Here is a 54788-nt window from a genome sequence, read left to right as displayed (position 1 = left end):
CGGATCTGTTCGAACAGGGCCGAGATCTGTTCGGGGTCGGTGAGATCCGCGCGCACCACATGATGGTCGCCCGGCAGTTCCTTCAGTTCCCGCTGCAGCGAGGCCACGGCCTCACTGTCCTGCCGATAGCAGGTCACGACGTCCACGCCGGAACGGGCCAAGGCCAGTACGATGCCGCGTCCTACCCCGCGGGTACCTCCGGTGACGAGGGCTTTCTTGCCTTGCAGATCGAGATTCATGATTGTTCGTTTCCCCTTACCAACTTGTTCTTGGTACTTACGAGAGCGTCGCTATGACAGCGCAATTCACCACCAGGGCAATGACGACCAGCAGGCCGCGCCGCCGATTCCACATCCCCCATACATCGCGACGGTCCCGCCAATCGGCGGGCGGAGCGGCCGGGTCCACCGTTTGCACCCACTTGTTGAGCGGCACGTTCTTACTCAGCGAGATGACCACGGTGCCCGCCGCCGCCGCGGCGCCGACCCCGGCCAGCGCCGCGGCCGCCGTGCTGGGCGCGACGGCGACCGCGAGCACGTCACCGAGCATGGTCAGCAGCAGGCAGGCTGGCATGAAAGGGTCGTACCGCGTCGAGAAGAAGGCATGCGCCTGGACGTACCGGTCGGCGGGAAGCGCTCGCATCAACGGAAATCCGCCGAGCAGCGTCCCGACCAGCACCCCGGCGGCGATGCCGTTGGCCAGCACGACCAGGGCCAGCACGATGTGGTGGAAGGTTTCCATCCCTCACCTCGTGGCCAGGGAAGCCGCGGCGGCCTCGATCTTGTCTCGGATGATGGCGAGTTGGGCGGCACTATTGGTATTGAGACGGGCCGTCATGCCCACGTCGTCGATCGGCGCCTGCGGCTTCATCTCGAAGTCCTGGACCCAGCGCATCCGCACACCGCCGTCGACAGGCAAGTATTCCCAGTACAGGAACATGTATTTGAAGGGCCCGGTTTCCACCCGCAGCGAGCGGACCGTACGAGTGTCCTTGTCCGGCATGCGATCCGAGATCCAACTCCACACGATCCCGTTCTCGTCGGGATGCAGGGCGAGCCGGAAGCGGATAGCGCCCTCGCGCCGTTCCAGGACCGTGGCCTCGCTATATTCAGTGAAAAGCTGTGGCCAGGACTCGATGTCGTTGGTCATATCCCAGACCAGGTCCATTGGCGCGTTGATGACGATGTGATTGTCAGTGTGCCCGGACACGTCAGACTCCCGCCTCGGCGAAAAGCCGGTTGATGATTTCGACGGCCTTGCGCGGCGTCGGCATATCGGCCACGATGTCACCGGGTAGGACCACGCCGAACTGCCGCTGCACCTCGCCCGTGAGTTCGAGCAGCGCCAGCGAGTCGTAGCCGAGGTCCTCGAAATCGGCGTCGGAGATGTCGCCGTCGAGGTCGATCCCCTCTTCTACCCCGACACTGGTGCGCATGATGCCGCGGAGATCCTCGAGTGTGAATTGCTTCATCGTGTATTCCCAACTTCCTTTGTTGACAAGTGCTTTGCGCCGACGGACAGCGTTCCGTTCGGGCTAGGGCGCGCTGAGCACAAGAGCCGAGACATAGCCGCCGTAACCGCGGGCGAGCACCATGGCGTGCCGCAGCGGCAACGCCCGCGGCTCGTCGACGACGAGGTCGATCTCGTAGTCAGCGGCCGGGCGGACGGTACCGGTGGTCGGCGGCACGATTCCGTGGCGCAGGGCCAGCAGCGCGGTCGCCACATCCAGTGACGAACCGCCGCCGTAGAGCCGGCCGGTCATCGTCTTGGGCGCGGTGACCGGTACCGCGTACGCCCCGAACACGGCCGAGATCGCCTGTGCCTCGGCCAGATCCTCGCTCGGCACACCTGCCGCGTCGGCGAACACCACGTCTACGTCGGAGGGGGCCAGACCGGCATCGGACAGGGCCCGGCTCAGCACCGAGGTCACAACGCGCGGCCCGTTGTCCTGTGGTGCGGGGTCGAATCCGGCTGCGTAACCCGCGATCACGCCCCACCGACGATCCTCGTTACGTGCGGCGGCCACCTCCGCGATCAGGATCGCGCCGCCCTCGCCAGGCAGGTGTCCCGACGCCTCGGCGTCGAAGGGCCGGAACGCCATTTCGGGATCATCGACGGTGGACAACCGCCCCGGCGGCAGTTGCGCCACCAGGCCGTACGGGCACAACGACGCGTCCAACCCGCCGGTGATCACCAGGCGTGTGCCATTGCGGATCAGCCTGCGCGACTTGCCGATCGCGTCGATACCGCCCGCCTGCTCGGCGCACACCACACCACACGGGCCGCGCATACCGTGGCGAATGGACAGCTGCCCCGTGGTCGCGGCATAGAACCAGGCGATCGACTGGTACGCCCCCACCCACGCGGGACCGTTGTTGTACAGCTTGTCCATCTCATGCTGACCGAACTCGGTGCCGCCCGACGAGCTCGAGGTGACGACCGCCATCTCGTACTCATCGAACTCCTCCGGGTTCGCACCGGCGTCGGCGAGGGCCAACTCGGTAGCGTAGAGCGCCATATGGGTCCAGTGGTCGGTCTGGCGGATCAGCCGGTTGGGCACCCGCTCGTGCGCGACGAACCCCTTCACCTCGCCTGCGTAGCGCACCGGATACTGCGTCGGATCGAACCGGCTGATCCGCGCGATTCCGGATTTACCGGCGAGCAGGGACTCCCAATGCTCCTCCACGCCTATGCCCGTCGGTGCCACCACTCCGAGACCCGTGATGACCGTCGGTGCGGGATTTTCGTTCACGCCGCCCTACCTCCCCAGTTCGCTGGATCTCGACGTGGGCACAGCGTCACAGCCACTGCTGGAACGCATCTGGAGTCCGGCTGGAACGGCCGCGAGCGCGCTGTGCCGAGAAGCCATCGAGCCGGGTTCGAGTCCGCGACGGCACCCTTCATCGCTGCACCCCTGCACACACGCTCGATGGAGGTTTGGCAATGAGTTCGAACGAGAGGCTGCCGGTCGTCATCGTCGGCGGTGGGCTGGTCGGCCTGTCCGCGGCCTGTTTCCTGGCGCGACACGGGATTCCGGCCACGGTACTCGAGCAGCGCACCACCCTGTCCAGCCAGCCACGCTCGCGCGGGGTCAATCCGAGAACCGTAGAACTGATGCGGGAACTGGATCTGGAGGAGGCGATTCGCGCGACCCCGAGCTCGCGCGCCCTGCTCGACAACACCGGCATCATCGCCATGCAGTCCCTGGCGGGCGCGGAGATCGGCGCGCTGAAGACGCGCTACGCCATGGACGTGCACGCCGATCTCAGCGATCTGACCCCGAGTTCGTGGTGCCTGTGCCACCAAGCCGAGATGGAGCCGATCTTGGCCGCGCGCGCCACCGCACTGGGCGCCGACATCCGTTTCGGCGTCACTGTGATCCGGGCGGACAGCACCGCCGACGAGGTACTTATCGCCGCCCGGGGTGCGGCCGGGGACGGCGAATTCGAACTGCGCGCCGACTATGTGATCGCGGCGGACGGCGTGGGCAGCCGCATCCGGCAGCGTCTGGGCATCCCGTTCCGCGGCGAGACCCTGGGCAGCTTCCTGAATATCCATTTCCGGGCCGCCCTTGGCGCACAGCTCGGCGACCGGCGCTTTGTCATGGCCTACACGTTCCATCCGCAGCGGGCGGGGCTGATGCCGCTCGACAACGACACCGACTGGCTGCTGCACGTCATGTTCGATCCGATCCTGGAACCCGCGGAGTCCTTCGGCCCGCAGCGCTGTGTGGACCTGGTCCGGGCGGTCGCGGGGGTACCCGACCTGGAGGTCGACGTGATCGGTTCCCGCCCTTGGCATTCGACGGCGGCCACTGCGGGCCGGTTCCGTGCCGGGCGTATCTTCCTCGTCGGCGACGCGGCGCACGCCATGCCGCCCAGTGGTGCCTTCGGTTCCAACACCGGCATCCAGGACGCCCATAATCTGGCTTGGAAAATCGCCGCGGTGTACCGCGGCTACGCCGACGCCGAACTGCTCGACACCTATGACGCCGAGCGGCGGCCGAACGCCGAACAGACTGTTCGCCAAGCGGTCCTGCGCTCCCAGGACCGACCTCACATGGCCGACCAAAAACCCGCTCCCCCGCACCCGGACATCGTCTCCGACGAACGGGTCTGGTTCGGCTGTCGCCAGCTCGGCGCGGTGGCGAGTACGGAAATCGATCCGACAGCCTGTGGCGCGGAGGCGATCTGGCCCGACCGCCCGGACGGATCGGTCGGCACCCGTGCCCCGCACGTCCCGATGGTGCTGGAGGGCATGACCGTGTCCACCGTCGACCTGCTGGGCCCGGAATTCGTCCTGTTCTCTGGAACCGAGGGCGCGGCCTGGGACGCGGCGGCCGCCGACGTGGCCGAACGGTCCGGCCTGCCGCTGCGTCGCTATCGGATCGGGCCCGAGCGGTTACACGACTCCAAAGAGCTGTGGCACAGCGCGTTCGGCGTCGAGCCGAGCGGTGCGGTGCTGGTGCGCCCGGACGGCATTGTGGCCTGGCGCGCGCGAAGCGGCTCCGCAGACCCAACCGGGGCGCTGACCGCGGCCGTGGAGCGGATTCTGGCAAAGGTCTAGCCCGGATCGAGGTTTGCTCGTTCGGCCCTCCAGCGGTGGCGGCGACTCTTGCGATAACGGTGGGCGTCAACGGGATTCCCACCGGATCGCACCGAGGAGTCTCGATGAGTACGAGTGCTTTGCGCGCACTGGCGGACGCGGGCCTGCGAGCCCTGGAAACCGACGATCCGGCACTGTTCGCGCTGCTGGAGGCCGACCACGTCCGGCAACGCGACACCCTTGCCATGATCGCCTCGGCGAGCCTGGCCGACGTCTCGGTTTCGGCGTGCGAATCGTCGCCGACCGGAAACGTCACCGCGGAGGGCTATCCAGGCCGCCGGTACCACGCCGGATGCGCGGTGGTCGATGAGATCGAACGCCTCGCCATCGACCGCGCACGGACGCTGTTCCGGGCCCGCTACGCCAATGTCCAGCCACACTCCGGGACCACCGCCAACCAGGCGGTCATGACCTCGGTGCTGCGCCCCGGCGACACTGTGCTCGGCATGCGACTCGATGCGGGCGGCCACCTCACCCACGGGTCCACCGCGTCGTTCTCGGGCACCTATTTCCACGGTGTCGGTTACGGTCTCGACGACTCGGGACTGATCGACTACGAGGAGGTGGCGCGGCTCACGCTGGAGCACCGGCCCCGGATGATCATCTGCGGTGCCAGCGCCTACCCGCGCACCATCGACTTCCAGCGGTTCCGCGCGATCGCCGACCAGGTCGACGCGTACTTGCTCGCCGATATCTCACACATCGCGGGTTTGGTCGTGGCCGGACTGCACCCGAGCCCGATCGACGCCGCGCACTTCACCACGACCAGTACCTACAAGCAGCTCTACGGCCCGCGCGGGGGCCTGATCGTCATGGGTCGCGACGCCGATGCACCCGCCCCGCGCGGGGACCGTACCCTGTCGGAACTGTTGCAGCACGCCATCTTCCCGTACTTCCAGGGCACGCCACGGCTCAATACCATCGCCGCCAAGGCACGCGCTTTCGCGATGGCCGCCACGCCCGATTTCCGCGAGCTCGCGCGCCGCATCGCAGCGGACGCGAGCGCCCTGGCCACCGCCATGTCCCGGCTCGGGTGGCCGGTGCTGACCGACGGCACCGACAATCACATTGTGTTGGTGGACGTCTCGGCGCGGCAGCTGACCGGGGCAATCGCCGAACAGGCCGCCGAACGCTGTGGAATCGTCGTCAACCGCAATAAGATTCACCACGACAAGTACGGGCCGCGAGTGACCGGCGGAGTACGGCTGGGGACCAATACCCTGGCGGCGCGCGGCATGGGCCCGGAGCAGATGACCGAGTGCGCGCAGTTGCTGGACCAGGTGTGGTCGGCGGCGGTCGCGACCGGCACCACGACGTTCGATCTGGACCCGGATGTCCGGACCGAGACCGAACAGGCCGTGCTGTCGCTGTGCAAGCGATACCCGCTGCCGCACCTGCTGTTCGGAACGGCGGTCGCGTAGTGACCGAGATAGACTCTCCCACTAGGGAGTCCATTGCCTTCCGATCCGGTCTCGACGTGGTCCGCGCGGTGGAGCCGCAGGTAGCCGACGCCATCGCAGCCGAACTGACCGACCAGCGGCGGTCGCTGAAGCTCATCGCCAGCGAGAACTACGCCTCTCCCGCCGTGCTGCTGGCAATGGGGAACTGGTTGTCGGACAAGTACGCCGAAGGTATCGCCGGTCGCCGGTTCTATGCGGGCTGCCGCAATGTCGACACCGTCGAGACGCTGGCGGCCCAGCACGCCAGGGCCCTCTTCGGAGCGAAACACGCCTATCTACAGCCGCATTCGGGCATCGACGCGAACCTCGTCGCTTTCTGGGCAGTACTGTCGCAACGCATCGAGTCGCCCGTACTCTCACGGTCGGGCGTCCGTCATGTCAACGATCTCTCCGAGGCCGATTGGCGCGTGCTGCGCCGTGCGCTCGGTGAACAGCGGATGCTGGGTATGTCGCTGGACGCGGGCGGCCATCTCACGCATGGCTTCCGTCCCAACATCTCGGGCAAGATGTTCGAACAGCGCAGCTACGGAACCGATCCCGAGACCGAGCTGATCGACTACGAGGCCGTGCGGGCGGCCGCCCGCGCATTCCGCCCGCTCATCCTGATGGCCGGGTATTCGGCCTACCCGCGTCTGATCGACTTCCGGCGCATGCGCGAGATCGCCGACGAGGTCGACGCCACGCTCGTCGTCGATATGGCGCACTTCGCGGGTCTGGTCGCGGGCAAGGTGTGCACAGGCGATTTCGATCCGGTGCCCTACGCGCACATTGTCACCAGCACCACGCACAAATCGCTGCGCGGCCCCCGTGGCGGACTGGTGCTGTGCGACGAGACCTTCGCCGAGCAAGTCGACCGAGGCTGCCCCATGGTGCTGGGCGGTCCGCTGCCACATGTCATGGCGGCCAAGGCGGTGGCGCTCGCGGAGGCGAGAACCTCCGGCTTCCGCGACTACGCCGCACAGGTGGTCGCCAATGCCCGGGCACTGGCCGACGGCTTGGCCCGGCGCGGAACGCGGCTGGTCACCGGCGGCACCGACAACCACCTGTGTCTGGTCGATGTCTCCGGCTACGGCTTGACCGGGCGCCAGGCCGAGACCGCGCTGCTGGATGCGGGAATCGTGACCAACCGCAACGCCATTCCACGCGATCCGCAGGGCGCCTGGTACACCTCGGGTATCCGGCTCGGCACCGCGGCCTTGACCACCCGTGGGCTGGGCACCGACGGAATGGAAGAGACCGCGGACCTCATCGACACGGTGCTGCGCGCAACGGTTCCGGGCCCGGGGATCAACGGAAAGCCATCCAGGGCAGCGTATTTCCTCGCCGAGGAAACCGCGGCCCGGGTCCGGAGCCGGATCGCGGACCTGCTCGCCGGGCATCCGCTCTATCCCGAGATCGATCTGGATTCCAGGCTGTAGGAACGGCGCAGGCCCGTCAAGGACGGCGCTCCCGGACGGGCCTGCTCGAGCGAGAGGAATCAGCGGCGGGCGTATTGCGGTCGCCGGTCGACCTCTGCCATGCGGTTCACCGCCTGCCGCCCGCCGGGCCACCAGACAGCCCGGCCCAGCATGACGGTTACCGCCGGTGTGAGGAACATGGCCATGACGAAAGCGGTGATGGCGATGCCGAGCGAGATCGCGAAGCCCATCTGCTCCATCATCACATTGCCCGCCAGCATCATCGAGGCGAAGGTTCCGGCCAGGATGAGGCCGGTCGCCGCGATGGTGGGACCGGCGTGCCGGACCGCCTGCGCGGCCGCCTCGCGAGCACTACGGCCCTCCCGAATCTCCTCACGCAATCGAGCCACGATGAGGATGTTGTAGTCGGTGCCGAGCGCGACCACGAACAGGTACATGACCACCGGCATCATGAAGGTGACACCGGCCTCGCCGCGCAGGTGCTGGAATACCAGCACCGTAGCGCCGAGCGTGGCGATGAAGCCCAGCCCCACCGTCGCCACCAGGTACAGCGGTGCGACGGCACTGCGCAACAACAGGGTCAGGACGACCAGGATGGCCAGGGCAGCCACCGGAAACACCACCGCGTAGTCGTGATTCATCGCGATCTTGGAGTCCACCAGCACCGCGGTCATGCCGCCCACCAGACCGCTGGTGGCCGCCGGAGCGGCGTGCGCGGCGTCCCGCAATGGACCCTTCACGGTGTCGATGGCCCTGTCGGATTCGGGCGAATCAGACAGGGTGACACGGAAATCCGCGACCGTCCGGTCGTCGGACAGGAACGCCTTGGGCGCGACCTGACTCACGCCCGAAACCGCCGAGAGCATTGTGCGGTACTGCTCGAGCTGATCGTTGCCCAGCGGCGCGCCGGTGTCCGACCGCAGCAGCACATCGGTGGGCGAGGTCGCCCCGGCGGGCATGTCCTTGTGCATCTCGGTGCTGAAGGTGGCCGACTCGACCGAGTTCGACGAGCCACCCGAGCTGAGATCGAAGGAGGGGTGGAAGCCCAGTGCCGGAACGGCCAGGCCCACCAGAATCACTCCGGCCGCTACCGCGAATGCCGTGGGCCGACGGCCCAGCGCCACACCGATTCTCGCGGCAACCGCACCCTTGGGCTCGTGCCGCCACGCTTTGGACGGCCAGAAGGCCCGGGTGCCCAACAGCGAGACGATGGCCGGCACCAGGGTGAGCCCGGCCAGCAGCGTCACGCTCACCGCGATGGCCAGCGACGGCCCGAGAGACTTGAACATGCCCAGGGTCGACAGCGTCAATGCGAGGAACGCCACGATGACCGCGCCGCCCGCGGACACGATCGACTCACCCACGCGGGCAAGGGCATTCACCATCGCCGTGTTGGGACCCTCACCCGCCCGCAACCGTTCCCGATAGCGGAACATCAGGAAAAGGATGTAGTCGGTGCCGACACCGAACAACACCACGATGAGCAATGAGCTGACCGACGGGTCGGACTTCAAATCGAAAGCCTTGCTGACCCAGGCGATCAGGCCGTTGACCACGCTCGACACGCCCGCGATGACCAGGATCGGCAGCAGCGCGATGACCGGGCTGCGGAAGATGATGGCCACCAGCACGAGCACGAGCAGTATGGTCGCGCTGCCGATGATCTGCAGGGCCTTGTGGTTCGAGGCCTGCCGGTCCGACACCTGCGCCGCGTGGCCGGTGATGCCGCCGCGCAGATCGGTGTCCTTCAGTGCGTCCCGCAGTGCGTCCCGCAGGTTCTTCACCGCGTTGCTCTGGGTCTTGTCGTTGGGGTCGGTGACCTTGGTCATCTGCACCGTCGCCGTGCCGACCAGCTTGCGCGGCGAGATGACCGGAGTGGCGATGGCGGTGACGTCCTTGACGTGCGCGTCGGCGAGCTTGGCGGCGACCGAGGTCACCAGCGCGGCGTCCTCGTCCGTCAGCGGCGCGCCGTCGGCCCGCTCGAAGACGACGACGGCGTCGGGCGCTTGGACATTGGGAAATGCCTTCTCCTGCAAGTTCATTGCTTGAACGGACTCGTAATGGCTGGGCAGGAATGCCGATTGGTCCGCGGTGCCTTCGAGTTTGGGCGCCGTCGAGGCGATCGCGATGGCGGCGAAAAGCCACACCACGATTACCTTCCACGGATGCCGGACGAGGACCCGCCCGAGTTGAGCGAACATGTCGGAATTCTCGTTTCGTGTCGGACCCACCCGCCGGGTGAGCACATTTTACTGCATATGATAATTAACTGCATAGCCAGTGTTTCTGCATGTGCGCAACTAAATGTAGACAGGGCGGCACCGGGTGTCAACCGTCCCCGTACGCGAAACACCCGCTGCGGCACTCGACTCGAGTGCCGTAGCGGGTGTCGGCCGCTGGCTCAGGCGGCGGCCTTGCCGAGCAGTGGACGCAGCGTCCGCCGCACCGGCTTCTCGACCACGGTGTAGCTCAGCCAAGCCAGCACAATCGCGCCGCCCAACACGATCGGCAACGTGGTCGCCGGATCGCCGTCCCCGGGCCGGAATCCGCGCGCCTTGAAGTAGATCTCCAGGACCACCTCGTGCCAGATGTAGATGCCGTAGGACAGCTGACCGCCCAGCACCAGGACCGGTGCGGTGAGCAGGCGATTGCGCTTCCCGGCCACGATCGCCAGCACCAGACACGTCGCGCACACCAGATGCAGCAGATACTGGTCCACCCCCTGCCGCACCCCCGGGTAGAAAGTATTGGCATCGTGCCCGAGTAGTTGCGGGAACCCCAGTGCCACAAAGCATGTCAACGCGATCAGCCACAGTAGGTATGGCCTGCCCTGTGCCAGCCGGTACAGCGCGGGCGGCCGCTCGGGTGCGTCGCGCGCCCAGTCCAGCAACACCGCGAGCATCATTCCCGCCCCGAAGTAGCCGATCAGGTTGGGCAGCCAGTACCACTGCATGGGCCACTGCCCGAAGGAGCGGCCGTGCACGATAGCGACCCAGGCCAGCTGGAAGCCCAGCACCGGCACCAGCAACGCGAGCGTGATGCGGGCCCGGGCCGCCAGATCCCGCCCGAAGCGGGTCGCCGCCCAGGCGAGAACCGCCGCCATTACCGGCAGCAGCAGATAGAACACCGCCTCACTGGCCAGCGACCAGGTCGGCACCAAACCCGAGGGCAGATCCGCGGATCCGTACTTGTTGCGGTGGTAGATGGTCAGGAAGGACAGTCCCCGGATCCAACCCCACACCCCGACATCGTGGTTGACCGCCAGCAGCGCGACGATGACCACCAGCCAGTACAGCGGCAGCACCCGCAGGGCCCGCCGCCACAGGTACGCCCCGACCGAGGGCATCGGCTTGCCGTGCAGCGCCGTGCCCGTGAACTGCCGGTACAACAGCATCCCGGCCATGACGCAGAAGAACGGTACCGCGACCGAGATCGGCTGCGTGACGTAACCGACCCAGCCCGAATGCATCCGGTGGTTGAACCCGGCCGCAATATTCCCGGTGTAGATCGAGACGTGTACGACGACCACGCCGACCGCCGCGACGGCCCGCATCCCATCCAGAGCCGCGAGACGGTGCTGGGCCAGGGCGGGATCCGATACCGCTACCGCGGGAACGGGTTTCGCGATCCCCGTGTCGATCTCGGACATATGCGCACGCCCTCGCTCAGCCGGCCGTGGCGGCAGCACCGGCGGGCTCCCCCGCGTGCTCGATGAGCACGGCGGCATCCTTGTCGCCGTCCCCGGCGGCCAGGACCCCCCGGAACGCGGCACGAACCGCGTCCAGAACCGGCATCGTCGACACCGCGTCGGGCGTGTGGTCCAGCGCCAAGCGGAGGTCCTTCTCCATCAGCCTGGCCCGGAAGAAGGCGGGCTCGTAGCGCCGCTGCCGCATGAGCTCCGAGCGGAAACGCATGACCTGCGAACTGAATCCGGTACCGGCGATGGTCGCAAGCAGGGTGTCGCGATCGAGGCCGGCTGCCGTACCGTAGCGCACCGCCTCCGACAGGGCCGCGATCTGCGCGCCCAGCAGCAGATTCAGCGCCAGCTTGAGGGTGGCCGCCGCGCCGGCCGGTCCGACGTGGGTGACCTCCATCGCCAGCGCGTCCAGCACTCGGGCGACCGGTGTCACGTCCGCTTCCGCGCCCGCGGTGTATACGCGCAGTTCCCCGCCACGCGCCTGCAGCGGATTACCGACCACCACGGCCTCAACTCGGCGAATCCCCCTGGCCCGCAGCCGTTCGGCGGCGGATACGGCATAGGCGGGGGACACCGTGGAGGTGTCGATCACGGTGCAGCCCGGCCGCAGAACCGCGACCAGCTCCTCGAACAACACCTGTTCGACGGCGGCCTCATCGGCCAGGCTCAGTACAACGGTGTGCTGACCGTCGGCTGCCGCCGCGGCCGACACCGCGCCACGTGCGCCCTCGACCACCAGCGCTGCGGCCTTGGCCGAGGTTCGGTTGAACACCGTGAGGTCATACCCGGCCCGCAGCAGGGTGTGCGCCATGCCCGCGCCCATCTTGCCCAGGCCGATGAACGCGAGTCGCTTGTCTTCGTTCATTTCTCGTGTCTCTCCATTAGCTCTTCACCAGCACCATGGCGCTCTGGAAACCGCCGAATCCGCTGCCCACACTGAGTACCGTTCGCATCCGGTGCTCGCGCGCCACCCGCGGCACGTAGTCCAGATCGCATTCGGGATCCGGTTCGGTCAGATTGGCAGTCGGAGGCACCACCTGCTTCTCCAGCGCCAGTGCGCAGGCCGCGATTTCGATGGAGCCGATGGCGCCGAGGGAATGCCCGACCATCGACTTGATGGAGCTCACCGGGACGCAGTAGGCATGTTCGCCGAGACTCCGCTTGAAGGCGGCGGTCTCGTGCCGGTCGTTCTGCTTGGTTCCCGAGCCGTGGGCGTTGATGTAGTCGACGTCGTGCGGATCGACCCGGGCCAGCGTCAGCGCCTTGGTAATGGCCTCGGCCATCTCACGACCGTCCGGGCGCAGACCTGTCATGTGAAAGGCATTGCTACGGCTGCTGAATCCGGCGACCGTGGCGTAGCGAGGTGCGCCCCGACGTGCCGCGTGCTCCTCGGACTCGAGCACCAGCACCGCCGACCCCTCGCCCAGCACGAACCCGTCGCGTCGGCCGTCGAAGGGTCGTGAGGCGTGTTCAGGATCGTCATTGTTGGCCGAGGTGGCCTTGATAGCGTCGAAGCAGGCCGAGGTGATGGGCGAGATCGGCGCATCGGTGGCGCCCGCGAGCACCACGTCGGCCACACCGTCCGAAATCAATTCGGCCCCATGGGCGATCGCGTCCAGGCCGGATGTGCACCCGGTCGAGATGAGCGCGACCGGGCCCTCCGCACCGGCGTCCATGGCGACCTCGGCGGCCAGCGTCGAGGGCACCATGTAGCCATAGAGTTCCGGCACCGCGTACTTGGCGTCGACCAGCCAGCGCTTGCCGGTCTCGGACAGCACCCGGTACTCCTCCTCGAGCCCGATGGTGCAGCCCACCGCGCTGCCGATGCTGACTCCCAGCCGTGCCCGGTCCAGGTTCTGCAGATCGATTCCGCTGTCCCGCACCGCTTCCCGTGCGCACAGCACCGCGAACTGCGCTGCCCGGTCCATGCGCCGAACCTCACGGTGGGTCAAACCCAGGGCGAGGGCGTCGAAGTCGACCTCGGCCGCGATCCGCGACCGGAACTTCGCCGCGTCGAACAGGCTGATGGTGCGGGTCGCAGTGGTCCCGCTGGACAGCAGGTTCCAGAACGCCTCCCGGCCCACGCCGCCGGGCGCGATGACCCCGACACCGGTGATGACCGCGGGCCCGCTCACTGGGCGTTCCCGACCCGCAGTTGCGGCTGATCGGTGTCGACCTGCTCGGTGTCCACATGCCCAAGCTCGGGGCGCGGGGCCAGCGGCGAGAGGTGGAACACCGCGACCGCGTCGACCGCGCCGACATTGACCAGCCGGTGGCGTACGCCGATGGGAACCAGCAGTGAGTCACCGGGTCCCAGTCGAATCGCCTGGCCGTCCAGGGTCATCTCCAGCTCGCCGGTGACGATGTGCAGGAACTCCTCCGAGTACGGGTGGAAGTGCTCGGTGACGACCTCTTCGGCGCCCAGCCGCAGCAGGCCTCCGAACCCCGAGGTGGATCCAACCGTCTTGGGGCTCAATGTCACCCGGATGTCGCCGCCACGGCGCCGATTCGCCTCCACGTCGTCGAGCGCGACCTTGCGGTGATTCACCGTTGTCATCGCAGTCTTCCTTCCTGAGCGGTCCAGATGTAGAACTCTTGTGCCATGGCGTCTTTCGGCTCCGCCCAGTTCGGGTCGTATGGCGTCACGAACTTCTGCAGCCGCGTGTTGATATCGCCGTAGAGGGGGTGCGAGCGCGCCTTGTAGAGGTTGGGGGTGATGTCCTCGTCCGCCTCGACGAGATGGAAGTACAGGTCATGGAACCCGAACAGGGTGCGCCGCGAGACGCCGATCATGTGCGGCAGGTCGGTGTTGTCCGAGTCCCCGAAAACCTCGGCGATGCCGGGTGCCGCACCCGGATTCATCCTGGCGACAATGAGAGTGCGGTGCATATGGATCTCCTCGTTCTCGGCTGATCGGGCGTGCACATGCTGCCGCCCGCGACTCGAAGAAAGCTCGACTAGACATCGTGACCACGGGTGCCGGAGACGCTCACCTCGTACGCCTCCCACTCGATGCGCTCCAGCGGCACCACCATCCCGAAGGTGAATGCCCACGCCGCCAGCGCGCGCAGGGTCAGGTTCACGCCGCGCTGCAGCAGCGCCGCCTGACGTGGCGTCAGATACCGCTCGTACATGGGGCCTCCCTGATCGTCGATGCCGAGGGACACCGTCCGCCGTCCCGCTCGGGCCGTGCTCGAAACCGGCCCGAATCACGGGCTGACCACCCACTCCACTGCGTCTCCAGCGACGCACGGGCACACGCGCCGACGATCGAGCCGTCCATCGGGTCCGGTCGACCGCGACTCGCGAACCACGAAAATCATGGAGAGGCAATGGATATCGCAGACAGCCGCACCCGCGTGCTGGTCACCGGCGGCACCCGCGGTATCGGCCGCGCCACCGCGGTGGCCTTCGCCCGGTCCGGCGCACAGGTGATGACCTGTCACCGCTCGAGCGGACTCGCGGCCGAGACGCTGAACAAGGAACTGGCGGCCTTCGGCAACGACCACCGGGTGGTGGTCGCGGACGTGACCTCGGCCGCCGATGTGGATAACCTTGCGGCCCAGTGCCGTGACGAATTCGGCGGCCTCGACGTCCTGGTCAACAATGTGGGTGTCGACGGTGTCGCGCCACTGGAACAACTCACCCCCATCCTGTGGCAGCAGATGTTCGACACCAACATCACCTCGGCGTACCTGGTGACCCGAGCCGTGCTTCCGCTATTGGGCGTCGGCGGGGCCATCGTCAACGTGGCCTCGGCCGCGGCCGGGCGCGGCCGACCAGCCACCGCTCACTACTCCGCGGCCAAGGCCGCCATGATCGGGTTCACCCGGAGCCTCTCGAAAGAACTGGGGCCCCGCGGGATTCGGGTGAATGCCATCGAACCCGGACTGGTCTGGGACGAGGACGACCAGCCCGCGTTACCACAGCCGATCATCGACCGCATCGTCTCGATGACCCCGCTTGGACGGCTGGCCCGTCCCGAGGATGTCGCCGATGTCATCAGCTTCCTGGCCGGAGACGCAGCCAGGTTCATCACCGGTGAATCAATCAAAGTAGATGGAGGAATGTAATGCCGTTCGCCGCGATCACCTACAAGGTCAAGCCCGGTAACGAAGACCGGATCGCCGAGATCTTCGCCAACTTTCGGCGGGTGAACTCCCCCACGTTGCGCGACGACAGCGGAGTCGAGGTCGGAAAACTTTTGGGCACAGCGGTTTTCATCAAAGATGAGCTGATGGTGCGAGTCATCCACTATGAGGGTGACTTCTCCGCCATCTCCGGTCACATGTCGGCCCAGCAGGGTGTGCACGCGTTGGAGAAGCAGCTCGCGCCGTACCTGGCCGAGCAGCGGGACACTTCCAATCGCGATGGGTTCGACACCTATTTCAAGAACTCGACCATGCGGTGCATCTCGCAGCTGTCCATCGACACCTTGCCGCAAGCGGGATGATGCCGTGACTGCCGTCGGCATCGTGGTGATCGTCGGCAGCGGCATCACCGCGGGGGTTCTCTTCGCGGTCGCGTTGAGCATCGTGCCCGCCTTGGGCGCGATGTCTCCCGCGACTTACATCTATACGAACAAACTGCTTGGTAGACACTGGGATCCGACCATGCCGATCATCGTGCTCGGCTCCACCATTGCCGATATCACGCTGGCGGTCCTGGCTCCGCAAGTTGCCGTGGCGATCCTCTACACCGTCGCCGCTGTGCTGCTGCTGGCGGTCTCGGTCGTTTCGCACTTCTGCAATGTGCCCATCAACCGACGGGTGAAATCCGTTGATCCGGAATATGTCCCGGATGATTGGCAGGATCCGCGTCCGGTGTGGCGGCGGTGGCATCTGCTGCGGACCGCCCTCGCTGTCACGGCCCTGGGCGTCAACGCGATCGCCCTGGGCGTCATGGCATGACGACAGCCGGGGAGTAGCCGCAGGAGGGGGATGTGTCCCGCAATGGCGCGGGACACATCCTGCCCCTACCCTGCGCGCGGGATCTCCTGCATCCCGACCAATGCGGTAGCCGCACCGCGGAACATGCCCGCCAACTCGTACATGAACTCGCCCACCGTCGGCGTCACATCGAACAGATGGAACTCGACCAGCTCCTCGAGTACCGCCTCCGCGTAATCATTGGTCGCACAGAGCATCTGGGCCGCCATCAGCTTCGATACCGGACCATCGAGAACTACCAGCGTGTGGAACGCCGACTGCGCGGCCGCCGACAACAGATCGTGGGTGCGGCCGAGTATCTTGAGCAATACCTCCCGGCCCGGCTGCCGCGTCGGTGAAAAGTGTCCCGGCACGGTGTCGAGCGTCGCTTCCTCCAGCACCCGGTCCAGCGGCCAATGCGGTCGCTGCAGCAGCGTGTCACAAATCGCCTGCAATACCGCGGCATTGCCTTCGCACGACTCGATGATTCGGGTGGCGGCGGCGATGTCGTCGCCGATGCGATCCGCGCCGAGCAGGTTGGCCAACATCCGCGAGGACGCCCGCCGGGTCAGCGGGGTGGCCCGTACGACGCCGGTCGGCCGCAGACCCAGCACCCGGCGGCTGACGACAATGACACCGGAACCGGTGCCGCCTGGGAGCAACGGCAGCACCTGGTCGGCCCGGACCACATCGTCCAGCACGATCAGAACCCGATTCGTCGCGGTCCAGCTCCGGAACATGCGGGCGCGCATGTTCGTATCATTCGGAATCCGCGAATCCGCGAACCCCGCCGCACGCAGAAAATCGCCGAGCACCTCACCCGCAGTCACCAATTCACCATCGGCGGTACATAATTCGGCCCATAGCTGACCATCCGGGAAATCGTCCTTAACCGCATGTCCGGCACGAATGGCCAGCGATGTCTTACCGGCGCCCGGCGCCCCGCTGATCTCGACGACGACGGATCCGCTGTCTCGCGTGCCGAAAATTCGCTCGACTTCGCGGATCTGGGCGTCTCTGCCGACCAGGGCGACATCCGGCGGTAATTGCCGCGGGCGCACTCCCAGCAGTGTGCCCATGCGACCGGCATTCGACGACTCGACGTAATCGAGCACAGGATCTTCACCGAGAATGCACAGATGCAATTTCTGTAGCTCCATACAGGGCTCGAGCCCGAGCTCCTCGGACAGCACCGTACGGAGTTGCTGATAGGACGTGAGCGCCTCGACCCGGCGGCCCGAGCGATACATCGCCAGCATCTGTCGGTAGCGAATTCCCTCGTCCATCGGATTCTCGGCCACCAGAGCGGCAAGCTCGCCGATGAGTTGCCGGTGTCGCCCGAGTTCCAGATCAGCGTCGAATCGCTGTTCCAGTGCGGTTTTGCGCAATTCCTCCAGGCGCACCGTTTCCGCCTGCAGGATCGGCCCCATGCTGGCTGCGCCCAGCATCGGTCCCCGCCACATTTCCAGCGCTGCGGCCAATCCGGCCGCCGCGTGGTTCAGGTTGCCCGCGTTGAGATGCTCACGCCCAGCCGCCACGCGATCCTCGAAGATCTTGGCGTCCAACGTGTCCGTCGGAATACGCAGTATGTATCCGGTCTGCGTTGTCTCCAGGAAATCATCCGACTGCGATGTGTTCCGCAGCAGCTTGCGCAATTGATAGATGTATGTTTGTAATGTGGTGCTGGCACTCCTGGGCGGATTATCCTCCCATAACTCGGACATCAACTGATCAATGCGAACCACGGTGTCCGCATTAAGCGCCAAAAGCGCGAGAACTGCTCGCAGCTTCGGCGCCGAAGGTGTGATATCAGCGCCTGTAGAAGTTGTCACTTGAAAAGGTCCAAGAATGCGGATCTTCACTCCACTATCCCCCAATAATCACGCAACATACAAAAGAGCGCCTGCTCGATTGGGCCGTGTACACCCAAGCCACACTCTTGGGAGATCGACTCGTGCCGAGCTCGAAGGGCGATCGAGGCCATCATACAGACATCGACCGACTCTGTTGCACGTCAACAGATATCCGCAGATCAAGCACCTCGCCGGAGCATCGACTCCAGTGGAATTCGAGGAGCGTTCCGACCACCATGAATAGCCTTGGGGCACAGCGGAATCGACAGAGTGCCCGATTCCAACCCCGCGGCAGCGGTGACCGCGGGACAGCACACCTACAGCGAGGACAGCCATGCGGGACCGCGTCGAGGAGCTCGACAGACTGAAACGATCGGTGCTGGACGGCCCCGACCCGGCTGCATCGCAGCGCCAACACGACAAGGGCAAACTCACCGCACGCGAACGCATCGCCCTCCTACTGGACGAAGGGTCGTTCCAGGAGATCGAGCAGTTACGGCGGCACCGCGCAACAGGATTCGGGCTCGAAGACCGCCGCCACCATACCGACGGGGTGGTGACCGGATGGGGCACCGTCGACGGGCGGACAGTGTTCGTGTTCGCACAGGACTTCCGTATTCTGGGTGGCGCACTGGGCGAGGCTCACGCACAGAAGATCCACAAGCTCATGGATCTGGCCATCGGAGCGGGCGCACCGCTGGTCGGTTTGTACGACGGGGCCGGAGCCCGCATCCAGGAGGGGGTCGGCGCGCTCGCCGGATTCGGGGGCATCTTCCAGCGAAATACCAAGGCATCCGGGGTGATTCCCCAGATCAGCGTGATCCTTGGACCGTGCGCGGGCGGTGCCGCGTACAGTCCAGCGCTCACCGATTTCATCTTCATGGTGCGCGAGACCGCACAAATGTTCATCACCGGCCCCGATGTGGTGGCCGCGGTCACCGGTGAGAACGTGACCATGAACGGTCTCGGCGGCGCGGATGTGCACTCACAGGTCTCCGGTGTCACCCACTTCGCCTACGATGACGAGCCATCATGCCTGCACGATGTTCGTGCGCTGCTCTCGATGCTGCCGTCCAACAACCGGGAGCAGCCACCGAGTGCACCGAGCGCCGATCCCTCCGACCGCCGTGTCGAGTGTCTCTACGACCTGGTCCCCACTGACGGCAATCAGCCCTACGACGTGCGGGCGGTTATCGAAGAGATAGTGGACGAGGGACTGTTGTTCGAAGTGCAGGAACACTGGGCGACCAATGTGGTGTGCGCACTGGCTCATTTGGGCGGGCACGCGGTCGGGGTGGTGGCCAATCAGCCCAGCGTCCTGGCCGGTGTGCTCGACATCGTCGCCGCCGAGAAGGCGGCGCGGTTCGTGCAGACCTGCGACGCCTTCAATATCCCACTGGTCACCCTGATCGACGTGCCCGGCTTTCTGCCAGGCGTGGCACAGGAGCACGGCGGCATCATCAGGCACGGCGCCAAACTGCTCTACGCCTACTGCAATGCCACAGTCCCGCGGGTGTCGGTCGTCCTCCGCAAGTCCTACGGCGGCGCGTACATCGTGATGGATTCGCGCTCGATCGGAGCTGATCTCGCTCTGGCCTGGCCGAGCAACGAGATCGCCGTCATGGGCGCCGAGGCGGCGGCGAATGTCATCTTCCGCCGCGACATCAAGGCGGCCGACGACCCGGATGCCATGCGGCAGCAAAAGATCAAGGAATATCGCACCGAGCTCATACACCCGTACTACGCGGCCGAGCGCGGACTGGTCGACGACGTCATCGACCCCGCCGACACTCGGGCCGTACTGATCCGCGGCCTGGCAATGCTGCGCAACAAGCACGCGGAACTGCCCTTGCGCAAACATGGCAACCAGCCACAGTGAGGCCATCCTCAGCGCGTCGAGCGCATGTCGAGAGAAAGTAGAACTCAGTGCAAGAACAACTTCCGGTCATACGCATCGAGCACGGCGAGCCGACCGATACCGAACTGGCGGCTGTGCTGCTCGTACTGTCCCGGGTCATGGGCGGCACCCCAGTCACGCCACCGCAATGCCCCGCCGCGGTGCGATGGATTCACCCCGAGCGTCGCATTGCCCTCATCGCGTCGCACAGTTGGGCGGCCGCGTAACACCCGCGAGCACCCAGGCACCGTTCCTCGAGGAGACAGACATGGCAGGACAGCCTTTTCGGCGGATCAACGCGCTGATGCTGGCCGTCCTCGTACAGTTGCGGCAGCGGCCGATGCACCCGTACGAGATCTCGCGGACACTCCAAGAGAGCGGCAGGGACAGTAGCGTCCGGATCAGCTTCGGCGCGCTCTACAACGCGGTGGAAATCCTCCTGCGACAACGGTTAATCGAGATCGCCGGGGCCGAGCGAGAGGGCAACCGGCCCGTACGCACCATCTACCGCATTACCGAAGCCGGTACGCAGGAAATGCGGGACTGGCTGCGTGCCTGGCTCTCCGAGCCGGAGCGGGAATTCCCCCGCTACCGCGCGGCACTCTCGTTCCTGAACGAAGTCGGCTCGGCGGAAGAGACGGCCCGACTATTGCGACATCGAGTAGCCTCGCTGGAGAAGCGAATAGCCGAGCTCGACAGTGATTTATGCTCTGCCACACAGCAGTCGGAGTTCATCTGCTACGAGCGGCATATGCTCGTCGCCGATCGGACCTTCACCGCTCAGCTGGCAGCGAGAGTCGAATCCTATGAGCCACTGCCGTAGGTCAGGGCAAGGGTCACGACGAGTTCGGCTGGATCATTGTCAGCGCCTGTCCCCGACAGATCGACAGCAAGCTCATGGCACGAAGGCCAGCAGAGCGTGACCCCTCACCATCATGGTCGGCGTAGCCGGCAGACTGCCGCCGCTAACAATCGAACACCCCGGCCACCACCCCGGCCGTGAACGAATCCCATTGGCCCGCCGCGAAAACCAGCGCCGGACCGGTGGGATTCTTCGAATCCCGCACCCCCACGGCCCCTCCCCCGAGCCACGCCACCTCGACGCAGTCGCCTTGGCTCCCACTGTGACTACTCTTGAACCACGTGGCTGCGTGAAGATCAGTGTTGGCCATGTTCGTACTCCTTGATGACCCGGCGAATCAGTTCCCGAGTCGATCCGTCCTCCAGCGTGGCGCTGCGAATTGCCGCGGCAAGTTCACTGTATAGCCGGACCTCGTCGGGCTTTTCCAGGTAGACGTCCTGGGTAGGGCCGCCTTCGATGTACACGACCGGGGGTTCGCCGCGTTCGCCGTCGGGCTCGAACTCGAGGAGGGTGAACGAGCCGCGCGGCATGCCCCACGTCAGCCCGGCGGCGAATGGGTGGATTCGCACCTGCACGTTCGGCAGTTTGGAGACTTCGGCGAGATGCCGCAGTTGAGCGGCCATGATCGACCGGCTACCAATCACGCGATGCAACGCGGATTCGTGTAGCAGCACCTCCAGTTCGACGGGGTGGGTCTTGCGAGTCACGATGGCCTGCCGCTTCATTCGATGCTCGACCCTGCGATCGATATCGGCGCGACTGGTGAATCCGGGGTACGCGCCGATTACCGCCCTGGCGTAGTCGGCGGTTTGCAGCAGTCCCGGTATGTGTTCGTGATAGGTGGTCAGCCGGTTCGCCGCGACCTCGAGGCCGGTGTACATGTTGAATGCGTCCGAGTACAGCCCGCCGTACGCGTGGTACCAACTCTGGGTTCGCGCGATCGCCGCCAGATCCATTGCGGCACGCAGCTCTTCGGAGTCGACCCCGTACACCTCACAGAGCGCACGCACGTCCTGTTTGCGCACTTTTTGCGTTTGCCCAGCCTCGATCCGCTGCAAAGCGGACGCGGAGAGATCCGCAAGCTTTGCCGCCGCGGCGATCGTGAAGCCGTTCGCCTCCCGACACTCCCGCAGAAAGCGACCGAGTTGCCGCCTGGGCAAGGTGGAGCCCGAGGCACCCTCCGCCTCGTCGTGGTCATCACCGCTGGCCATGCCGACTTCCCTCATCATCGAAACCGGGTGGATCAGGTCACGAAATCGGGTGCTGCGGAGACCATTATCGGATATCGCGGTGGGCCTTCGGGTGACTTTCGATCGGGTACCCGATTCTGCGACACCCGGTTCTATGTCGGTGGTGTGCTGAAAGCTCCACTGCGACAGGGAGGAAGATCGCGATGTCCGGCGAGAACCCGTGGTCGGTCCAGTCGATTGTCGAGCGCATCGAGTCCGAGCGCAGGGGTGGGCGGGCCGTGCGGCGGCGGCCGACCCCGCATCGGAGACGCACGTGTGGCGCGTGGCGGTATGCCCTCGCCATGCTCGAGGTGGCGTTGTTCGGTAGTGGCACAGTCCGATTGGCGGGCCGCCATGCCGTGCGATGATCTCGAGCCGATCGAGCTGCAGGTGATTCAGGATGTGCTCGAAGCCGTGGAGGCGCGGATTCGGGAGTTGGAGCGGTGTGGGTGGCGGCTGACCGCGCCGCGCTCGCGGGTTTACGCGGCGGTTCTGCTGGCGGTCGTGGTGAGCGCGCGGGAGGCGCATCGCGTTCCCGCGACGCTCGACCGTGCCGCCATCTTGGATGAAATCCTCGATGGCGCCGAGCCTTTCGGTGATCCGAGGGCTCGGCGACCGATCGAGGACACCATCCGCGGCTACGCCACACCGGTGAACTGAACGCCGAGGCCTCCCCCTGGCGTCACTTGGCGAGCTGGAGCGCCATCGTTGCGGCGGCGGGGACGAGGTAGAGCACCGGGAAGATGGCCGAGGCCGCGTGCCCGGCGCGAATGGAGGTGGCCGAGGCGCCAAGGAAGTAGAGAACGAGGCAGATGGCGGCCGCGATGCCGATCGGCGGGAGGAAGAAACCGACGATCAGCCCCAGCGCACCAGCGGATTTGGCCAGGGCCAGCCAGTTCCACCACGAGGCGGGGACGCTGTACTGCTCGAGCGGTTCGACCACGAACTGCTTGCGGGTGAACAGGGAGAAGCCGGAGAAGCCGATCCACAGTGCCGCAACGACTCCGACGACGTGGTACGCGATATTCATGGTGCTCTTTCCTTTGCGAGTCATCTCGAACAAGAACACCGTCGCACTCGCGAAAGCCGCGCTGTAGTGCGCGCGTCACGACCTCGATGTGCAAAACGCACGGCTGAGGTCGGAGTCGACCGCCGACACCGCTCACTCCTGGTTGACGACCACGTACTCCAGCACGACGACACCGGATTTCGGATGCACCGACAGGATGAGCTCATCCACCAATCCGTGCGCCCACAAGGTGCGGCTGAGTGTCCATGCCCGTACATCGTCAGATCCCCGTCCCCCTCGGCCTTCAGCTTCGCGACCGCTTCCTCCGGATTCCCCGTGATCACCGTGGTGTTGGACCATTCCGGATCGACGAGCGTCGAGGATGAGACGTACTTGGCGATCGCGTTGATCGCCGCGGCGAATTCGCCATCGGCGTGCGCCCATTGCGCGGCGAGGGCCGCATAGGTGGTGCGGCCCATCACCATCGCGTCACTGTGGCCCAGGCGCGCCACCGCATCGGCTTGGCTCTCCTCGGTGAAGTATTGCAGTGCCCAGGAGCCGGGATCGCGGACCGCCCCATCGAGCGAGAGCAGCGTGGATTCGAATAGTTTTCGCATGTACAGGCAGACGCCCCTCGCCCGGCGAAGGAAACTTTTCGCAGGTCACGGCGCTGTGGCGTTCACGTGGTTCGTAGCAGCGACGGTGGGGCCAGGTGAAAGCGGCGGCAGTCGGCACAGCGGCGGGAACCAGCGGCGGCGTTTCCGGTGTGGTGGAGGACGGCCAGGGTGGGCGCGATCTCGAGGGTGAAGTCCCGCAGGGTGGCGTGGCCGTCGATGATGAGGGCGTGGGTGTCGGTGGGCGACGGCGGCCACAGCAGGGTGACGGCCGGATTCGCGGTGATATTGCGGCAGGTGACGGGTCCGGGGGCGGCAATGGTGAAGACGCCGCCGACCAGGGCGGGTTGCTGCGGGGTGGTGTGGGGGCCGAGTTCGCCGATGCTGACCAGGAAGGCGAACTCGTACCGGCCGAGGAGTTCGACCAATTCCGCTGGCAGATCGGGCACGCTCATCAACCCAGCGTAGGCGAGTCCGCGGAACTATCCCGCCCATTTTTCCGCGAATGAGGATATATCATTCCCGATTCGCCGCAGATCCGGATTTGCGGTGCTGACCGTGGACCGACCTGCCGGGACGCGGACGCAGCGCGGGCGGCGGCTAGGGTCGGGATCGTGCTGAATCCACCGGATGGCTTTCGTGAGGACGATCTGGCTCGGGTGTTGCGGGGAGAGCTGGGGGATCGTGGCGGACCGGCTCGAGTATCGGGCGGTCGGGTTCGGCAGCCACCACTGGGAGGTGGGTAGCGGCGGCACGCGGTGGTTCGTGACCGTGGACGAGGCTCGATCGGTCGATTTCGAAGCGCTCGCGGGGGCATTGGAAACCGCCATCCGACTGAGGGACAACGGTTTCGAGTTCGTCATCGCGCCGAAGCCGACACTCGACGGGCACTCGATCGCGCCGCTCGGCACCGAGTTCGCGGTCTCGCTGTATTCCCACATCGACGGCGAGGGCTTCGCCTTCGGCGAATACCGGGAGACCGGCCACCTGAATGCCGTGTTGGACATGCTCATCGCGCTGCACTCGTCCGCACCGGAGCTGTGGTCGGCGGCCCTGGTCGACGAATTCGAGATCGACCGCAGGAAGGAGCTCGAGCGCGAGCTCGAGACTCCCTGCAGCACAGCCGAAGTCACCGGGCCGTACACCCTGCGCGCGGCCCAACGGATCGCCGAACACCGCGACCACATCCGACGCGCGCTCGACCGCTACGACGGCTACACCGATCTCGCGCGCTCCCAGCCCGCCCGCGCCGTCCTCACCCACGGGGAACCGCACGCCGCCAACACCATGAGGACGCCGTCCGGATTCGTCCTCATCGACTGGGAGTCCGCGCGCATCGCCCCACCCGAGCGCGACCTCTGGGACCTCTCCCCCACCGACGGCACGGCCCAGCGCGAATACACCGCCCGCACCGGCCGCGCGCTGATCCCCGACCTGCTCGACATGTACCGTCTCCGCTGGGATCTCACCGAGGTCGCCCTCTACCTCCACACCTTCCGAAATCCTCACGGCGACACCGAGAACGACCGCGTGAGCTGGGAGGGTCTGGTCGAGTCGCTGGATGCCCTGTCACACCGGTGACGGCACCCCTTCCGGCCGCGACCGCAGGCCGCGCAGGCTCGGTGCGATCTCCTCGCCGAGCCGGTGCACGGACTCCTCGACCGCTTCCCGGGGCAGCCCACCCCAATCCACCAGGGCCTGAACCCGATCGAAGCGCACCGCCTCGTACAGCTCGGCGAGTTTGGCCGTGACGTGCTCGCCGGTGCCGATCATCAGGTGCCGACCGGCCCGCAGGCCCTCCTGGAATTGCCGTGGCGTCACGATGAATCCGCCACCGCCGGGGTGTTTGGGGCGCAGGAAGTCGTAGTAGTAGCGATAGGTGGCGGCGGCCTCGGCCATGGTGGGCGCACCGAAGTAGTGCAGGGCGACACCCAGTCGCAGCTTGTCGGCATTGCCGGATTGCTCGCCCGCCTCCCGGTAGATCTCGGCCAGGACTCGCAGGCGGTCGGGTGAGCCGCCGATGTAGCCGAGAACCATTGGCAGGCCCAGTCTTCCGGCCCGCGCGGCACTGCCCGGCGTGCCGCCGACACCCAGCCACACGGGCAGCGGATCCTGGACGGCTCGCGGTGTGACGACGGCGTCCGCCAACTCGGGCCGGAACTCACCCTGCCATGTCACCCGAGGCTCGGATCGTATGCGCAGCAACAGATCCAGCTTCTCCGCGAACAGCTCGTCATAGCGGCTCATGTCGGCCCCGAACAGCGTGAACGGTTCCGGATACGCGCTGCGCCCCACGGTGATCTCCGCGCGCCCCGCACTCAGCAGATCGAGCGTCGCGAAGTCCTGATAGACCCGCACCGGGTCGAGCGCCCCCAGTGTGGTGACCGAGCTGGTCAGCCGAATTCTGCTGGTACGAGCGGCGATAGCGGCCAACACCACAGCGGGTGACGACACCACGAAGTCCTCATTGTGATGCTCCCCCAACCCGAAGTGATCCAGCCCCAACCGATCCGCCAGCACCCCCAACGACACGATCTGCTCGACCCGCTCGGCCGCGCCGCGCATACTGCCGTCCACCGTGACCGGTTGTAGATCGGCCAGTGACGCGATCCCGATATCGATGCTCATGCCCGAGCCTCCCGCCGAACCGCCTCTTCCTCGTCCACCGCGATCCACCCTGCGCCCAAATCGATTTCACCGATGTGGTGGTAGGCGTCGGGCCCCCGGCGGGTGAAGGTGTCGCGCAGCGGAACGGTGGCACCGTTCATGGTGATCGTGCCGAGGAACACCAGCCGATCCCCTTCCCAACCCTTGGACCGCTGGACTCCGCGCCCGCCATTGCTGTCGTACCAGTCGGCCACGAATTCGTCTGTGGCCGAGTCGTATCCCCAGACGTAGCGGGCGCTCAGCGGCGCCGGATTGTCCGGCGTGGGCAGCTCGGCGGTGTTCAGGGTGATCCAGAATCCGCCGGGCTCACGCACGGTGTCGATGCGCATATCGATGGGTTTGCGTGCGCCGAAAGGGGTTTCGTGGAAGACGCCGGGCGCGTCCCACCGTCCCACGAAGAATTCCAGCTCGCCCATGCGCTGTGTGGTCATGTCGTTTCCTCCCCGAGGAGCTTCTACTCAACTACCAAGAGCAGACTATGTTTTTTATAGTGCACTATCAAGTGTGTATCGCGCTACAGCATGTAAAGATGGAGCCATGAGCGAGCCGGACTTCCATACCGCCATCGAACTGATCGGCAAGCGCTGGACGGGCGTGATCCTCCAGCACCTCCTGGCCGGACCCGCCCGCTTCAACGAACTGCGCGACCGCATCCCCCGCATCACCGACGCCATGCTCTCCCAACGCCTCAAGGAACTCGAGCAGGCCGAGGTCGTCGAACGCCAGATCACCGTCGCCCGACCCGTGGAAATCCGCTACGCCCTGACCCCGGTCGGCACCAAGCTCGAGCCGGTCCTCGACGCCGTGCGCACCTGGAGCAAGGAATGGGCCGCCGCCCACCACAACCGGGACTAGAACGCACGACAGCCCGGCCGCCACGTGGCGGTCGGGCTGTGCGCGAACGGTTTACGAGGCGCGAACGGTTTACGAGGTGAGCTTCACCTCACCGTTGGTAGCCGGTTCGGTTTTCAGGGCGGGGAGCAGGGATTCGCGGGCCATCGAGGTCAGCGTGCCCGCCTGCTGGATGATCTCGGCCAGCGCCGAGGTGACGCCCTGTGCGCCATTGAGCACGGTGAACTGGCCGACGTGCTCGAACGGCTTCGCCGCCGCCGCGACGATTTCCGGCAGATTCTCCGCGACCTGCTGGGCGATCACCGCCTCCTGGTTCTTGCTCATGGCCTCGGCGCGCTGCTGGATGCCCGCCGCCTCCGCGGCCATGCGGGCGCGCACGGCCTCGGCCTCGGCGAGACCGCGCGCCTGAATGGCGTCGGCCTCGGCCTGACCGGTCAGCCGGGTGGCCTCGGCCTGCGCGGCGGCCCGCACCTTGATCGACTCGGCCTCGGCCAGCGCCTGCAATTTCGTCTGCGCCGCAGCGGCTTCGGCACGCAGGCGGGTCTCCTGGGCGTCGGCCTCGGCCTGGCTGATGCGGGCGTCACGCGACGCGGCGGCCAGGGTGGTCTGCCGGTAGGCCTCGGCGTCGGCGGGCTTGCGGATCTCGACCTGGAGCTGCTGCTCCTTCTGCTGGGCCTCGAGCTGCGCGACCCGGGTGGCGACCTCGACCACGGCCTGACGCGCGGTGGCCTCGGCCAGCGGGCCCTGCTGCTGGGCCTCCTTGGTGGCCCGGTCCACCTCGGCCTGGTAGCCCGCCTTCTTGATCTGGGTGTCGCGCACCGACAGCGCCACCTGCGCCTGGGCGGCCTGCTCCTGCGCGATGGCCTCGCGCTCGGCCAGGGCGCGCGCGATGCGGGCGTGCTGCTCGACCTCCGCCTGATGCGGAACCGCCAGGTTGGCAATGTAATTCGACTCGCTGGCAATGGACTGGATCTGGAAGGAGTCGATCACCAGACCGAAGGACTCCATCTCGTGCGAGCAGCGATCCCGGACCTGTTCGGAGAACTTGTCCTGATCACTGATCATGTCCTCCACGGTCATCGAGCCCGCGATGGCGCGCAGGTGACCGATGAAGACGTTCTGCACCTTGGTCTCGAGCTCGTCCGCGGGCCGATCCAGGAAGCGGCGGGCGGCATTGGCGATGGAGGAGTAATCGTCGCCGACCTTGTACATGACCACGCCGGTGAGCTGCAGGTTGATCTTCTGGCGGCTCACACACGGCACCACGATCTGGGATTCGTGCGCCTCCAACGAGATTCGGCGGACCTTGGTGAGCCCGGGGGCGACCAGGCAGCCGCGTCCGGTGACAATGCGGAACCCCATGCTCTCACCCGACCCGCCCGGCCCGGTTCCGGCTCGAAAGCCCGAGATGATCAGCGCCTCATCGGGTTCGGCGACGCGCCACGCCATGCGGAACAGCGTCACCAGCACGACCAGCGCGAACAGTGTGATCCCGACCAACGCAAAGACCAGGACATCCACGGTGCACCTTCTATTTCACGAGAACGACTTCTACTGTGCGCCCGCCCAGGCTGTCGACCACGAGTACCTGGGCGTGCTTGGGGATCGTCGATTCACCGTCGGCGGCGCGGGCCAGGAACCGTTCGGTTCCGAACCGCACCTCGATCACGACCTCGCCGAGATGGCCGGGCGTGATCGCGGCCGTCACCCGCCCGTACTTGCCGATCACGTCCGCAGCCATCAACACCCACCCTCGCAACCGCCAATGTCCGACCATCCACACGGTAAGCCTGGCCACCGACACTCACAATCGGCTTACGAAAACCTTGCAGACTTCGCGGTTGGTTACCATCGAACCCGATGCATGCCGACCTGATGCTCGACGCGTTGAACGGACTGTCCGTAGGCGACGCGGTCGGGGCCGAATTCCCCGTCCTGCGCCGCCCGCTCGCCGAACTCGCCACCGGTGAGCTGCCGCCCGGACGGTGGGAGTGGACCGACGACACCGAAATGGCCTCGACCGTCGTCGCCGAACTGCTCGAATACGGTGAGCTGGACCAGGATCGACTGGCCGCGGCCTTCGCCGAGCGCATCGACCAGCGCCGCGACTACGGCTTCATGACCGTGGACACACTGGGCCGCATCCGGCGCGGCACGCCCTGGCGGGAGGTCACCGCGGCCGCGTTCGGCGGCCAGGGCTCCTGCGGCAATGGCGCGGCCATGCGGGTCGCTCCCCTGGGCGCCTACTACTTCGACGATCCGGAAAAGCTTGCCGCCCAAGCCATCCGGTCAGCCCAGGTGACTCACGCCCACCCGGAGGGCATCTCCGGCGCACTCGCCATCGCACACGCGGCCGCCCTGGCCGCGCACGCCCGCCGTACCGAAACCCGCCCCACCCCAGAGCAATTCATTACCGCCCTGCTCGACCGCCTCGACCCCGGCGAGACAACCCGCCTGATTCACCGCGCCCGCACCCTCCTCGGTGCCTCGATCGAGCAGGCCGCCGCCGAGCTCGGCAATGGTGTCCGAGTGACCGCCCAGGACACCGTCCCGTTCACGATCTGGTCCGCCGCAACCCATCTCGGCGACTACCGAGCCGCCGTGGCCACCTGCATCGCCGCGGGCGGCGACACCGACACCACCGCCGCCATCACCGGCGGGATCGTGGCAACCTACGTCGGCGGCCCACCCCACCCGTGGCTCGCGGCACGAGAACCCTTGCCCGCCTGGGTAGAACAGGCGCGGCGAAACCCGCGCAAGCCCGCATCCTCCGGCCGTCTCCGGCGCTGGCTGTCCGGCTCGAAATAGGCTGTCCTGCTCGAAATGGGCGCTGCCGCGGGTCACTCCAGATTCAGGCGGGCCAGTTCCATGCGGCTGGTCACGCCCAGTTTCGGGAAGGCCCGATACAGATGGTGGCCAACGGTTTTGGGGCTCAGGAACAGGCGGGCGGCGATTTCCTTGTTGGTGGCGCCCGCGGCCGCCAGGCGGACCACCTGAAGTTCCTGCGGGGTGAGGCCAGCGGTCAGATCGGTGACGGGCGCGGGGTCCAGGCTCTCCCCGGCCGCGCGCAGTTCGACGCGAGCGCGCTCGGCCCAGACCGCCGCGCCGAGTCGGTCGAAGGTCTCCGCCGCCCGCCGCAGGTGGACGCGCGCGTCGGCACGCCGCCGCTCCCGGCGCAGCCATTCCCCGTACAGCAGGGCGGTGCGGGCGTGGTCGTACCAGATCCCTTCGGCCGCTTGCAATTTCAGGGCGTTCTCATAGGCGTCACCGTCGCCGTCGAGGGCGGCCCGGCCGCGCAGCGCGATGGCCTCCGCGAAGGGCGAGCCCAGGGCGTCCGCCCAGCGTTCGATTTCGGCCATCGCGGCAGCCGCGCGTTCGGGCTGGCGCAGCCGCACGGCGGCCTCCACCAGGTCGCGCAGCAGGTGAACCCAGTTCCCGCGCAACCGATCCGGCGTCTGGTAGAGGGCCTCGAGCCGGTCCAGGGCCGCCTCGTTGCGGCCCTGCCCCAGATCCAGCAGGCCCAGCGCCCATTCGCGGTGGGTGACGTCGGTGAAGGTGGTGTCGCCGCGCCCGGAGTGCCGGCCGCGCTCGGCGAGGTCACGGCATTCCCGCTCGTCACCGCGCATGGCCGCGAGCAGCGCGAGCAGGCCCTCGGCGTGCGCTATCCGGCTCGATTGATCGATATCGCGCGCGATGCGCAGACCCTCGGTCAGCGCCGCGTCGGCCTCGCGCAACCGGCCCAGCAAGAGCTCGGCATTGCCGAGGAACACCGCGGCCGCCGGGAACCAGCCGATCATGCAACGCTCGCGGATGGCTTCCACCAACTCGAACGCGTGATCGCGGGCGTCGGCCACATCACCGATGATCAATCCCTGCCCGGCCAGCACCAGTCGCACCGACAGCGAGTCGGCGTCCAGGGTCCGGATCGACGCCATCGACGCGCGAATCCCCGCGATGCCGCCCACGAGATCACCGGCGTGCAGCCGCAGCGGACCGTCCAGCACCCCGAGCCAGGTCGCCGATCGCTCAGGGGGAAGCGGCAATCCGGCCATCCGCTCCCGCACCCGCCGGAGGCCGTCCAGTTCGCCCTGCCGGTAGGCCGCGCGGCCGGCCTCGAGCAGAATGGCCGCCGCGCGCTCGGGCTCGGGGCCGGCGACCTCGGCCGCGGCCGCCATCAGGAGCTCGCGCGCCTTGCCGATCGCGCCGTCGTCGAAGGCGATCCGCGCGCGGGCCGCACCGAGTCGGGCGCGGGATTCGCACGAGAGCGGCAGCGCCTCGGCGGCCCGGGCCAGCCGCAGGGCGGTGGCGGCCCGCCCCGCCTGGGCCGCCCACTCGACGGCCCGGGCCAAACGCGCGCCGCGCCGCGCCGGCTCCGGGGTGAAGCCGGCGGCGCGTTCCATGGCGGCCGAGGCCGCACAGTACCCGGACTGCTCACACGCGTGCTCGGCCGCGGTTTCCAGTGCGGCGGCGAGGGTTTCGTCCGATCCGGTGGTGGCAGCGGCGAGATGCCAGACGCGGCGGTCGGGTTCGTCGAGCAGGGCCGCGCCGAGCGCGGTGTGCACCGCGCGCCGGTCGGTGAAGACGGCGGCGTGGTAGAGGGCGGCCCGCTGCAGCGGGTGCCGGAATCGGACCCGCCCGTCATCGACGGTCACCATGCCCGACGCTTCGGCCTCGACCAATGCCCGTTCGGGGAGCCCGATTTCGCCCAGCGCCCGCAGGATCAGGCCGAGATCACCGGTCTCCTCGGCCGCGACCACCAGCAGCGCGGTCCGCGCCGGAACGGACAGCGACGCCGTCCGGTGCTCGAATCCGGCGCGCAGGCGGTCCGGCAGCGGCAACGGGCCCAACCGCAGCACGTCCGGATCCATGCTCGGAAGTTCCAGCAGCGCCAGCGGATTTCCACTGGCCTCGACCAGAATCCGTTCCCGCACCTCGCTTTCCAACTCCGGCCAGTGGTCGTCGAGCAGCCGCCGGGCCGCTTCGTCGTCCAGCGGCGCGGGACGTATGGTGCGCACACCGGGCACCGCGAATTCGGGCCGGGCACCGAAGGGTTCGGGACGAGCCGCGAAGACCATGACCACGCCCTCGCTGCCCAGGCGGCGCGCGGTGAAGCGCAGCGTATCGGTCGTCGCCTGATCCAGCCATTGCGCGTCGTCGACGAGGCACAGCACCGGTCCGGCCGCCGACAGTTCGCCCAGCAGGGACAGCAGCGCCAGCCCAATCTGGAATACGTCGACAGCGGCCGGCGGCGGCGCCAACCCGATCGCTCCCCGCAGCGCCGCGGCCTGTCCCGGGGGCAGGGCTCCGATCGGCAGGTCGCGACAGCCGCGCGCGCCCGAGGTCAGCAGCCATTGCAGGCCGGCGAAGGGAAGCTCGGATTCGCACTCCGCCCCGGCGCACCGCAGGATCTGCCAACCCGGGCCCGCCAGTGCGGCCGCGCGGTCCAGCAGTGCGGTCTTGCCCTCCCCCGTGTCACCGATCAGCGCGAGGGCGCCGCTGTGTCCCGCCTCCGCGCCGCGCAGGAGAGCATCAATCGCCGCGACTTCGGCCGCACGCCCGTACCAGCCCTTGGTCACGCCGCCCCGCCGATCGGTCTGCTCCGCAGGCCGTCGAGCATCCGGTCCAGCCCGTAGTTGAACTTGGCGTCACGCACGGCGCGAATGTCGACTTCCCCACGCGCCGCACGCAATTGCGCGATCCGCGGATGGTCGGCCAGCGCCCGCTCGATCACCGGCTGCAACTCGGCGAGACACTCCTGCTCGGATTTGCCGCTGCGACCGACCTTGGTCAACCACGCCGATTCCGCGACGCACATGCCGACCGCATAGCCCAGCACGGCCGTGATGGCCATATCGATCTCGGCGGCGGGGAAGCCCGCGACCTCGAACACCTGGTTCAGACTCTCGCTCAGGCGCAGCACATTCGGGCCCAGGTAGTACAGCCCGACCCCGGGCAGCGCGGCGGCGATCCAGCCGTGCCGCGCGACCATCGACCGCATGCTGCGCGCGTAACCGCTCACGGCCTCGCGCCAGTGCTCCGGCTGCTCACACCGCGGCACGCGAATTTCGGCATAGGCCCGATCCACCGCCAGTTCGAGCAGCTCCTCGCGATTGGCCACATGCCGATACATCGACGTCGCCCCGGCTCCCAGCCGCGCGCCGAGGGCCCGCATGGTCAGCGCGTCGATGCCCTCGGCATCCATCAGCGAAACCGCTTCGTCCACAATGCGTTCCACCGTCAAGGCGGGCCGTTCCCGACGCGGCCGCGCCCATACCGTCGGACTCGGTTGCGGTCCGGCCATCGAAACCCCTCCTCGCAGGGCCTCCGACGGCCCGCCCCGCCAGGCTAGCGCACAGTGTGCGCAGCTGCGAACAGCGCTCACATGGTCGCAATCGGGGGCGATTCGCACCGACGCCCGGGCCGGGCCTCAGCGGTGAGACTTGGCCAGCGCCACGGCGTTGATGACGATCGAGCCGAGCAGGGTGGCCGCGAACAGAATGACCGGTGTGGCAGCGGAGTTCACCGCCGTCGCCACACCGGCGTCGTCGAGATTCTCGCCCTGGGAGTAGAAGAAGAAGCAGACGGCCAGTCCGCCGAGCGCCCACCCCAGGGTGAGAGCGCGAGACAGGTTGCGCGGCCGCAGGAACGACATCAGCGCCGGCAGTGCCGCCAGGGCGACCGCGGAGATCTTCAGCCAGGCGTAGTCGTGCCGCAGGAAGTGCCAGACGTCCTCCGACGGCAAATCGATCCGCGCCAGGGACGCGCAACCGAACAGCGAGAGCAGCAGGGTGACAATCGAGAAGGTGTCGCGCGGGAGTTGGAAACCGAACTGGTGCGCGTCGCCGAGCATCAGCGCCACGGCAGCGAGGACGCCGGCGAGGACCAGCGCCGTCGATCCGGCGATGGCCAACCGCTCACCCGACGCTCCGCGAATCGTGTCGCCCACCAGGGCATAACTGTCGCGAGTCCACAGCACGTTGAGGCGCACCAGGAAAGCGGTGCTCCAGGCCCCGGCCAAGGCCGTGCCGATGATCAACGCGGCGCAGATCTCACGAGGCAGGTCCGGGATCAAGATTCGCAACCCCGTGGTCGCGCCCATGAACCACCCCGCGATCACCAGGCACACCAGGACGTAATGTCCGCGGTAGACAACGGAATCCATGGTCTGATCGGCCCCGTTGTAGTGCACGAACGGGGCCGTGAAGCTCGCCGCGATCAGCACCGCGCCGATGATCGACAGCAGTCCGGCCAGCAGCGTCACGAAATCCATGACGCGCTCGCGCAATCCGAGTGCGGGACGTGGCCGGGGCGGTGGTCGCGGTGTCGTCGGTCGCGGTGGGAGGACGCCGCGAACGGTGGTGTCCGCGTGGATGTTCCGTGCGGACACTGATCCGGCCGCGGGCCGCGTCCCGTCGATGGCCAGCAGCGCCGCCTCGGCGAAGCTGGCGCAATCGGGATAGCGGTCGTCGGGGTCCTTGGCCATGGCCGTCGCGACGACCTCGTCCAGGCCCGGCGGCAGCTCCGGGACGAATTCGGACGGTCGCGGCGGTGGCGCGGTGAGATGGGCGGAGATGACGGCGGCCTGATCCGAACGCGGGAACGGCGTACTGCCGGTGAGGATTTCGAAGAAGGTACAGCCGAGAGAGTAGATGTCGGCGCGATGGTCGGCCGGAGTGTCGCCGAAGCGCTCCGGCGCGGCATAGGCGACCGTCGCGGTGGTGCCGGTGAGCGTCAGCGTGTCGTCGAAGGCGCGGGCGATCCCGAAATCGGTGAGCATGGCGCGGCCGGGCTGCCGATCCGACAGGTCCACCAGAATGTTCGCCGGCTTCACATCCCGGTGCAGGACACCCTGACGGTGGGCATAGTCGAGCGCGTTGCCCGCGTCGGCGATCAACCGCACCGCCTCCGCCGCGCCCAGCCGCCCGCCCGCCGCGGACATCAACTCGGTGATGTCACCGCCGTTCACGTATCGCATGCACAGCCATGGGATTTCGTCGTCGGGCGCGCTGCGGTCGTAGATCGGCACGATATCGGGATGCTCCAGACGCGCCGCCAACGCCGCCTCGCGGTCGAAGCGCGCCCGCCCGCGCGAGTCGACCAGCAAGGCCCCGGCCCCCATCCCGCCGAACACCTTCAACGCGACATCCCGCTCCAGCCGCGGATGCCGCGCGAGGTACACCACGCCCATACCGCCCGCACCGAGTACCCGCTCGATCCGGTATCCAGCGAAATCCGCTCCCGGATCGAGCCGCATCACCGACGCACCTGCCATTCCGTGTACATCCACAAGCCGAATTCCCGTATACCAGCCCACCATCCGCCGCGCCACCGCACCGTCCCGCAAGGCCGTCGGAGCCGACCCGCATGATGGACCCATGCTTCCCACCGACCATCTGGAACGGGCGGACCGTCGCCCGGCCGTGATCGACACGCCCCTGGGCATTGTCGGGTTCTCCGTCGCACTCGGCGCGGACGTGCTACCGGCCACTCCGGATACCGTGTGGCGCTTGCCCAATGGCGCGCACCTGCACCGCTGGCGACAGTACGGCGCGACGGTGGATCTGCTGATCGGAAGCATCGACGTGCCCGCCTTCGACGGCGGCGCGCCGGTGCCGCTGTGGGCCGCCGTCTGGCAGGTGACCGCCCAGTCCGCCATCCCCGGACTCGTCGTCACCGCCGAGATGACCGACCTGCCCGCCAATGCGCGCGGCGGCGTCGATTCGGGCGAATGCCTCGCGGCGGTGACCGTGGAGACCGAGCGGCTCATGGTGTCGGTCGGCGGCGCGGACACCGAACTCCTGGCCATGCAGGCCGCCGACGGCCGCCTGCTGCCCGCCGACTGGGCCGACCTGCTGCCCACCGACGACTACGACACCAGCACCGAATACGGTGTGCGCTACCACGATCCGGCCGGAATCGCCTGGCACCTCCCCGGCCTGACCACCCACCAGGCCGCCCGCCTGTGCATCGCCACCGCCTGGTGCCCCCGCGACGACGACCGCCCCGCCGCCTGGTTCGCCGTCGACATCCCCCTCGACACCGCCTACCTCGGCCTCATCGCCGACCCGACCTGATCGCCGGCGCGCATGTCAGGCGGCCCCGAAATATCCGACCTCGAATATGAGATGACCCCGGCCCAATCGGACCGGGGTCGTGGCTGTTTCGGAGATCATGCGTTGCTGCCGTTGGTGGCCTCGGGCTTGGACTTCTCCTCGTCCTCGCTCTCGCGATCGGCACCGTCCTCGCGACCGGCGATGCCGTGTTCGGTGCCCTCGTCCGCCTCCTGGTCCGGCTCCGGGTGCTCCGGGGAGAACTCGGCGGGCAGGTTCTTGATGTGCTTGTTCATATTGCGGATGAGCAGGATCGTGCCCGCCAGCAGCACCAGCACGATGACCAGACCCAGCGGTGAGGCCTTGCCGAACTCGGGGCCGGTGGGCGAATTGGTGCCCTGGGCGAGCAGCGTCAGCATCATCGGTCGGAGTCCTCGGTGTCTGCGGCGTCTTCGGTGTCCACGTCGTCGATGCCCGCGAACAGGTCGGTCTCCGGGATCGCGGTCTTGACCCGGGTCTTGGCCAGCTCGAATTCCTCGGTCGGCCACAGCCGCTGCTGCATCTCGGTCGGCACCGCGAAGAACGCGCCATTGGGATCGATCTGGGTGGCGTGCGCGCGCAGGGCGTCGTCACGCTGCGGGAAGTACTTGGCGCACTCGATCTGGGTGGTGACCCGGCCCATGATGTCGCCGCGCTCGGCGGCGTACTTGCGCATGCGGTCCATCCACTCCTGCATGGGGAACGGCTCGCCGATGCGCTCGTACTCGTCGGCGAAGACCTCGAGGCGGGTGAGGCTGAAACCGTGGTTGTAGTACAGCTTCAGCGGCGTCCACGGCTCGCCCGCGTCGGGGAACTGGGTGGGATCGCCCGCCGCCTCGAAGGCCGCGACCGAAACCTTGTGGCACATGATGTGATCCGGGTGCGGGTAGCCGCCCATCTCGTCATAGGTGGTCATGACGTGCGGCCGGAACTCGCGCACCACGCGGACCAGGGCCTCGGTGGCCACCTCCAGCGGGACCAGCCCGAAGCTGCCCTCGGGCAGCGGCGGCAGCGGATCGCCTTCCGGCAGACCGGAATCCACGAATCCGAGCCAGGTCTGTCGCACACCCAACGCCTCGGCGGCGGCGGCCATCTCCTCGCGGCGCACCTCGGTGATGCGGTCCTTGATGCCGGGGGTGTCCATGGCGGGATTGAGAATGTCGCCGCGTTCCCCGCCCGTGAGGGTGACCACCAGCACGTCATTGCCTTCGGCGGCATAGCGCGCGGTGGTGGCCGCGCCCTTGCTGGATTCGTCGTCGGGATGGGCGTGCACCGCCATGAGGCGAAGACCACTCACTTCTCGTTCACCTCACCGATCACGTTTTTCACCTCGTAGCTATATGCCGGAGTCCAGGCACGGGCGTCAGGAATGCATTCCCTATAGTTCCATCCGATCGTTGTTTGTTCCGACCTACCCCCCGGGAGCGTCCCCGATATGAGTGAAAGACCGGCCGACCGGTACGGGATCGCGCCGCGGAAGCAGCGTCGCTGGCTGCCGTACGCGCTCGGGGCGGTCGTCATCCTCGCCGGTCTCGGGGTGTCCTATCTGGGTTATCGCACCTACGGGCCGCAGGCCATCGAGCCGGATCGGATCGGCTACACCATCGTCGACGACTCCACCGTGAGCGTGGATTTCAAAGTGACACGCAAGGATCCGGGCACGGCGGTCGTGTGCTTCGTGCGCGCCATGGACGGCGACACCGACGAGGTCGGCCGCCGCGAAGTGCTGGTGCCCGGCTCCGACTCCGGAACCGTCCGGGTCGTCACCGAGATCAAGACCTCCCGCCGCGCCGGGGCGGGCAATGTGTACGGGTGCACCGACCGTGTGCCGAGCTACCTGCGCGCCGGGTGAAAAGTCCGGTACGCGACCCGCTTTGATGCCTCTACCTGCGCCTTTCCGAATCGTGCTAAAATGACGCGATACACGGTTCCGGAGTTCGGAGCCGTGTTTGCTGCATTGACGGCCGGCGCTGTCGGGACTCTCCCCAGGGATCGCTCTGGCTGTCCACTGCTGCTGTGCCCATCTCCGGATGGCCACGGTAGCGGGCATCAGGGAATCCCGGCTTGCCGGGGACAACTACTAGGGAGTGATCGAGATGACTGAGACCGTGACTTGGCTGACCCCGGAGTCGCACGAGAGGCTCACGAGCGAACTCGGCGCGCTCATCGCCAACCGTCCCGTCATCGCGGCCGAAATCAATGAGCGCCGTGAAGAAGGCGATCTCAAGGAGAACGGCGGATACCACGCGGCGCGTGAGGAGCAGGGCCAGCAGGAGGCGCGCATTCGCCAGCTGCAGGAACTGCTGAACAACGCCAAGGTCGGCGTGGCGCCCACCAAGTCCGGCGTCGCCCTGCCCGGCTCGGTCGTCAAGGTCTATTACGACGGCGACGAGTCCGACACCGAAACCTTCCTCATCGCCACCCGCGAAGAGGGCCTCGGCAGCGCCGACCTCGAGACCTACTCCCCCAACTCCCCGTTGGGTGGCGCGCTCATCAACGCCAAGGTCGGCGAGACCCGCGAATACCAGCTGCCCAACGGCAACGTCATGAAGGTGACGCTGGTTTCCGCGGAGCCGTACCACAGCTAGAGGACCTACCGTCAGCGCAGCGGCCCCGGTCCTGACGGACTCGGGGCCGAATTGCTTGACGGGGGACCAACCGGTCGCGAACAAACGAAGCGCCGCACCGATTACCGGTGCGGCGCTTCGTTTATAGGGGTTTGGGGGCGAAGCCCCCGAACTCTCCAGTGTCAGGCGAGAGCCTGCTCGATGTCGGCCAGCAGGTCGCTGATGTCCTCGATGCCGACCGAGAGGCGGACCAGGTCGGCCGGGACCTCGAGGGCGGAGCCCGCGGTGGAGGCGTGAGTCATGGCCCCGGGGTGCTCGATGAGCGATTCCACGCCGCCGAGGGATTCGGCGAGGGTGAAGATCTTGGTCTTGGAGCAGAAGTCCAGGGCCGCTTCCTTACCGCCGTGGACGCGGACCGAGATCATGCCGCCGAAGCGTCGCATCTGCTTCTGGGCCGTGGTGTGGCCCGGGTGCTCGGGCAGGCCCGGGTAGATGACCTGGGCGATCTTCGGGTGGTTGGCCAGGAATTCGGCGATGGTCTCGGCATTGTCGCAGTGCCGGTCCATGCGCAGGGCCAGGGTCTTGATGCCGCGCATGGTGAGGAAGGCGTCCATCGGGCCGGGGACCGCGCCCGCGCCGTTCTGCAGGAACGCGAACTTGGTGTCCAGCTCCTGGTCATTGGTGATGAGCGCGCCGCCGACCACGTCGGAGTGACCGCCCAGGTACTTGGTGGTCGAGTGCAGCACGATGTCCGCGCCCAGCAGCAGCGGCTGCTGCAGGTACGGCGAGGCGAAGGTGTTGTCCACCACCAGCTTCGCGCCGCCCGCGTGCGCGACCTCGGCCAGGGCCGCGATATCGCCGATGTTCAGCAGCGGGTTGGTGGGGGTCTCGACCCAGACCAGCTTGGTGTTCGGGCGCATGGCCGCGGCCACCGCGTCCACGTCCGACACCGGCGCGACCGAGTACTCGATGCCCCACTGCGTGAAGACCTTGTCGATCAGGCGGAAGGTGCCGCCGTACGCGTCGTTCGGGATCACCAGGTGATCGCCCGGGCGCAGATTCGCGCGAATCGCGCAGTCGGTGGCCGCCATGCCCGAGGCGAAAGCCCGCCCGTAGGTGCCCGATTCGAGCGCCGCCAGGTTCGCCTCCAGCGCCGTCCGGGTCGGATTCCCGGTGCGCGCGTACTCGTAACCCCCGCGCATCCCGCCGACCCCGTCCTGGGCGAAGGTCGAACTCGCGTAGATCGGCACGTTCACCGCACCGGTCTGAGGGTCCGGATCGAACCCGGCGTGCACCGCCCGTGTGGAGAAACCCAGCTGATCGCTCATGCGAACAGCCTAGGGATATCGCCGCAAGGTCCCCGCTCCGGGGTTTCCAGCGGAGCTATGGTGGGCGAATGGTCACAGTGGACGAGCTCTTCGCCATCGATTCCCTACTCAATGAGGAGGAGCGCGCGATTCGGGACACCGTGCGCGCGTTCGCGGCGGAGCGGTTGCGGCCGCATATTTCGGAGTGGTTCGAGGCGGGGACGTTTCCGGCTCGGGAGTTGGCTCCGGAGTTGGGGAAGCTCGGGCTGTTGGGGATGCATCTGGAGGGGTACGGGTGCGCGGGGACCTCCGCCACCGCGTACGGGCTGGCCTGCTTGGAGCTCGAGGCCGTGGATTCCGGTGTGCGGAGCATGGTTTCGGTGCAGGGGTCGCTGGCCATGACCGCGATCCACAAGTACGGGTCGGAGGAGCAGAAGCTGCGGTGGCTGCCGGAGATGGCGGCCGGGCGGGTGATCGGGTGCTTCGGGCTGACCGAGCCGGACTTCGGGTCGAATCCGGGCGGGATGCGGACCCGGGCGCGGCGCGACGGGGACGACTGGGTGCTCGACGGCTCGAAGATGTGGATCACCAATGGGTCCGTGGCGGATGTGGCCATCGTGTGGGCGCAGTCGCGCGAGGGCGAGCGGGACGTGATTCGCGGGTTCGTGGTCCCCACGGACACACCGGGATTCAGCGCGCGGGAGATGAAGCACAAGCTGTCGCTGCGGGCCTCGATCACCGCGGAACTGTCACTGGACGGGGTGCGCCTGCCCGCTGACGCGCAACTGCCGCAGGCGCGAGGGCTGGCCGCACCGCTGGGCTGCCTGTCGGAGGCGCGCTTCGGCATCGTCTTCGGGGCGCTCGGCGCGGCCCGCGATTGTCTTTCCGCCGCAATCGATTACGCGCGCACCCGGGAGGTCTTCGACAAGCCGCTGGCCGCCTATCAGCTCACCCAGGCCAAGCTGGCCGATATGGCGCTCGAACTCGGCAAGGGCGAACTGCTGGCGCTGCACCTGGGCCGGTTGAAGGATCGGCACGAGATCAGCAACGAGCAGATCAGCGCCGGGAAGCTGAACAGCACGCGAGAGGCCATCAAGATCGCGCGCGAGTGCCGGACCATTCTGGGCGCGAACGGGATCACCCTCGAGTACCCGGTATTGCGGCACGCCAACAATCTGGAGTCGGTTCTCACCTACGAGGGCACCGCGGAGGTGCACCAGCTGGTCCTCGGCGAGGCGCTCACCGGATCGAAAGCGTTCCGCTGACCAGCACTTCGGACGAATGCGTGATATGTCACAGCGGGTCCGCGCCGGGCCGGTCGATTGTTAGCATCACCGGGTGTTCGTGCCCGGCTCCGCGTTGCTCGTCGTCTCGGCGCGCAAGACCCTGAATCGCCTGCAGCGCACCCACGGAGCCCCCGCCGCGGCAGCGGCGGTGCTCTTCCCCGGCGTCAGCGCCGCCATCGACCAGCACGCCGCGGCCATCCGCGACATCCTCGACCTGGGCGTGGAGAACTCCAGCCTGGTCCCCGCCAGCGTCCTGCTCGCGGGCTACGCCCGCGGCATCCTCGAAGATCTCCGCGACGCCGAAGCGGACCTCCCGCTGTCCCCGCTCGACTGGCAGGACGCGGACTGGCTGCACCTCCGCCTCGCCGGAGTCTGCTCCCTGGCCCGCGCCTCCTGAGCACGAAACAGCCCCGAGGAGGAATCCTCGGGGCTGCTCTCCTGTCAGGCCGGAAGCACGAGCGGAACTAGATCATTCCGCCGGGGTTTTCCGGGGGCTGCCCACCGGAAGACTGCCCACCGGGCCTGGGCATCTGACCGCCCGGGCGCGAGGGCTGCTGTCCCGGCGGCATCGGATGCCCGCCCTGCGGGGGCATTCGATCGCCCTGCCCGTACCCGCTCTGCTGCCCGTATCCCGTTGGCCCGTAACCCATTCGGCCCTCGGGCTCGGCCCACTTGCCCGGAGGCATCTGACCCATGCCCGGCCCGGCCATCATCGGCTGGCCCATCATCGCGTTGCGCTGCGCCATCGCGGCCGCCTCCTGCGCGGCCCGCTGTCGGGCCGCGTCCTCACGACCGCGCTGATACGCCTGGGCGTGCCCCTTCACCTCGGGCATCTCGCCCTCGATGGTGTCGAGCCAGCCCTCCCACCGCTGCTGCATCGGTTTGACGAGCCCGCCACCGAAACCCACGATCAGCACACCGCCGATGGTGGCCAGCACGGTGATCAGAATCGGCATGGTCACCGAGGTGCCCACCCCGATCTGATTGAGCGCGGCGATGATGCCGATGCCCCAAATGAACACGGCCGCAATGCGTCCCAGCATCCGACCGTATTCCAGTCCGCTGAGCATGTTCGACACCATGTCCTGCACCACCCGCGCGATCGCACCCGCGATGCACACGATGACGATGGCGACCGCCAGCCGCGGCAGCCAGGCCACGATCCCATTCAGCATGGTGGACACCGGATTCGGGCCGAAGACGCCGAAGCCGAGCTGCAAGGTGATCAACAGGACCGCGTAGTAGGCCAGCTTGGCGATGAGGCCGGTGGCGTCGTAGCGCCCGCGGGCGAGCATGTCCTTGATGCCGCCCCGCTCCACGAGGCGGTCGAAGCCGACGCGATGCAGAACCTGGGTCACCAGCTTGGCCACGATCTTGGCCACCAACCAGCCGATGAGCAGAATCGCCAGGAAGCCGACGAACTTCGGCACCCAGGTGGCGATGGAACTCCACGCGTCCGTGAGTCCCGTCTGGATATCGATAGCCGATACCGAGGTGTGCATGAACCCCGTCCCTTCGCTATCTGTCCCGGCCGGGTGCCGGAAACTGCCCCAAGGGGTCGTTATACGCCTAGTTGATCTTCGATTCGGAACGTTTGCGAAAATGTTGCGGAATTGAGTGCGAGTGATTTGCCAGACGTAGAGAAAAACGCGATGGCCCACCCCTCATCAGGTAGGCCATCGCGTTGTATGTCCGGATCTCTCCGAAGGATCTAGTAGGCGCTCGAGACGTTGTCCATCGAGCCGTAGCGGTGCGCCGCGTAGTTGCAGGCAGCCACGATGTTGGCGACCGGGTCCCAGATGTTCGTGGAGGTGCCCTCGACGTGGTAGGCGTTGAAGGTCGGGTCGATCACCTGCAGCAAGCCCTTGGAGGGGATGCCCATGGCGGCATTGGAGTCGTACAGGTTGATCGCCTGCGGGTTGCCACTGGATTCGCGCAGGATGTTGCGCAGAATGCCGTCGTAGGTGCCCGGGATGCCATTGCGGGCCATGATGTCCAGCGCCTGGCGGATCCAGCCGTCGAGGTTGTCGGCGTAGACCGGCGCGGGGGCGGGCATCGGGGCCGGGACCGGAGCGGCGGCGGCCGGCGCGGGAGCCGGGGCGGGCTGCTCGTTGGCCGGGGCGGCCGGGGCGGCCGGGGCGGCCGCGCTCAGGGTCGCCTTCAGCGCGGCGGGCTCGACGTCGCCATTGGCGGCGCCGGCGGCGGTGATGATGGAACCGAAGACCCCGAGGGCGAGGGCGGCGGTGCCGGCCGTGCGAACGGCGGCAACCACCTTGCTACGTCTAGCAGGGTCACTGAGAGCAGTCATAACATTCGTGGGCATGGCGAATTTGGATTCCTGTTCGGTTTCGGGCTCGCGGGCCTGAAGAAGGCAGCGCATTACCACACGGGCGTCTCACGACGCGCGTCTGCGCACTGCGGGCTGTTGTGGTTGCTGTTGTGAAACCCGTTACGGGTCAATGGAATTGGCGTACTCCATGGAGAGCGGTGGAGACTGTCGCGGCCGGCCGGCCGCTGTACCTCATCGCACCGATGTGGTGATCACGTTCCGCATGTGTGTTCACATCTCCTTGCGCCATTCAGACTGTTGGTCTGTTTCCGACAAGGTCACAGCTTGATTGCGCATTGTTAACACAGTCTGAACCAAACATGAACAGACGGTGAACTGACCCGAGTGGCAACTTCGGGACCTGCATTAATACAAGCGCTGACCTGGTCATTCAATTCGAAACACAAAGTGTTTCAGATCACAGAGAAATTTAGCCCCAAGATCGCGATATGCGGAGATTTGCCCGATTTCCCGACGTTCCATCGGCGTTTCGCATTCCAAAAGTAACGCTGCAGCAAATCACATTTATTAACTCAAATCACATTTGTCACTTTTGTCACGCACATGCGAGCGCTCCGCTGTAACGAATCCGGAATCAGGGTCTGACCGTGGCATTCATTCGCGATCCGGCCGCCGAAATACCTTTCGAGAACGAGGGCGGGAGGTGCGCCCGGTGCCCCGGCGCTGCCCGAGCGGGCCGTACGGGCACCGACCGACGACGCAACCGCATCGGTTGTAACCCCGGGGAATACCCTCCAATGTCCCATTCCCCCAAACCGTCACCCGTTACGACCTGGAACAGAGTCGAGATGTCCTTGCTGACAGACGTTTTCACCGTTTCTCGGCGCAACCTGATCGCGGTGCCGGTGCTGCTCGCCGGCGCTGCGGTCGCGGTGGCGCTGGGCCTGGCGGGCACCCATTTCTGGCCCGGCACCCAACCCCTGCCCACCTGGGGCTTTTCCGCGCCGCAGATCTTCAAGGCGTATCTGAGCAGTGCGGTCCTGGTGCTGATCATCGGCCAATTGCTCACCGCCGTCTGGATTTACCGTTTCCGCGCGCCGAGGCCGGTGCACATCTTCCACCGTCTGTCGGGCGCGCTGGCGTTCCTGCTCAGCCTGCCGGTGGCCTTCTACTGCCTCTACAGCTTCGGCTTCCAGTTCGGGCGCGGCGCGACGCAGCGGGTCATGGGGCACTCGGTCGCGGGCGTGGTGTTCTACGGCGCCTTCGCCTCGAAAATGCTTACGCTGCGGTTGAAACGGGCTCCGGGGTGGCTGTTGCCGGTGCTCGGGGCGACGGTGTTCACCAGCTTTGTGCTGGCGTGGACGCTGGCGGCGTTCTGGTGGTTTCGTACCGTCGGATTCGCGAGATGAGCAGGGGCAGTAGGGCCATCATCACGAGGAGCCGGATGGTCTGGACGCTGGTGATGAGCGGCAGGTTGGCGTTCATCTTGTCGGCGGTGGCCAGGACGGCGTTGATGCCGCCGGGCGTGGTCGCCAAATAGAGATCCGACATCTCCAGATCCACCAGCAGGGCCAGGCCCAGGGCCATGGCGGCCACGACCGCCGACAGTCCCAGCATGGCCGCGGTCATGGCGGGCAGCATGCGCGCCATCTCCCGCACCACGTCGCGGGTGAAGCGAGTGCCGACCTCGAATCCGATGAGCACGAACAGCAGATCCTTGAACAGGTGCGTCGGCGCGTAGCCGTGGGTCAGGCCCAGGGCCGTCACCACCGCGGTGATCAGCATCGGGCCCAGCAGTGCGGCATTCGGCAATCGCAGCCATTTCCCGACGCGAATTCCGATGAGGCACAGCACGATCGCGATGGACAGTCCGGCGAGCTGATCGCCGCGACCGACGATCATCCAGTACGGCAGCGTGGGATCGGTGACCGAACCGCCCAGAGTCGCTGTGCCGTAGGTGATTCCCTCTTCGTCGTCGAGCAGTGCCGCGACGGCCGGTGCGCTCAGCGCGACCAGCGCCACCCGCAGGTACTGCATGAAGGCCACCCGGCGCGGATCCGCGTCCAGTTCATCGGCCGCCGCCACCACCGCCGCCGAACCACCGGCCAGCATCCCCAGTGTGGCGGTGGGCAGATCGACCCGAGTGGCACGGGCGAAAAGCATTGCCACACAGACGCTCACGAGCACGGTGGCCGCGGTGACGGCCAGCACCGGCAGCAGTCCCCAGCCGATCGAGGTCAATAGCGAGATCTGCAGATAGCTGCCCATGAGCACGCCCAGCATGCCCTGCACCCCGAGATTCACCTCGCGCGGCAGCGGCGCGGGCAGCTTCCCCGCCAAAGCCAGACCCGCGCCGACCACAATGGCGAGAATCATTTGCGGCGCCGGCACTCCCACCCGGTCCAGCAACGCCGCGCCGCCCAGCACCGCGGCAAGCAGTGCGACCCAGGCGACCACCTGTCTCGGATTCATACGAGCCGATCCTGCCCGCGAACCATGAACCCAGAGTAACGCCGCAGTTATCTCGACGAACCGGGCCCTGTGATCTCGGCCGCGCAATCGTATGAGCTTGTCCTACGCCATAAAACAGGGTGCCGAAAAGTATTGCGCCCATCGGATCCGGGCATCGGATCCGATGGGCGGCAAATCAACGGCTGCGATCTAGGCGAGCGCGCCGGTGCTCAGGAAGCCAAGCAGGTCGTGGCGGGTGATGACGCCGACCGGCTTGCCGTCCTCGACCACCATCAACGCGTCGGTGGATTCGAGCAGCTTGGTGGCCGCCGAAACCGGTTCGCCCGCGCCGATGAGCGGGAAGGCCGGGCTCATGTGCTTGGAGACCGGATCGGTCAGCTTGGCGCGGCCCTCGAAGACGGCCGAGAGCAGATCGCGCTCGTTGACCGAGCCGGCGACCTCGCCCGCCATGACCGGCGGCTCCGCGCCGACCACCGGCATCTGCGAGACGCCGTACTCGTGCAGGATCTCGATGGCGTCGCGCAGGGTCTCCTGCGGGTGGGTGTGCACCAGGTCGGGCAGCTCACCGGACTTGCCGCGCAACACCTCTCCCACATGCACCTCGGCGGTGGAACCGTCCAGGCGCGACCGCAGGAAGCCGTAGGAGCTCATCCACTGGTCGTTGAAGATCTTCGACAGGTAGCCGCGGCCGCCGTCGGGCAGCAGCACGACCACCACGGCGTCCGGATCACGCTCGGCGACCTTGAGCGCCGCGACCACGGCCATGCCGCAGGAACCACCGACCAGCAGGCCCTCCTCGCGCGCCAGGCGGCGGGTCATGTCGAAGGAGTCGGCGTCCGACACCGCGATGATCTCGTCCGGGATGGCCGGATCGTAGGCGCTGGGCCAGAAGTCCTCGCCCACACCCTCGACCAGGTACGGGCGCCCGGTGCCGCCGGAGTAGACCGACCCCTCCGGGTCCGCGCCGACGATCTTGACCTTGCCGCCGGAGATCTCCTTGAGGTAGCGGCCGGTGCCGGTGATGGTGCCGCCGGTGCCGACGCCCGCCACGAAGTGGGTGACCTTGCCTTCGGTGTCGCGCCAGATCTCGGGACCGGTGGTCTCGTAATGCGATTCGGGGCCGCCCGGGTTGGAGTACTGGTCCGGCTTCCACGCGCCCGGGATCTCGCGCACCAGACGGTCGGAGACGTTGTAGTAGCTGTCCGGGTCCTCGGGCGCGACGGCGGTCGGGCAGACCACGACCTCGGCGCCGTAGGCGCGCAGCACGTTCCGCTTGTCCTCGCTGACCTTGTCCGGGCAGACGAACACGCACTTGTAGCCGCGCTGCTGCGCGACCAGGGCCAGGCCCACACCGGTATTGCCGGAGGTCGGTTCGACGATCGTGCCACCGGGCTTCAGCAGCCCAGCCTTCTCGGCGGCGTCGATCATCTTGACGGCGATGCGGTCCTTCGAGCTGCCGCCCGGGTTCAGGTATTCCACCTTCGCCGCCACCAGTCCCGAGTTCGGACCCACCACGGAGTTCAACCGGACGAGCGGGGTGTTTCCGATCAGATCGACGACATGGTTAGCGATGCGCATACCCCTCATCGTTGCAGAAAGGAGATGCGCGCCTTCGCGCACGTCGGACATATCCCTGTTGCCGGAAATTACCATCGGCGCATGAGGATGCCGACGAGCTCGCCCGCCGCCTCCCTACTACTCCCCCTCGCCGCCGCGACCATGATCGTCGCGGGTGCCCCTGCCCATGCCGCGACGGTCGAATTCCCGCAGGTCCAGAGCATGTACCACGATGCGGCGCTGTGCGGCGGGAACATTCGGTCCTGGGCCGACACCGACCCGAAATGGCCGGGGCGGGCCATCATCAATGTGCAGGCGCTGCCGGTCGGCGGCTTCGATCCGGGCGAGTACAGCTTCGCCCCGATGTGCGAGACCGTGGCCACCGTCGCCTGGCGCAACACCAACACCGGTGCGGCGGGCGAACTTCGGGTTCCCATCCTGGCCGGGTTCTACGGCAGCGAGCACTACGCGCTGTTCCAGGACACCGGGCCGGGCCACATCGTGGTCAATGTCTTCACCGACATGCCGAACATCCCGGCGCAGAGCGCTTTCGACGTCCCGGGCTGAGTTCTCTCCTGTGCCCGAGAGCTGTGAGAGGTGCTATATCCCACAGCTCAGTGGTTGGGATTCGGGCACACCGGCTGTATGCGGCACCACACCCCCGTCGTAAATTCGAAGAGGATCACCCCAGCAATTAAGGAGTCCTCATGGCTGAGGCCGTCATCGTTTCGTACGCCCGCTCGCCCATCGGCCGCGCTGGCAAGGGTTCCCTGGTGAGCATGCGCCCGGACGACCTCGCCGCGCAGATGGTGCGCGCCGCGCTCGACAAGGTGCCTTCGCTCGCCGTCTCCGACATCGACGACCTGCACCTGGGCGTCGGCCAGCCCGCCGGTGAGGGCGGCTTCAATATGGCTCGCGCCGTTGCGGTTCAGCTCGGCTACGACTACCTGCCCGGCGTCACCGTCAACCGCTACTGCTCCTCGTCGCTGCAGACCACCCGCATGGCCTTCCACGCCATCAAGGCCGGTGAGGGCGACGTCTACATCTCGGCCGGTGTCGAGACCGTCTCGCGCTTCCCGAAGGGCACCGCCGACGGCTGGCCCGACACCCACAACCCGAAGTTCGCCGAGGCCGAGGCGCGCACCGCCGCCACCGCCGAGTCCAATGCCACCTGGACCGACCCGCGCGAGAACGACATCCTCCCGGACGTCTACATCGCCATGGGCCAGACCGCGGAGAACGTCGCCACCTACACCGGCATCTCCCGCGAAGACCAGGACCACTGGGGCGTGCGCTCGCAGAACCGCGCCGAGGAGGCCATCAAGTCCGGCTTCTTCGAGCGGGAGATCACCCCGGTGACCCTGCCCGACGGCACCATCGTCACCACCGACGACGGCCCGCGCGCCGGGACCACCTACGAGAAGATCTCGCAGCTGAAGCCGGTCTTCCGCGCGAACGGCACGATCACCGCCGGTAACGCGTGCCCGCTGAACGACGGTGCGGCGGCGCTGGTCGTCATGTCCGACACCAAGGCTCGCGAGCTGGGCCTGACCCCGCTGGCCCGCATCGTGGCCACCGGCGTCTCGGGTCTGTCGCCGGAGATCATGGGTCTGGGCCCGATCCAGGCGGTCCGCAACACCCTGAAGACCGCGGGCATGACCATCGACGACCTCGATCTCTACGAGATCAACGAGGCGTTCGCGGTGCAGGTGCTCGGCTCCGCCCGCGAGCTGAACATGGATCTGGACAAGCTGAACGTGTCCGGCGGCGCGATCGCGCTGGGCCACCCGTTCGGCATGACCGGTGCCCGCATCACCGCGACCCTCATCAACAACCTCCAGACCCACGACAAGCAGTTCGGTCTGGAGACCATGTGTGTGGGCGGCGGCCAAGGCATGGCAATGATCATCGAGCGCCTGAGCTGACGCTCTGACTCGGATTGGGCCGCACAACCTTAGGGTTGTGCGGCCCTTTTCGTTTGTCTAAGCGTCGAGGTCCGAGGCGACGAGGTCGGCGATTTTAGCGAGGGTGGCCTCGTCGTCGGTGGTGACGATGATTTCGGTGCCCTGGGTGGCGCCGAGGGTCATGAGCATGAGGGCGGAGGCGGCGTTGACGGGGGTGCCGCCGACCAGGGAGAGGGTGACGGGAACGCCTGCGGCCGCGGCGGTTTCGGCGATGATGGCGGCGGGACGGGCGTGCAGGCCGACGGACGAACCGACGGTGACGGTCTTGCTGGGCATGGTCGACTCCTTGTGGGTGGGAGGATTTCTAAGCGGCGGCGAGCGCCACGGGAGTTTCGGTGGTGGCGGGCAGCTTGCGGAGTTGCTTCGCGGCGGTGACACAGACGGCGCCGACCACGGTGCCCGCCGCGAGGGCGATCAGGAAACCGGCGATCCCGCCGACGGCGAAGAACACGAAGATGCCGCCGTGCGGTGCGCTCAGGGTGGTGCCGAAGGCCATGACCAGGGCGCCGGTCACCGCGCCGCCCGCCATCATGGAGGGGATGACGCGCAGCGGGTCGGCCGCCGCGAACGGGATCGCGCCCTCGGAGATGAACGACGCGCCGAGCAGCCAGGCCGCCTTGCCGTTCTCGCGCTCGGCGGTGGTGAAGAGCTTGGGGCGCAACACGGTTGCCAAGGCCATGGCCAACGGCGGCACCATACCGGCGGCCATGACCGCGGCCATGATCTTCAGCGAGGCGGTGTCATTGACATTGAGCCCGGCCACGGCGAACGAGTAGGCCGCCTTGTTGACCGGCCCGCCCAGATCGAAGCACATCATCAGGCCCAGGATGATGCCGAGCAGGATCGCCGAGGTGCCGGAGAGGCTGTTGAGCCAGTGGGTGAGTCCGCTGGTGACGGCCGCGAGCGGCTTGCCGAGCACGATGAACATGAGCAGGCCGACCACCAGCGAGGCGAACAGCGGGATCACCACCACCGGCATCAGGCCCCGGGCCCATTGCGGCACACCGAGTTTCGCGATCCACAGCGCGGCGAAACCGGCGATGAGACCACCGACCAGACCGCCGAGGAAACCCGCGCCGACGAAGACCGCCACCGCACCGGCGGTGAAACCCGGTGCCAGACCCGGCCGGTCGGCGATCGCGTATGCGATGTACCCGGCCAGTGCCGGAACCAGGAAACTGAATGCGAGCGAGCCGATTTGGAACAGCACCGCACCGAGGTAGGTGGCCAGGCCGCCCGCGGGCAGATCGGTCAGCGAATTGTCCAGCACAATGGTCTTCGCGCTACCGGCGATCTCGTATCCGCCGAGAAGGAAGCCGAGCGCGATCAGCAGGCCGCCCGCCGCGACGAACGGAATCATGTAGCTGACACCGGTCAGCAGGATCTGACGTAGTCGCGTGCCCCAACCGAGCGACCCGGAATCCGGTGCCGCGGAACCCATCCCGGCACGCGCGGCGGCCGTCTCGGCTCGCCCGGACCCGGACACGACCGCCGCGTTCGGGTCCCGTCCCGCCTGCAACGCCTCGGCGACCATGGCATCGGGCTCATTGATGGCCCGCTTCACCCCGGACTCGATGACGGGCTTCCCCGCGAATCGTTCCCGGCCCTTCACTCCGACATCGGTGGCGAAGATGACCGCGTCGGCGAGATCGATGTCGGCGGCGCTCAAAGGTGTACTGCCACTGGAACCTTGCGTCTCCACCCGCACCGTGACTCCGGCGCGCTTCCCGGCCGCGACCAGGGAATCGGCGGCCATATAGGTGTGCGCGATACCGGTCGGGCAAGCGGTGACCGCCACGATGGACCGTGCCGGCACCGCCGACATGGGTGTCGCGGCCGACTCGGGGTTCGAGGTCATCTCGGGCATAGCGGCCGGGACGGCGGTCGCGGCCTCAGCGGAAGCCGCGGCCGGAGCGGAGGCCGGACTAGGGGCGATGACTTCCTTCACCAGGGCGAGGATGTCGTCGGGCGTGGCGGCCGAGCGCAGCGCGGCCAGGAACTCCGGCCTGACCAGGGCCCGAGCCAGTGCCGACAGCAACTTCATGTGCTCTGCCGCCGCGCCGTCCGGGGCCGCGATGAGGAAGACCAGATCGGCTGGGCCGTCGGGCGCGCCGAAGTCGGCCTTGCGCGCGAGGCGGGCGAAGGCGAGGGAGGGCGTGAGGACCGCGCCGCTGCGGCAGTGCGGGATGGCGATGCCGCCGGGAAGGCCGGTGGCCGACTGGCTTTCGCGGGTCAGGGCGGCGTCGCGCAGCGCCACGGCCGAGGTGGCGCGTCCCGCGTCGGCGAGGCGCTGGGCCAGCGCCTCGATCACGTCGGCTTTGTCGCCGCCGAGGTCGGCGTCGAGGGCGATCAGGTCGGTGGTGATGATCGGGTCGGACATCGCGGGTCCTTCAGTGGTGGGGCTGGAAGTCCAGGGCCGTGACGGCCACGGCGCTCGGGTCGGTGTGGTGCGGGCCCGGCAGTCCGGTCCCCGGGAGAGCGGCGGCGGCACTGCCGTAGGCGACAGCGCGGCGGAGGCGGTCCTGCGGTGCGGCGCAGTCCAAGTCGGCGAGCAGGTATCCCGCGAGCGCGGAATCGCCCGCGCCCACGGTGCTGCGGGCGGTAATGGCGGGCGCGGTGGCATGCCATGCCCCGTCGGCGGTGACCAGCACGGCCCCGGCCCCGCCGAGTGTGGCCAATACCGCCTCGACACCGCGCGCCACCAAGGCCGAGGCCGCGCGGGCGGCCGCCACCGGGTCGTGCAGTTCCGCCGGATCGCCGCCGGTCAGCTGGGCCAGTTCCTCGGCATTCGGTTTGATCAATCGCGGTGCGGCGGAATCGAATCGCTCGGCCAGGGCCAGCAGCGGGGCATCCGAGGTGTCGACGGCCACGCTGGTGCCGCGCAGCCGCCGCACCAGCTCCACATACCAGTCGACCGGCACCGTAGGCGGCAGCGAGCCGGACAGCACCACCCACGAGGCCTCGCCGGCGAGCTCGACCAGCAAGTCCGCCAACGCGTTTCGCTCGACATCGGTCAGCGGCGTACCCGGCTCGTTGATCTTCGTGGTGGTGCCGTCGGCCTCGGTCAGCGTGAGATTCGTGCGCGCCGGGCCCCCGCACGGGACGGCCCGGTAGTCCAGCCCGGTCTCGGTGAGCGCGCGCAACAGCGGGTCGCCCGGACTGCCCGGCAGCACCGCGACGGTGCGCGCGCCCGCACCCGCCACGACGCGAGAAACATTGACGCCCTTGCCACCCGGATACGAGGTGGCGGCCTTGGCCCGCTGCAGATCACCCCGGCGCAGCGGCTCGGACAGCGCGACGGTGTGGTCGATGCTGGGGTTCGCGGTCAACGTGACGATCATGCGGTCACCACCTCGATGCCGTACTCGGACAGTTCGTTTCGCACCGCGGGCAGCAGTTGGTCGTCGCTGATCAGGACGTCGATATCGGTGATGGCGGCGAAGCGCATCAGATCCTCGCGCCCGACCTTGGTGGAGTCGGCGACCACGACGACACGATGCGCACTGGCCACCATGGCCCGCTTGACCGCCGCCTCGTCCGGATCGGGCGTGGACAGGCCGTGCCCGACCGTGAGCGCGTTGGTGCCGATGAAGGCGACGTCCACGCGCAGCTCACCGATCATGCGCAGGGTATCCGCGCCGACGGCGGCCTGGGTGACGCCGCGGACGCGCCCGCCCAGAATGTGGGTCCGCACGCCCGCGGTGCCGCTGAGCCGGACCGCGATGGGCAGGGAATTGGTGACCGCCACCAGTTCCCGATCGCCGGGCAGGGCGGCGGCGATGCGGGCCGTGGTGGTGCCCGCGTCGAAGAGCGCGCTGCCGCCGCTGGGCGGCAGGAAGGCCAAGGCGGCCTTGGCGATTCGATCCTTCTCGGTGGCGCGGGTGTGCTCGCGCTCGCCGGTGCCGAGTTCGATGGCGGTGAGGGCAGCGGCCGGGACCGCGCCGCCGTGCACCCGGCGGACCAAGCCCATGCGGTCGAGGGCGGCCAGGTCGCGCCGCACGGTCTCGGTGGTGACCTCGAACTGCTCGGCGAGGTCGATCACCGATACGCGGCCGCGTTGCCCGATCAGCGAGGCAATGGCCTGCTGCCGCTCCTCGGCGTACATCCGAACCTCCGTGGTCGTTGTTGACTTATGTTGTTTTATGCCCGAATGTGTTGCTTTGTCAAGGTCTGCGCGTAGCCTGGATCACAGCGCCCAGGTCACGGGCATGGTTTCGATCGGGCGCGAGAATGGCGTGAAGGAGAGGTCTCATGACGCGATCACTACAGGGCAATGCCGAATCGGCCGTGCTCGTCGGCACTCCGGCGGTACCCGGGGTGGTCGCCGCGCCGACGATCCGGCCGGTGCCGCGGGTCCGCATCCCGGCCGAGTCGGAGTCGATTCCGAAGTCCGATCGGGCATCACAGTCGGCGGCTCTGCGCCTCGCCTCGGCCACGGTCGCTGAGCGTTTGCGAGATCGTGCCGAGGCGGCCAGCGGCGCGGCCGCGGAGGTGCTGTCGGCGAATGCCGCCATGGCGGCCGACCCGGGCTGGCTCGCGACCGCCGAGAATCACCTCGCCGAGGGCCGGTCGGCCATTGCCGCCGCGGTGGCCGCGACCGAGCAGTTCGCGACGACGTTCACCGGGCTGGGCGGGCTGATGGCCGAGCGCGTGACCGATCTGCGGGATGTGTGCGATCGGATCGTGGCCGAGCTGGCGGGTCGGCCCGAGCCCGGAATACCGACTCCGGCACGACCTTCCATCCTGCTCGCCGATGACCTCGCCCCCGCGGACACCGCCGGGCTGGACCCGAATCTCATTGTCGGACTGGCCATGTCGCTCGGCGGACCGACCGGCCACACCGCCATCATCGCCCGCCAACTCGGCATCCCGTGCGCCGTCGCGGTCGCCGGGCTCGACGAGATCCCGTCCGGGACCGACATTCTGCTCGACGGCGGCGCCGGTCGGGTGCTGGTCCGCCCCACACCCGAGACCGTGACCGAAGCCGTCGGGGGATATCGCGAACTGGCCGAGCGGGCCGCCGGTTGGACCGGGCCCGGGGCCACCGCCGACGGCCACCGCGTCGAGGTGCTCGCCAATGTGCAGGACGGGACCGGAGCGCACGCCGCGCACGCCGCCTCGGCCGAGGGCGTCGGCCTGTTCCGCACCGAATTGTGTTTCCTGGA

General features: G+C 67.5%; 57 protein-coding genes (2 of these 57 only partly in view). 22 read left to right on the top strand and 35 right to left on the bottom strand.

Annotated features, from left to right (window positions below; all coding sequences use genetic code 11):
• The 5 genes from VMT65_RS03150 to VMT65_RS03130 all read right to left on the bottom strand — a co-directional run.
• Positions 1-239, bottom strand: the 5' portion of a protein-coding gene (locus tag VMT65_RS03150; RefSeq protein WP_326306384.1) for an SDR family NAD(P)-dependent oxidoreductase. Its footprint begins 514 nt before the window's first position; 239 of the gene's 753 nt are visible here — the first part of the coding sequence; it begins with the start codon at positions 237-239; its stop codon lies off the left edge, out of view.
• Positions 240-276: 37 nt separating this feature from the next.
• Positions 277-741: an anthrone oxygenase family protein gene (locus VMT65_RS03145; RefSeq protein WP_326306383.1), complete on the bottom strand. Its 465-nt coding sequence runs from the start codon at positions 739-741 to the stop codon at positions 277-279.
• Between the two features lie 3 nt (positions 742-744).
• Positions 745-1209 carry an SRPBCC family protein gene (locus VMT65_RS03140; protein ID WP_326306382.1) on the bottom strand — a complete coding sequence of 155 codons (465 nt, stop codon included), beginning with the start codon at positions 1207-1209 and terminating at the stop codon, positions 745-747.
• Between the two features lies 1 nt (position 1210).
• Positions 1211-1471 (bottom strand): acyl carrier protein, encoded by a 261-nt coding sequence (locus VMT65_RS03135; protein ID WP_326306381.1) that lies wholly within the window; start codon positions 1469-1471, stop codon positions 1211-1213.
• A 63-nt stretch (positions 1472-1534) separates the two neighbouring features.
• Positions 1535-2752, bottom strand: coding sequence for a ketosynthase chain-length factor (locus tag VMT65_RS03130; RefSeq protein ID WP_326306380.1), 1218 nt, complete (start codon positions 2750-2752; stop codon positions 1535-1537).
• Between the two features lie 191 nt (positions 2753-2943).
• Here VMT65_RS03130 and VMT65_RS03125 point away from each other — a divergent pair, with 191 nt between their 5' ends.
• The 3 genes from VMT65_RS03125 (at position 2944) to VMT65_RS03115 (ending at position 7483) form a co-directional block, all read left to right on the top strand.
• Positions 2944-4566, top strand: coding sequence for an FAD-dependent monooxygenase (locus VMT65_RS03125; RefSeq protein ID WP_326306379.1), 1623 nt, complete (start codon positions 2944-2946; stop codon positions 4564-4566).
• 104 nt (positions 4567-4670) lie between these two features.
• Positions 4671-6026, top strand: a complete 1356-nt coding sequence (gene glyA, locus VMT65_RS03120; RefSeq protein ID WP_326306378.1) for a serine hydroxymethyltransferase — start codon at positions 4671-4673, stop codon at positions 6024-6026.
• Positions 6026-7483, top strand: a complete 1458-nt coding sequence (locus VMT65_RS03115) for a glycine hydroxymethyltransferase (RefSeq protein ID WP_326306377.1) — start codon at positions 6026-6028, stop codon at positions 7481-7483. Before glyA ends, VMT65_RS03115 begins: the two co-directional genes overlap by 1 nt.
• Positions 7484-7542: 59 nt before the next feature.
• Here VMT65_RS03115 and VMT65_RS03110 read toward each other — a convergent pair whose 3' ends face one another.
• The 7 genes from VMT65_RS03110 to VMT65_RS03080 form a co-directional block, all read right to left on the bottom strand.
• On the bottom strand, positions 7543-9684 hold the full coding sequence (locus VMT65_RS03110; RefSeq protein ID WP_326306376.1) for an MMPL family transporter: 2142 nt from the start codon (positions 9682-9684) through the stop codon (positions 7543-7545).
• Between the two features lie 200 nt (positions 9685-9884).
• Complete coding sequence (locus tag VMT65_RS03105; protein ID WP_326306375.1) at positions 9885-11132, bottom strand: acyltransferase family protein; 1248 nt, start codon at positions 11130-11132, stop codon at positions 9885-9887.
• 16 nt (positions 11133-11148) lie between these two features.
• Positions 11149-12045 (bottom strand): NAD(P)-dependent oxidoreductase, encoded by an 897-nt coding sequence (locus tag VMT65_RS03100; protein ID WP_326306374.1) that lies wholly within the window; start codon positions 12043-12045, stop codon positions 11149-11151.
• 16 nt (positions 12046-12061) lie between these two features.
• On the bottom strand, positions 12062-13315 hold the full coding sequence (locus tag VMT65_RS03095) for a beta-ketoacyl-[acyl-carrier-protein] synthase family protein (RefSeq protein ID WP_326306373.1): 1254 nt from the start codon (positions 13313-13315) through the stop codon (positions 12062-12064).
• Positions 13312-13737, bottom strand: coding sequence for a cupin domain-containing protein (locus VMT65_RS03090; protein ID WP_326306372.1), 426 nt, complete (start codon positions 13735-13737; stop codon positions 13312-13314). The genes VMT65_RS03095 and VMT65_RS03090 overlap by 4 nt, the downstream gene beginning before the upstream one ends.
• On the bottom strand, positions 13734-14069 hold the full coding sequence (locus tag VMT65_RS03085) for a TcmI family type II polyketide cyclase (RefSeq protein ID WP_326306371.1): 336 nt from the start codon (positions 14067-14069) through the stop codon (positions 13734-13736). The genes VMT65_RS03090 and VMT65_RS03085 overlap by 4 nt, the downstream gene beginning before the upstream one ends.
• A gap of 68 nt (positions 14070-14137) precedes the next feature.
• Positions 14138-14314, bottom strand: a complete 177-nt coding sequence (locus VMT65_RS03080; RefSeq protein ID WP_326306370.1) for a hypothetical protein — start codon at positions 14312-14314, stop codon at positions 14138-14140.
• A 198-nt stretch (positions 14315-14512) separates the two neighbouring features.
• Between VMT65_RS03080 and VMT65_RS03075 the strand changes: the two genes are divergently transcribed.
• From VMT65_RS03075 to VMT65_RS03065, 3 genes are read left to right on the top strand one after another with little or no spacing between them, the layout of a single operon-like run.
• Entirely contained in the window at positions 14513-15253 is a 741-nt protein-coding gene (locus VMT65_RS03075; protein WP_326306369.1) for an SDR family NAD(P)-dependent oxidoreductase, read from the top strand.
• Positions 15253-15633: a SchA/CurD-like domain-containing protein gene (locus VMT65_RS03070; protein ID WP_326306368.1), complete on the top strand. Its 381-nt coding sequence runs from the start codon at positions 15253-15255 to the stop codon at positions 15631-15633. Before VMT65_RS03075 ends, VMT65_RS03070 begins: the two co-directional genes overlap by 1 nt.
• A gap of 4 nt (positions 15634-15637) precedes the next feature.
• The gene (locus tag VMT65_RS03065) at positions 15638-16090 is read left to right on the top strand and encodes an anthrone oxygenase family protein (RefSeq protein ID WP_326306367.1); all 453 of its coding nucleotides are present in this window, start codon (positions 15638-15640) and stop codon (positions 16088-16090) included.
• A 65-nt stretch (positions 16091-16155) separates the two neighbouring features.
• On the opposite strand, the gene VMT65_RS03060 is transcribed toward VMT65_RS03065, so the two are convergent.
• The gene (locus VMT65_RS03060; protein ID WP_326306366.1) at positions 16156-17970 is read right to left on the bottom strand and encodes an AfsR/SARP family transcriptional regulator; all 1815 of its coding nucleotides are present in this window, start codon (positions 17968-17970) and stop codon (positions 16156-16158) included.
• Between the two features lie 325 nt (positions 17971-18295).
• On the opposite strand from VMT65_RS03060, the gene VMT65_RS03055 reads away from it, so the two are divergent.
• Genes VMT65_RS03055 through VMT65_RS03045 form a run of 3 tightly spaced genes read left to right on the top strand, consistent with a single transcriptional unit; the run spans position 18296 to position 20681 of the window.
• Entirely contained in the window at positions 18296-19840 is a 1545-nt protein-coding gene (locus tag VMT65_RS03055) for an acyl-CoA carboxylase subunit beta (RefSeq protein ID WP_326306365.1), read from the top strand.
• 47 nt (positions 19841-19887) lie between these two features.
• Entirely contained in the window at positions 19888-20085 is a 198-nt protein-coding gene (locus VMT65_RS03050) for an acyl-CoA carboxylase subunit epsilon (RefSeq protein ID WP_326306364.1), read from the top strand.
• A 41-nt stretch (positions 20086-20126) separates the two neighbouring features.
• On the top strand, positions 20127-20681 hold the full coding sequence (locus VMT65_RS03045; RefSeq protein WP_326306363.1) for a PadR family transcriptional regulator: 555 nt from the start codon (positions 20127-20129) through the stop codon (positions 20679-20681).
• Between the two features lie 142 nt (positions 20682-20823).
• Here VMT65_RS03045 and VMT65_RS03040 read toward each other — a convergent pair whose 3' ends face one another.
• Positions 20824-21030 (bottom strand): DUF397 domain-containing protein, encoded by a 207-nt coding sequence (locus tag VMT65_RS03040; RefSeq protein WP_326306362.1) that lies wholly within the window; start codon positions 21028-21030, stop codon positions 20824-20826.
• Positions 21017-21931 (bottom strand): helix-turn-helix domain-containing protein, encoded by a 915-nt coding sequence (locus VMT65_RS03035; protein ID WP_326306361.1) that lies wholly within the window; start codon positions 21929-21931, stop codon positions 21017-21019. Before VMT65_RS03035 ends, VMT65_RS03040 begins: the two co-directional genes overlap by 14 nt.
• 345 nt (positions 21932-22276) lie before the next feature.
• Here VMT65_RS03035 and VMT65_RS03030 point away from each other — a divergent pair, with 345 nt between their 5' ends.
• A complete protein-coding gene (locus VMT65_RS03030) occupies positions 22277-22609 on the top strand; it encodes a hypothetical protein (RefSeq protein WP_326306360.1) in 333 nt (110 codons plus the stop codon).
• Between the two features lie 22 nt (positions 22610-22631).
• Here the strand turns inward: VMT65_RS03030 and VMT65_RS03025 are convergent, their stop codons facing one another.
• Entirely contained in the window at positions 22632-22979 is a 348-nt protein-coding gene (locus VMT65_RS03025; RefSeq protein ID WP_326306359.1) for a DoxX family protein, read from the bottom strand.
• Between the two features lie 658 nt (positions 22980-23637).
• Entirely contained in the window at positions 23638-24027 is a 390-nt protein-coding gene (locus VMT65_RS03020; RefSeq protein WP_326306358.1) for a pyridoxamine 5'-phosphate oxidase family protein, read from the bottom strand.
• 175 nt (positions 24028-24202) lie between these two features.
• Between VMT65_RS03020 and VMT65_RS03015 the strand changes: the two genes are divergently transcribed.
• The gene (locus VMT65_RS03015; protein WP_326306357.1) at positions 24203-25153 is read left to right on the top strand and encodes a phosphotransferase; all 951 of its coding nucleotides are present in this window, start codon (positions 24203-24205) and stop codon (positions 25151-25153) included.
• On the opposite strand, the gene VMT65_RS03010 is transcribed toward VMT65_RS03015, so the two are convergent.
• Both VMT65_RS03010 and VMT65_RS03005 read right to left on the bottom strand, forming a co-directional pair.
• Positions 25142-26200: an LLM class flavin-dependent oxidoreductase gene (locus tag VMT65_RS03010; protein WP_326306356.1), complete on the bottom strand. Its 1059-nt coding sequence runs from the start codon at positions 26198-26200 to the stop codon at positions 25142-25144. The two genes, VMT65_RS03015 and VMT65_RS03010, sit on opposite strands and share 12 nt — an antisense overlap.
• Positions 26197-26670, bottom strand: a complete 474-nt coding sequence (locus VMT65_RS03005; RefSeq protein ID WP_326306355.1) for a hypothetical protein — start codon at positions 26668-26670, stop codon at positions 26197-26199. The genes VMT65_RS03010 and VMT65_RS03005 overlap by 4 nt, the downstream gene beginning before the upstream one ends.
• 106 nt (positions 26671-26776) lie before the next feature.
• On the opposite strand from VMT65_RS03005, the gene VMT65_RS03000 reads away from it, so the two are divergent.
• Positions 26777-27094, top strand: coding sequence for a winged helix-turn-helix transcriptional regulator (locus tag VMT65_RS03000; RefSeq protein WP_326306354.1), 318 nt, complete (start codon positions 26777-26779; stop codon positions 27092-27094).
• A gap of 69 nt (positions 27095-27163) precedes the next feature.
• On the opposite strand, the gene VMT65_RS02995 is transcribed toward VMT65_RS03000, so the two are convergent.
• Complete coding sequence (locus tag VMT65_RS02995; protein WP_326306353.1) at positions 27164-28612, bottom strand: flotillin family protein; 1449 nt, start codon at positions 28610-28612, stop codon at positions 27164-27166.
• Between the two features lie 10 nt (positions 28613-28622).
• The gene (locus tag VMT65_RS02990; RefSeq protein WP_326306352.1) at positions 28623-28832 is read right to left on the bottom strand and encodes a hypothetical protein; all 210 of its coding nucleotides are present in this window, start codon (positions 28830-28832) and stop codon (positions 28623-28625) included.
• A 119-nt stretch (positions 28833-28951) separates the two neighbouring features.
• Between VMT65_RS02990 and VMT65_RS02985 the strand changes: the two genes are divergently transcribed.
• Complete coding sequence (locus VMT65_RS02985) at positions 28952-29899, top strand: ADP-ribosylglycohydrolase family protein (RefSeq protein WP_326306351.1); 948 nt, start codon at positions 28952-28954, stop codon at positions 29897-29899.
• A gap of 32 nt (positions 29900-29931) precedes the next feature.
• Here the strand turns inward: VMT65_RS02985 and VMT65_RS02980 are convergent, their stop codons facing one another.
• From VMT65_RS02980 to VMT65_RS02970, 3 genes are all read right to left on the bottom strand, one after another.
• A complete protein-coding gene (locus tag VMT65_RS02980) occupies positions 29932-32667 on the bottom strand; it encodes a helix-turn-helix transcriptional regulator (RefSeq protein WP_326306350.1) in 2736 nt (911 codons plus the stop codon).
• Positions 32664-33392, bottom strand: coding sequence for a TetR/AcrR family transcriptional regulator (locus VMT65_RS02975; RefSeq protein WP_326306349.1), 729 nt, complete (start codon positions 33390-33392; stop codon positions 32664-32666). The genes VMT65_RS02980 and VMT65_RS02975 overlap by 4 nt, the downstream gene beginning before the upstream one ends.
• Positions 33393-33518: 126 nt before the next feature.
• A complete protein-coding gene (locus VMT65_RS02970; RefSeq protein ID WP_326306348.1) occupies positions 33519-35363 on the bottom strand; it encodes a serine/threonine-protein kinase in 1845 nt (614 codons plus the stop codon).
• Positions 35364-35466: 103 nt separating this feature from the next.
• On the opposite strand from VMT65_RS02970, the gene VMT65_RS02965 reads away from it, so the two are divergent.
• Positions 35467-36165, top strand: a complete 699-nt coding sequence (locus VMT65_RS02965) for a hypothetical protein (protein WP_326306347.1) — start codon at positions 35467-35469, stop codon at positions 36163-36165.
• 95 nt (positions 36166-36260) lie between these two features.
• Here the strand turns inward: VMT65_RS02965 and VMT65_RS02960 are convergent, their stop codons facing one another.
• Together VMT65_RS02960 and mca are read right to left on the bottom strand one after the other, a co-directional pair.
• Positions 36261-36560 (bottom strand): hypothetical protein, encoded by a 300-nt coding sequence (locus VMT65_RS02960; protein WP_326307423.1) that lies wholly within the window; start codon positions 36558-36560, stop codon positions 36261-36263.
• On the bottom strand, positions 36560-37459 hold the full coding sequence (gene mca, locus VMT65_RS02955) for a mycothiol conjugate amidase Mca (RefSeq protein WP_326307422.1): 900 nt from the start codon (positions 37457-37459) through the stop codon (positions 36560-36562). The genes VMT65_RS02960 and mca overlap by 1 nt, the downstream gene beginning before the upstream one ends.
• 156 nt (positions 37460-37615) lie before the next feature.
• Here mca and VMT65_RS02950 point away from each other — a divergent pair, with 156 nt between their 5' ends.
• The gene (locus VMT65_RS02950; RefSeq protein WP_326306346.1) at positions 37616-38032 is read left to right on the top strand and encodes a DUF4307 domain-containing protein; all 417 of its coding nucleotides are present in this window, start codon (positions 37616-37618) and stop codon (positions 38030-38032) included.
• A gap of 244 nt (positions 38033-38276) precedes the next feature.
• Complete coding sequence (greA, locus tag VMT65_RS02945; RefSeq protein ID WP_040812412.1) at positions 38277-38768, top strand: transcription elongation factor GreA; 492 nt, start codon at positions 38277-38279, stop codon at positions 38766-38768.
• Between the two features lie 161 nt (positions 38769-38929).
• Here greA and VMT65_RS02940 read toward each other — a convergent pair whose 3' ends face one another.
• A complete protein-coding gene (locus VMT65_RS02940) occupies positions 38930-40075 on the bottom strand; it encodes a cystathionine gamma-synthase (protein WP_326306345.1) in 1146 nt (381 codons plus the stop codon).
• 68 nt (positions 40076-40143) lie between these two features.
• On the opposite strand from VMT65_RS02940, the gene VMT65_RS02935 reads away from it, so the two are divergent.
• Positions 40144-41319, top strand: coding sequence for an acyl-CoA dehydrogenase family protein (locus tag VMT65_RS02935; protein WP_326306344.1), 1176 nt, complete (start codon positions 40144-40146; stop codon positions 41317-41319).
• A 73-nt stretch (positions 41320-41392) separates the two neighbouring features.
• Entirely contained in the window at positions 41393-41737 is a 345-nt protein-coding gene (locus VMT65_RS02930) for a DUF6401 family natural product biosynthesis protein (RefSeq protein ID WP_326306343.1), read from the top strand.
• Positions 41738-41804: 67 nt separating this feature from the next.
• Here the strand turns inward: VMT65_RS02930 and VMT65_RS02925 are convergent, their stop codons facing one another.
• Positions 41805-42842, bottom strand: a complete 1038-nt coding sequence (locus VMT65_RS02925) for a mechanosensitive ion channel family protein (protein WP_326306342.1) — start codon at positions 42840-42842, stop codon at positions 41805-41807.
• A 209-nt stretch (positions 42843-43051) separates the two neighbouring features.
• On the bottom strand, positions 43052-43663 hold the full coding sequence (locus VMT65_RS02920; protein WP_442790161.1) for a transglycosylase SLT domain-containing protein: 612 nt from the start codon (positions 43661-43663) through the stop codon (positions 43052-43054).
• Between the two features lie 815 nt (positions 43664-44478).
• Here VMT65_RS02920 and VMT65_RS02915 point away from each other — a divergent pair.
• Positions 44479-45039: a DUF6529 family protein gene (locus VMT65_RS02915; protein ID WP_326306340.1), complete on the top strand. Its 561-nt coding sequence runs from the start codon at positions 44479-44481 to the stop codon at positions 45037-45039.
• Here VMT65_RS02915 and VMT65_RS02910 read toward each other — a convergent pair.
• The gene (locus VMT65_RS02910) at positions 44969-46102 is read right to left on the bottom strand and encodes an AbrB family transcriptional regulator (protein WP_326306339.1); all 1134 of its coding nucleotides are present in this window, start codon (positions 46100-46102) and stop codon (positions 44969-44971) included. The two genes, VMT65_RS02915 and VMT65_RS02910, sit on opposite strands and share 71 nt — an antisense overlap.
• 189 nt (positions 46103-46291) lie before the next feature.
• Positions 46292-47680: a cystathionine beta-synthase gene (locus tag VMT65_RS02905; RefSeq protein ID WP_326306338.1), complete on the bottom strand. Its 1389-nt coding sequence runs from the start codon at positions 47678-47680 to the stop codon at positions 46292-46294.
• An 81-nt stretch (positions 47681-47761) separates the two neighbouring features.
• On the opposite strand from VMT65_RS02905, the gene VMT65_RS02900 reads away from it, so the two are divergent.
• Positions 47762-48226, top strand: coding sequence for a hypothetical protein (locus tag VMT65_RS02900; RefSeq protein WP_326306337.1), 465 nt, complete (start codon positions 47762-47764; stop codon positions 48224-48226).
• A gap of 140 nt (positions 48227-48366) precedes the next feature.
• Positions 48367-49584, top strand: coding sequence for an acetyl-CoA C-acetyltransferase (locus VMT65_RS02895; protein WP_326306336.1), 1218 nt, complete (start codon positions 48367-48369; stop codon positions 49582-49584).
• A gap of 57 nt (positions 49585-49641) precedes the next feature.
• Here the strand turns inward: VMT65_RS02895 and VMT65_RS02890 are convergent, their stop codons facing one another.
• The 4 genes from VMT65_RS02890 to VMT65_RS02875 are packed head-to-tail and all read right to left on the bottom strand — an operon-like array spanning position 49642 to position 53728.
• Positions 49642-49899, bottom strand: coding sequence for an HPr family phosphocarrier protein (locus tag VMT65_RS02890; RefSeq protein ID WP_326306335.1), 258 nt, complete (start codon positions 49897-49899; stop codon positions 49642-49644).
• 28 nt (positions 49900-49927) lie between these two features.
• Positions 49928-52003 (bottom strand): PTS fructose transporter subunit IIABC, encoded by a 2076-nt coding sequence (locus VMT65_RS02885; protein WP_326306334.1) that lies wholly within the window; start codon positions 52001-52003, stop codon positions 49928-49930.
• Positions 52004-52013: 10 nt separating this feature from the next.
• The gene (locus VMT65_RS02880; protein WP_326306333.1) at positions 52014-52964 is read right to left on the bottom strand and encodes a 1-phosphofructokinase family hexose kinase; all 951 of its coding nucleotides are present in this window, start codon (positions 52962-52964) and stop codon (positions 52014-52016) included.
• Complete coding sequence (locus tag VMT65_RS02875; protein ID WP_326306332.1) at positions 52961-53728, bottom strand: DeoR/GlpR family DNA-binding transcription regulator; 768 nt, start codon at positions 53726-53728, stop codon at positions 52961-52963. The genes VMT65_RS02880 and VMT65_RS02875 overlap by 4 nt, the downstream gene beginning before the upstream one ends.
• A 146-nt stretch (positions 53729-53874) precedes the next feature.
• Here VMT65_RS02875 and VMT65_RS02870 point away from each other — a divergent pair, with 146 nt between their 5' ends.
• Positions 53875-54788 carry the 5' portion of a putative PEP-binding protein gene (locus VMT65_RS02870; protein WP_326306331.1) on the top strand. The gene runs 772 nt beyond the window's last position, so only the first 914 of its 1686 coding nucleotides appear in the window; its start codon is at positions 53875-53877; its stop codon lies off the right edge, out of view.

This window comes from Nocardia sp. CDC153, from assembly GCF_035818515.1.
GTDB lineage: Bacteria > Actinomycetota > Actinomycetes > Mycobacteriales > Mycobacteriaceae > Nocardia.
Note: the sequence above shows the minus strand (reverse complement) of the source record. Positions and strands in the feature narration are given on the sequence as shown.

Excerpts from the sequence above, each read along its gene's own strand:
- VMT65_RS02920 (WP_442790161.1), bottom strand. The coding sequence starts at position 43,663 with ATGCCCACGAATGTTATGACTGCTCTCAGTGACCCTGCTAGACGTAGC.
- mca (WP_326307422.1), bottom strand. The coding sequence starts at position 37,459 with ATGGCGGTGCACGCCCATCCCGACGACGAATCCAGCAAGGGCGCGGCC.
- VMT65_RS03005 (WP_326306355.1), bottom strand. The coding sequence starts at position 26,670 with ATGACCACACAGCGCATGGGCGAGCTGGAATTCTTCGTGGGACGGTGG.
- VMT65_RS03000 (WP_326306354.1), top strand. The coding sequence starts at position 26,777 with ATGAGCGAGCCGGACTTCCATACCGCCATCGAACTGATCGGCAAGCGC.
- VMT65_RS03085 (WP_326306371.1), bottom strand. The coding sequence starts at position 14,069 with ATGCACCGCACTCTCATTGTCGCCAGGATGAATCCGGGTGCGGCACCC.
- VMT65_RS02940 (WP_326306345.1), bottom strand. The coding sequence starts at position 40,075 with ATGAGCGATCAGCTGGGTTTCTCCACACGGGCGGTGCACGCCGGGTTC.
- VMT65_RS02925 (WP_326306342.1), bottom strand. The coding sequence starts at position 42,842 with ATGCACACCTCGGTATCGGCTATCGATATCCAGACGGGACTCACGGAC.
- greA (WP_040812412.1), top strand. The coding sequence starts at position 38,277 with ATGACTGAGACCGTGACTTGGCTGACCCCGGAGTCGCACGAGAGGCTC.
- VMT65_RS03110 (WP_326306376.1), bottom strand. The coding sequence starts at position 9,684 with ATGTTCGCTCAACTCGGGCGGGTCCTCGTCCGGCATCCGTGGAAGGTA.
- VMT65_RS03015 (WP_326306357.1), top strand. The coding sequence starts at position 24,203 with ATGGCTTTCGTGAGGACGATCTGGCTCGGGTGTTGCGGGGAGAGCTGG.
- VMT65_RS02960 (WP_326307423.1), bottom strand. The coding sequence starts at position 36,560 with ATGCTGACGCTGCTCGCCCAGGGCACCAATTCGCCCACCGGCCCCGAG.
- VMT65_RS02885 (WP_326306334.1), bottom strand. The coding sequence starts at position 52,003 with ATGTCCGACCCGATCATCACCACCGACCTGATCGCCCTCGACGCCGAC.
- VMT65_RS03025 (WP_326306359.1), bottom strand. The coding sequence starts at position 22,979 with ATGAATATCGCGTACCACGTCGTCGGAGTCGTTGCGGCACTGTGGATC.
- VMT65_RS03045 (WP_326306363.1), top strand. The coding sequence starts at position 20,127 with ATGGCAGGACAGCCTTTTCGGCGGATCAACGCGCTGATGCTGGCCGTC.
- VMT65_RS02880 (WP_326306333.1), bottom strand. The coding sequence starts at position 52,964 with ATGATCGTCACGTTGACCGCGAACCCCAGCATCGACCACACCGTCGCG.
- VMT65_RS03125 (WP_326306379.1), top strand. The coding sequence starts at position 2,944 with ATGAGTTCGAACGAGAGGCTGCCGGTCGTCATCGTCGGCGGTGGGCTG.
- VMT65_RS02890 (WP_326306335.1), bottom strand. The coding sequence starts at position 49,899 with ATGCCCAGCAAGACCGTCACCGTCGGTTCGTCCGTCGGCCTGCACGCC.
- VMT65_RS02970 (WP_326306348.1), bottom strand. The coding sequence starts at position 35,363 with ATGGCAGGTGCGTCGGTGATGCGGCTCGATCCGGGAGCGGATTTCGCT.
- VMT65_RS03035 (WP_326306361.1), bottom strand. The coding sequence starts at position 21,931 with ATGGCCAGCGGTGATGACCACGACGAGGCGGAGGGTGCCTCGGGCTCC.
- VMT65_RS02965 (WP_326306347.1), top strand. The coding sequence starts at position 35,467 with ATGCTTCCCACCGACCATCTGGAACGGGCGGACCGTCGCCCGGCCGTG.
- VMT65_RS02900 (WP_326306337.1), top strand. The coding sequence starts at position 47,762 with ATGAGGATGCCGACGAGCTCGCCCGCCGCCTCCCTACTACTCCCCCTC.
- VMT65_RS03055 (WP_326306365.1), top strand. The coding sequence starts at position 18,296 with ATGCGGGACCGCGTCGAGGAGCTCGACAGACTGAAACGATCGGTGCTG.
- VMT65_RS03135 (WP_326306381.1), bottom strand. The coding sequence starts at position 1,471 with ATGAAGCAATTCACACTCGAGGATCTCCGCGGCATCATGCGCACCAGT.
- VMT65_RS02905 (WP_326306338.1), bottom strand. The coding sequence starts at position 47,680 with ATGCGCATCGCTAACCATGTCGTCGATCTGATCGGAAACACCCCGCTC.
- VMT65_RS03080 (WP_326306370.1), bottom strand. The coding sequence starts at position 14,314 with ATGTACGAGCGGTATCTGACGCCACGTCAGGCGGCGCTGCTGCAGCGC.
- VMT65_RS02875 (WP_326306332.1), bottom strand. The coding sequence starts at position 53,728 with ATGTACGCCGAGGAGCGGCAGCAGGCCATTGCCTCGCTGATCGGGCAA.
- VMT65_RS02895 (WP_326306336.1), top strand. The coding sequence starts at position 48,367 with ATGGCTGAGGCCGTCATCGTTTCGTACGCCCGCTCGCCCATCGGCCGC.
- VMT65_RS02990 (WP_326306352.1), bottom strand. The coding sequence starts at position 28,832 with ATGGCTGCGGACGTGATCGGCAAGTACGGGCGGGTGACGGCCGCGATC.
- VMT65_RS02950 (WP_326306346.1), top strand. The coding sequence starts at position 37,616 with ATGAGTGAAAGACCGGCCGACCGGTACGGGATCGCGCCGCGGAAGCAG.
- glyA (WP_326306378.1), top strand. The coding sequence starts at position 4,671 with ATGAGTACGAGTGCTTTGCGCGCACTGGCGGACGCGGGCCTGCGAGCC.
- VMT65_RS02910 (WP_326306339.1), bottom strand. The coding sequence starts at position 46,102 with ATGAATCCGAGACAGGTGGTCGCCTGGGTCGCACTGCTTGCCGCGGTG.
- VMT65_RS03020 (WP_326306358.1), bottom strand. The coding sequence starts at position 24,027 with ATGAGCGTGCCCGATCTGCCAGCGGAATTGGTCGAACTCCTCGGCCGG.
- VMT65_RS03100 (WP_326306374.1), bottom strand. The coding sequence starts at position 12,045 with ATGAACGAAGACAAGCGACTCGCGTTCATCGGCCTGGGCAAGATGGGC.
- VMT65_RS02935 (WP_326306344.1), top strand. The coding sequence starts at position 40,144 with ATGGTCACAGTGGACGAGCTCTTCGCCATCGATTCCCTACTCAATGAG.
- VMT65_RS02985 (WP_326306351.1), top strand. The coding sequence starts at position 28,952 with ATGCATGCCGACCTGATGCTCGACGCGTTGAACGGACTGTCCGTAGGC.
- VMT65_RS03010 (WP_326306356.1), bottom strand. The coding sequence starts at position 26,200 with ATGAGCATCGATATCGGGATCGCGTCACTGGCCGATCTACAACCGGTC.
- VMT65_RS02915 (WP_326306340.1), top strand. The coding sequence starts at position 44,479 with ATGTCCTTGCTGACAGACGTTTTCACCGTTTCTCGGCGCAACCTGATC.
- VMT65_RS03105 (WP_326306375.1), bottom strand. The coding sequence starts at position 11,132 with ATGTCCGAGATCGACACGGGGATCGCGAAACCCGTTCCCGCGGTAGCG.
- VMT65_RS03075 (WP_326306369.1), top strand. The coding sequence starts at position 14,513 with ATGGATATCGCAGACAGCCGCACCCGCGTGCTGGTCACCGGCGGCACC.
- VMT65_RS03070 (WP_326306368.1), top strand. The coding sequence starts at position 15,253 with ATGCCGTTCGCCGCGATCACCTACAAGGTCAAGCCCGGTAACGAAGAC.
- VMT65_RS02975 (WP_326306349.1), bottom strand. The coding sequence starts at position 33,392 with ATGGCCGGACCGCAACCGAGTCCGACGGTATGGGCGCGGCCGCGTCGG.
- VMT65_RS03090 (WP_326306372.1), bottom strand. The coding sequence starts at position 13,737 with ATGACAACGGTGAATCACCGCAAGGTCGCGCTCGACGACGTGGAGGCG.
- VMT65_RS03040 (WP_326306362.1), bottom strand. The coding sequence starts at position 21,030 with ATGGCCAACACTGATCTTCACGCAGCCACGTGGTTCAAGAGTAGTCAC.
- VMT65_RS03145 (WP_326306383.1), bottom strand. The coding sequence starts at position 741 with ATGGAAACCTTCCACCACATCGTGCTGGCCCTGGTCGTGCTGGCCAAC.